Genomic DNA, 57,671 nt, shown 5'->3' on the forward strand with positions numbered 1-57,671 from the left:
TATCTGGACAGTTCCCGAACCCTAATCTGGACAGTAGTACACTTCAAGCGGACAGCTTATCTGGACAGTTCCCGAACCCTAATCTGGACAGTAGTACACCTCAACCTCAACAGCTTACTCTTGAATTATTTCCTCCCATCAAAAAAGAATCCTTGGAAGAGCGATTAGCGAACATAGGTAAACAAACCGAACCAGAGGAAATCAAAACTTTAATCCTTGAGTTGTGTCAAATAAAACCTCGCTCATCCAGTGAATTAGAATCTTTATTGAAACGAAAGCGAAAATCTTTATTACACCAATGTCTAAAACCTTTAATTGATAAGGGTTTGCTTGAATATACAAATCCTGAAAAACTGAATGATCCTTATCAAACTTACCGCACTACTCAAAAATAAATTATACTTTTATCCCAATTATGCCGAAGCCAGGGGAACACAAAACCGTTCAAAGCCGTATTATTGCTTACGCCCAAGAAATCGGCTGGAAATTTGTATCTCGTGAGGAAGCGGAAACTAGAAGAGGCTTTAATAACCACAGTGGCAAAATTCAAGAAAAAGCCGCCCAAGCTTCCATCTATTTTAATGATATTCTCTATCAAAAAGTCCGCCAATTTAACCCCAAGTACAGCGAAGCCCAAGGGGTACTTATCGCCCTACTAAGTAACCTACCTACCGACATCTATGGAAATCGAGACTTCCTCACCTATCTCCGTAACCAAGGCAAATATTTCTACGCTGCTGAAAATCGCGAACTTGACCTAAAACTAATTGAATATGACGATCCTACCCTAACCGCAAATACCTACGAAGTCACCGAAGAATACTATATTCATAACGGCAAATACGGCACACGAGAAGATGTAGTTTTTTTGATCAACGGTATTCCTATCCTGGTCATCGAATGCAAAAACGCTACTAAAGACGAAGCCATAGCTTTAGGTATTGACCAAATCCGCCGCTACCACATTGAAACCCCAGAGTTATTTGTTCCCCAGATGATTTTTACTGCCACCGAAGCCATTGGCTTTTCTTATGGGGTGACATGGAATACTGTGCGGCGCAACATCTTTAACTGGAAAGCAGAACAAATCGGTCAACTAGAAGCAAAAATTAAGAGTTTTTGTCAACCTGACTATATTCTCAAACTCCTGCAAAATTATATTCTCTTTGCAGAAAAAGAAGAAACTCTGCAAAAATTTATTCTGCGTCAACACCAAAGCACCGCCATTGAGAACGTCATTCAACGCTGTCACGATCCTGAACACACCAAAGGACTTGTCTGGCATACCCAAGGCAGTGGTAAAACCTTCACCATGATTAAAACGGCGGAAATGCTCTTTAAATCCCCACAGAGCGATAAGCCGACAATTCTGCTGATGATTGACCGCAACGAACTAGAAGATCAAATGCTCAGAAACCTGATTAACTTGGGGCTGAATAACGTTCAACACGCTGATCGCATTACCACCCTAAATCAACTATTAAAAGATGATTATCGGGGCATCATCATTACCATGATCCATAAATTCCGCGATCTGCCCGTCAACATTAACCTGAGAAAAAATATTTATATTTTGATTGACGAAGCACACCGCACCACGGGGGGTGATTTAGGAACATTCTTGATGGCAGGACTACCTAATGCCACTTTTATTGGCTTTACTGGCACACCCGTAGATAAAACTAGCTACGGTAAAGGCACATTTAAAACCTTCGGTACAGATGACGAACAGGGCTATCTGCATAAATACTCTATTGCCGAAAGTATCGAAGACGGAACAACACTACCCCTATACTACAACGTTGCCCCCAACAAGATGCTTGTGCCAAGTGAACTCATGGAAAAGGAATTTCTCAACTTGGCAGAAACGGAAGGCATTAACGATATTGCCGAATTAAATAGAATTTTAGATCGTGCCGTCAATTTAAAAAACTTCCTCAAAGCTGATCAACGAGTGGATCAAGTAGCGAAATATGTCGCCAACCATTACACCCAAAACGTTGAACCACTTGGCTATAAAGCCTTTTTAGTTGCTGTTGACCGTCCTGCCTGCGCTAAATATAAACAAGCCTTAGATAAATATTTGCCTCCCGAATATTCCGCAGTTGTTTATACCGGAAACAATAACGATAGCCAAGAACTCAAAGCCTACCACATCGACGACAAAACCGAGAAACAAATCCGTAAAAACTTCGTTAAATTTGGGGAATATCCGAAAATTCTGATTGTTACTGAGAAACTGCTAACAGGTTTTGATGCTCCCCTGCTTTATGCCATGTATCTCGATAAACCCATGCGAGATCATACATTGTTACAGGCGATCGCTCGTGTCAATCGCCCCTACGAAAGCGAAGCCCAGGAGATGATGAAACCACATGGCTTTGTGCTAGATTTTGTGGGCATTTTCGACAAACTGGAAAAAGCCCTTGCCTTTGACAGCGAAGAAATCAACGCTATTATCAAAGATTTGAACCTGCTCAAAACCTTATTTAAAAACAAAATGGAGCAGCAAACCCCAATTTATTTGAGCTTGATTCAGCACAATTTTAACGATAAAGATGTAGATGATGTCATTGAGCATTTTCGAGATCAAGAACGCAGAAAAGCCTTTTTCAAAGCCTATAAAGACTTAGAAATGCTTTATGAAATTATCTCACCTGATGCTTTCCTTCGCCTTTACATGGATGACTATGCTACCCTTTCCTCTATCTATGAAGTAATCCGCAAAGCCTACAGTAAAAGAGTTTATGTCGATAAAGCGTTGCAGCGCAAGACGGATGAACTCGTACAAAAACATATTGGCACAACTGCGATCGCATCTGTAACAGATTTCGTTGAAATCAATGCTCAAACCCTGGAAGCCATCAAAAATAAGCAGGGGGGAAAAACCACCAAAGTCATCAACCTCATCAAAAGTATCGAAAAAACTGCCGAAGAAAACCCCGATGACCCTTTTATGATTGCAATGGCGGAACGAGCCAAAACCATTCAAGAAAATTTTGAAAACCGCCAGACTAATACCCAAGAATCTTTAGAGACATTGCTTGAAGAAATTAACCAAAATGAACAGCGCAAGAAAGAACAGGCAAGAAGGGGCTTTGATAGTTTAACGTTTTTTGTCTTTCAAACCTTACAGGATGCAGGCATTAATAATCCTGAAGCCGTGAGTAATCAGATAAAACAAGCTTTCATCGAGTATCCCAATTGGCGAACCAGTGAGGCAGAATTAAGAGAGTTGCGCAAAGAAGTCACTTTCGCAATTTTTGCTGAAATCGATGATTTAAATCAAGTGACAGCAGTTGTTGATAAACTATTTACACTGTTGAGTAAAGCCTATGACCTCTGAAGACAAAGTAACCTTCAAAGCAAGAGTCTGGCAGTGGGCAAAAAAACTAGATGTTAAAGTCCAGTCAATTATGTTGCGGTCTATGCAAAACAAGTGGGCATCCTGCTCATCTTCGGGACGCTTAACTTTCGACACATCAGTATTAGAGTTACCGATTCACCTTCAAGACTACGCGATCGTCCATGAGTTATTGCACCTTCAAGTTCCCAATCATGGGAGACTATGGCAATGTTTGATGCAGGCTTACTTGGGTGATTATGAATCTTCGGAACAAGAATTAAAAAAAATTACCAGCAAGCAGCAGAAAAAGACTTGTAAATAATAAAAACTATAATTCAAAACAGACCGAAGCCATTGAAATGGCTATCTTTGTATAATTTTTTGCCACTTCAGCATCTCCCCAAACGGTAGAAAACAACGTTGACACCATCCATCCACCCACAACGCCGGAACTTTAAACCTTGCCCCACAGTTTGGACATTCTGACAGTAGCCCTAACTGGTGGCTCGCGCACCCCCGCGTCACTTTAAACTGCCACTCAATCCGGTGACAAGGTGACTGGACATAACAAGCCCCACACAACCGAATTGGTTCAAGATTCATCCCCACTCCAGCAGGTGGCAACATCTGCTCTAACCTATCGGCATTAACCCCCACCACAGTAGCTAACGCCTCCAACTGCTGACGACTAGGAGGGGGATTAAAGCGAAACTTTTCCCATCGGGCGATCGCTCCCCCAAGTCCCGCCGCTTTACCTAACCCAGTGGGTGTTAATTCATTTGCTCGTCGAAACCTTCCCAAAAAATGACTCAAACTTTCCCCTTCCAATGGTTCAACTTGAAACAACCAGGGTTTAATATCTTCCGCTTCCATCACTTATATTCAGTAGCAACTTCCTTCAAAGTTTCTAAGTCAATCTTTTGTAATCCGTTTTTCAAAGCCCGAATCGCAGACTCTCGCAAAATCATATCCATCAAACCGATATAGCCACCCGTCGCTTCTCCCAAAGTCTTCAACATTGTCTTACTCGAAAGATTAGAAGCAACTGGTAACTTTAAAATTTGCTTCTCCCAAATATCCACCGTCCGCTTAAAATCTTCCCCCGACATTTTCCCAAAACGGTGACAAGAGCGAAAACGGTTGTAAACCTGCTCATCCCGCTTAATCACAGCGTCTAATCGGTCAGTACCAACCAAAATCACCGCTATTTCCAACTTGTCAAAAATATCACGCACTTCCGCAAAAGTTTTCGGTTTGAAACGGTCGGCTTCATCAATAATCAACATTTCAACCCCACAACCTTTAAGAACACGCAGCGTTCTATCCCGAATTTCCGCTACTGTTCCTTTAGTTACTTGGTACTTCAAATGTTCCATAATTACCCCAAACAACTCCTTAGCGCCGCACTCTTGGGGAATTTGGATATAAGCCACAGGTACAGTTGGTGGTTTTCCAGCTGACTGAAGAGGTTTATTTCTTAACCTATAGGCATCACAACCCATAGTTTTACCAGTTCTTGACTCACCTACAACACGCCCAGACTGACGTGATTGGCGCTTTCCTTCCAACCAGTCATGAAGAATTTGTACTTGTTCAAGTGGGACAAAACCCTTACGATTTAATCGTTGAATCTCCGCTTGCAATTTCTCACTATTAATAGGAATATCACCCAATTGTTTGGCGACTGCTTGAGCTTGTTTTGAAGTCATTTTTACCACCCGTAATCATCACGCATTTGTTCGTAATCAAATACTTCTGGCATCTCTGGTTCAGGTTCGCTGTCAATAGATGCCACCATCTCTGGTTCCTCTGGCTCAACTCTTATCGTTTGTTTAGCTTTTTTGACTTCAGCCTGTTCTACTTTTTGACGCTCTTTTTTGGTTTTCTTTGGTGTAGAAAAAGTTTCCCGTTCCCGAACTTCTGCCAAAATCGAGCGATTGCTCACAGCCTTACCCGCTTCCCGTACTTTACGACTGCTAGCTTTTGCCTCGTCTAATGAGAGTTCCTCTGTCTGCAAATCTTGAGCATAAGCACGGGCAAGAAATACTTCCTTATCCCCTTGTGTGCGATAAACCAAAATCGTTGTGATGTCTCTGGGGTCATAGCGCAATACAACACTTTCCCCCGCGTAACCTGCTAAAAGCTCGCCTCGGTACATGAGATTTTCAAGTTGCAGATATCCTCCACGTTGGATTTGTCGCTGTGTTCGCTTCATTAAGCAAATATCCAAATCCCGTTCGCAAAATAAATCCGGCATTGCAATTAACCCAGATTCCCAACGTTGAAATCTTGTCTGGTCGCCCATTCGAGCGTCAAGTCGTTGATTATAGTTATCAACGATGTAACGTACCAAATACTGTTCTAACTGTCGCAATGTCAAACAAGCTTCTTTTTCGGCTGACTCTGGTCGCTGTTGAACGTTTGAACCTGTATATCCGTGCAAGGTTGAGAATAACTCGGTATTGAAGGTTTTAAACGGACGTTCGACACTACCACCTTCAGATGGGCGATCGCGCAAATGACAAACAAACCCCAACTGCACTCCTATTTGCTGCAAATGGTTAGAACGAAAATCTTTACCCCCATCCGTATAAAAGTGTTGCGGTAAACCAGAAGTACCCCATTCTTCATTAAGTGCATATTCTGAACCATATTGCTTGGGCAAAATTGCATGACGCAGCGCTAAAGCCACAACAGTCGAACTTGGTGCATCGTAGCCCAAGTTAATTCCCATAATGCAGCGCGAATAACTATCAATAACCGTTGTTAACCAAGGACGACTAAGAATTTTGCCTGAGCTGTCTACTAATACAACATCAACTAGGGTGTGGTCGCATTGCCAAACTTGATTACTATGTTCTACTTGTAAATCTTTCCCATCACGGGTTTTCACTGATAGCCGCGAACCACGCCAACCAGGAGAGCGAATACTCTTAGCTTGCTCAATTTTATCTATTAACGGTTGCAAAATCCGATAAACCGTCATGTGGGAAGGAGGTTTAATGCCCAGTTCGTCTGCTCTGGCCTTAACTCTAACGGCTACCTGTTGCCGAGTGATTCTTTTACTGCCCTTATTGCCCTCCTTATAGGTCTTCAAAATAAACTCTTGCCAGTTTTCATCGACTCGGTGCTTTCCTTTGTCAGCTCGTTGATTTTGCGCCAGTCCAGCCAAACCCTCCTGTTCCCACCTGTCAACCAGTCGCCTGACTGTGCGTACCGACTTGCCAAGTTTTTCTGCTGCTTGTTGGAGGCGCTGAGTATATGTAGTGCGATCGCTATTTTCTAAAAGACTTTGAATCACCTCCATTTTCAGCAAAGCTTCATCCGACAGTTCATCAACAATAACGTTCGTTTCAGCAAGATTGTTATTAACATCTGCGGAGCTTGCCAAAGTCGTAGAGGTTGTAGAAAATTCTGCTTCCTGCATATAGTGTTTTATCAAAACATAGTTGTATTATACTACTAAATTGACAAATAATTTGTTAAGTTAGAAAAATCATGATTTTTCCATGTTTCTCTTAATTGACAATTAAATTGTGAAACATCTGGTATTTGACATCTAATTTGTGAATGCAGACTGAGAGCGGCGTGACAGCCTTAAATCGCAAAAAACCTGTCATAATCCTTTCGCTGACAGGTTTTTAAGCATTTGATGTCTCTGTGACAATATTTTGTTAAATTGACAAATAATTAGTTAATGTACAGCCGGAGGTGCAAGATCTGAGTGATAACTGATAACTGATTAACATAACTCTACCTAGCTGAGCAAAAATCAAATAAAAATCCTAATACCAAATTTGATTTCTTTTCAAAATTTATCACTTCTTTGCAATACTTAACTTATTCATTAATGAAAAATAGTAAACATAGATTAAAACTAATAAATTTAATAATTATTCGTTAAGCTCATCAGTCAGAATTAAGAGTAAGCTGAAATTAATGAAGCCTAGTTGGAACTTTAGGTAACTAGGCGTAAATAAACTTAAATGTCATTGTCAATTGTCATTCTTTCAGGACTTGTACTATTGACTATTGACTGATGACTAATGGCTAATTCCCAAAGCAACCTGAACAACAAGACGCCATGATGATAGAAAAAATTTTGCTAGCTGTCTCTGGATTGGGTCATGCAGAAGAAATGCTCAAAACTTTGGCAGACGTCCCCTCAATTCAACGGTCAAAAGTTACAGTTTTGCATGTTGTTCCCCACCAATCTTCTGCTGAAGGTATGACAACAAAGTGGGAAGAAGGTGGCAAAATTCTGGCTAATGCAATCCAGTATTTGAACTTAGATCCCAGCAAAGTTTCTTCGATTTTACGGCAAGGTGATCCTAAACGTGTTGTTTGCGAGGTCGCGGACGAAATCGACGCTGACTTGATTATTATGGGTTCACGCGGACTCAAGCGGTTGCAATCGATTTTATCAAACTCCGTCAGTCAGTACGTTTTTCAATTATCTTCTCGCCCCATGTTGCTGGTGAAAGATGACATTTATGTCAAAAAAGTCAAGCGCGTTATGGTGGCAATGGATAACTCTGATGCTGCAAAACGTTGCTTGAATTTGGCTTTATTCTTCCTACGAGATATTAAGGGAGGAGAGTTAATTCTGGCTAATGTTAGCACAGATTTACGCGGCAAAGAATCTCAAAGCACTGAAATTAGTCCAGAAAAAAATCCGATTTTAGCTGCAGCTTATGCAGAAGCTAAAAAATATGGCGTGCCAGCTCGTTGTTTTATCAGCAGTGGTAAACCAGGTGAAGAAATTTGTCGCTTAGCAGAGGAGCGGAACATAGATCTATTATTGCTCGGTTCTCCAGATCGGCGTCCTTCAATTGCCAAGAATTTGGTCGATATAGACCGACTTTTGGGATCTTCTTTATCTGACTATGTTCGAGTTAATGCTACCTGTCCAGTATTATTAGCGCGGACGGCAGGTTAAAGTTACTGCGGTTGATAAACAAAACCCCTACACTTGCTTGTGTGGGGGTTTTCGTCTGATTGAGAAAACAGGTGTTAACTATACTTTTTTCCTGTTAATTAGCCTTGGCGGCTAGCAGTTTGGATGTAAAGAATGAGTAAAAAAACAGCAGGGACTAAAACGAACAAAATGCTCGCCACGAACCCCAAATCATTAACTTGCATGGAAAGAATGCCTCTCAATGATATCCACTGAACAATTTAAGGATATCATTATCTCAGGTTCAAGGAGTTATTTCTTACCTCCTAATTATCACGGTTAAGGCTTTGTTACCACACTAACTGGACCATTAACTAAGGTTTGACAAGCAAGACGACAGTTTTCAGGCTTTTTCTTCAATAATCGATTTTCCGTATCTGTACGGGGTGAAAGATTTTCCATTCCTTCGACAACTTCGACAACGCAGCAGCCACACTGACCGTTGCCTCCACAATTCATCATCTTGCCAAAGACTTTATATATATCTACGTTGTTTTGCATGGCTTTCAGCCGTAGATTCGCACCATTTGCCGCTACGACTTCTTTATTTTCTTTGACGAATGTGATATTTCCCATGCCTGATACCTCTTTTACTGTAAGCCTGAGTGCGAAGCTAAGTTTTGACTTGCTTTAAGAATGATGTATTATCTCTTGTTTTATATTATTACGTAATATTAAGAAATGTCACTTTCCGTAAGATTTATTCCTTTTGATTTGCAGAAACTACAACCACGTGCTTCTAGCACAAAGCATTTCTCTGTCGCAAACAGCCAACCTCTGTTCTACCCGATTCAAAACTACTGTAAAAGTGGGGTAGGCAATGCCCACCCCACTTTATATCTCATATTTTTATGATGGTGAGGACGCGATAATTACGCCCACCGATTTTATCTAAAACCAACCGCTGCTTGCCAAACGAAAGCCAGCAACAAGAAAAACAAAGGGATCAGTGGTAGAACATCTACCAGAGGGTCGAAGATTTGGTAAGCTTCAGGCAATTTTGCTAATAACAATGCTGCTTCCATAATTTTTTAAATCCAACTATCCAACACAGCTTTCAGAATTGACAAGTATCTTAACACGGTTTAGTCCTCTATTAGTCCTGAGTCTTTATCTACTGAACACTCGCCACTTTCTGGAGTCAGCCATTGGGCAAACTCTGTAAGAAATCGGTCTTCTAATATTGCCTTGCGTATTTTTTGAGTAAAGCGAATCAGCTCGGTGATGTTGTGAATACTTAACAAGGTGTAAGCCAAAATTTCTTGCGATCGCACCAAATGAGACAAATACGCACGGCTAAAGTTTTGACAGGTATAGCAAGGGCATGTTTCATCTAAAGGCGTAAAATCTTCACGAAATTTTGCATTCTTTAAGTTCCAGCGATCGCCTTGCACCATCGCTGTACCATGTCTCGCCCAGCGAGTGGGAATCACGCAGTCAAATAAATCTACACCTGAGGCGATCGCAATTGCTATTTCCCGATAAGTCCCGACACCCATCAAGTAACGGGGTTTTTCTGGTGGTAGCAGTGGCGCTGTTGCTTGCACTATTTTTGCAATCAGTTCTGGTGGTTCGCCAACACTCACGCCACCAATAGCATATCCCGGCAAATCTAACTTTCTTAAAGCAATAGCCGCATCAGAGCGCAAATCAAGATATACTCCTCCCTGTACAATCCCAAACAATGCTTGATCACTACGTTGATGCGCCACAATACAACGTTCTAGCCAACGGTAAGTTCGTTGCGTCGCTGCTTCCACATCTTCCCGACTGGCTGGGTAGGGCGGACACTCATCAAACGCCATGATCACATCTGCTCCCAGAATATTCTGAATCTCAATCGAGCGTTCTGGTGTTAAATTAATAATTTGACCATCATGGGGTGAGCGAAACGTGACACCTTCTTCACTGATTTTTCGCATTTCGCTCAAGCTAAAGACCTGAAACCCACCGGAATCAGTCAGAATCGGACCATTCCAGCCCATAAATTTGTGCAGCCCTCCACCTCCAGCCACAATTGCTTCACCTGGTTGGAGGTGCAAATGATAAGTATTGCACAATATCATTTGTGCTCCCGTATCCTGGAGTTGGGCTGGAGTTAAAGTTTTGACATTTGCCAAAGTCCCCACTGGCATAAATCGTGGGGTTTCCACCGGACCATGAGGAGTAAAAAAAACCCCGGCTCTAGCTTTGGTTTGGCTACAGCTGGCAAGATGTTGAAAAGAAAATTTTGCACTCAAGATAGAATTAACCTTTATCAAACGCTCAGCACTCAGCGTCAGCTTTTTAGCTCACTGGTTATCCTAATTTAACTAGGTAGTGAAACCTTTGGGCAAAAACAGAAACGATAACTGAGGAAGCCTCACAATAAATCGGAACTATCGTCATCAAATTCCGCATCCCATTTTGCCGATAGTACCTGCTCCATCATGACTTCTAAGTCGTTGATATTCAAGGAACGCTGTTGGCGCTCTTGAGCGGGTGTCGAGAGGGGAATCAGTCGCAGACACACCCCTTCTTGTACTAGGTCAAAGTAGGTTTCTTTTTCTTTTGACTGTTTGAGTTCCAAGCAATCAAAACTGGAAATATTCAAGTAAAGAGCATGATTTGCGATTAGGGTAGACCGTTGTGGATTGGCAAACACTTCCATAACATCTCCCTCACCCTCACTCTGCAACTGACCTTGGTAAGTGTAGATGTAGCGGACACGACCTAAATCCGACAGCAGTCGCCGCATATCAAGCTTATTCACAACAACGCCTGTGTTGATAATGCACGGAGCTGGTATCTTCGCATTAGGTAGATGATGAGTCATAATCAAACAACTTCAAGAGCGCAGGTGAGATGTAACGCAGCCAAGCAGTCAAAGCAACAGCTTCTTTACCCCCTACATTTTAATCAAATATGGGGTCTGTAGAGCGAATAACTAAAAAGCTGTAATAACGAATTTCTAATTATTAGCACTACTAAACTGCTAGTGAATTCAATTGTTACTGCTTAACCCCCAAGAGAAAACTGTTAACTTTATACATAAAGATAAAGTGTTGAAATCTTAACACTGGGACAAGAATAACAAAATTTTTTCGATGACTTTCTATAAAGTGTAAATCTTATCTAAACCTTTAAAATTTCATGCCCATATATGTACCTAAATTAACAGTGTAATATTTTAAGAATAAAGTACAAAAACTGTTCATTAATGTGATAAACATGATTAACAAGTACCAGTGGTGGAAAGAACTACTGTTAGAGCTTTATGCTTCTGTTACATTCTATACTAGCATTCCTCTGCCATATGTAAACGAGTTAAACTTCACGAGGGTGTCGCGACTCGCACCGCAAGTAGGGTTAATCATTGGCGGAATTTTAGGGGTATTTGACACTGGCATGATTTTTTTGGGTGTGCCGATACTGACTCGCAGCGCTTTGGTGGTATGTATTTGGATTTTTATGACTGGTGGACTACACTTAGATGGAGCAATGGATACTGCGGATGGTTTAGCAGTGGGTGATCCAAAGCGGCGACTAGAGGTGATGGCAGATAGTGCTACAGGTGCGTTTGGTGCTATGGCAGCAATTGCCTTGATATTAATGAAAACAGCCGCGCTAACAGATTTAAGTAAAAACCGTTGGTTAACTTTAATAACTGCTTGTGGATGGGGACGCTGGGGTCAACAACTGGCAATTTTGCGTTATCCTTACCTCAAACCAACTGGTAAAGGTGCATTTCACAAACAAGCTATTTGTTCCTATAGAGATTTGTTACCAGGACTGTTATTGATGATAAGTTTAAGTGGTTTACAAATAGTCTTCGATAAACAACGTTTGTTTTTCGTTTTGGCAACGATACTTGCTGGAAGTGCGATCGCCACTTTCACTAGTGCCTGGTTTAACCATAAATTAGGTGGACATACAGGAGATACTTACGGCGCGGTTGTTGAGTGGACTGAAGCTTTATTTCTTTGTGTACTAACCACTTTGGAAAAGCATCAATTGTAAATTATCAAAAAGTTTTCTCATTCATAATTTGCAATAATTTGGAATTCATAATTTCATTTAGCTGGCTGTAGTCGTGTCACCTTCAGTCTAAAAGGTCCAATTCCAGTTTCTCCAAAAGACCGCACGCGAATGACATAATTACCTGTTTCCACGATGCGGGTAAAAAGTAGGGAATTGCTGGTACCATCAGGACCATCATCATTTTCTGCTATTGTTGTTCCATTGGATGATAGCAGTGTAACCATACAGTCAAAACTCTCAGACGCCAAATCAATTACTAAATTATCCCCCTTATTCAACTTCACCATGTAATCACGGGCAAATCCGCCTTGACCTGTGGGAATGTCTTTGTCAGAGAGTGTGTCGGTAATTTGATTACCAACAGGTATAGAAATCGGATTATAAAACTTATTAGCTTGAGCAAAAGCTGCTGTTGTATTTATTACAATCGCTAGTAACGTGGCAGGAATGATTGTAACTTGTTTCAATCCCACAGCCAGACTCTTATTTCTCATCCAAAGATTATTCCCACAAAAACAGAATCATCTGGTTAATTATAGTTTTCTTAGGCAGAGTTTGCCTATTTAATAAAAAAATGTGGGAAAATAATCGAATATCCAAAATTCAATCAAATTAATTTCTAGCTTTTCAAGGTAACTGCAGTTGCTGCTAACCCGATAACTTTTATTCCAGCTTGATTGAGTGTTTGCATAGCAGATATAGCAGTCGCACCCGTTGTATAAATGTCATCGATCAAAAGAACTGATACTTCTGGGTGGCTAGGAAAATCTTTTCCTATTTCAAAGGCTTCAGCTAAATTTTTTGCTCGCTTGGAGGCTGATAAAGAATGTTGTGCTTCTGTTGCTCGCACCCTTGCCAAACCATTCTGTTTCAATTTTAATCCAGTTGTTTCGCAAAAACTTTGTGCTATCAATGCAGCTTGGTTATATCCCCGGTTTTTTTGCTTATCAGGGTGGAGTGGGATAGGAACAACTACAACTTTATTGTGCACAGGCGAATGTAATAGCCATGCTTCTCCCAACCATCGACCTAAAGGACGGGCAATTTGGGGTTGATTTGCATATTTCATTGTAGTGATTGCTGACTTGAGGATACCGCCATATGTTCCCCATGCAAATACGGGCATTGATTTTTGCTTAAGATTATGATCCCTAAGATGGCATTTTTGTAACTGTCTCGTGCAGTCTTGACAGAATTCTTGGGAGGTTGGACGCTGACACAAAGGACAATTAGATTTTAGAAAAAGGTTTAATAAGCTTTCAAGATTTTTAATCAACTGTTGCATCAAGAACTGTCCTTCTTCAATTCGACCATGACCCTAGCTATTCAAATATATGCCCTACGGGAGGCTATGGGCAATTCGCATAGAACTTACGCACGCACTACTAAAAACAGTAGGTTGCGATTGCTTCCCTCAGGTCGCAATGACTATGGTTACGTTGTTCGTGCGTAAATCCTGTCGCAGTTCCACCGTAGGAAGTAAAAAACTCAAAGTATGCCCTAGCTACTCAAAGGGCATACTTTGAATTCAAAAAAGGTCAATTTCCCAAAGGGGAGTATGGAGAGGAAAAAAACTCAAGTAAAAACACTCGCTTGCGCTCAAATTGACGCATTCAAAATTGGTGTTGTAGCATCAAAAAACTAAAGTCCACCCTTGCTCTTTAACATCTTCTTTGGTGTAAGAAACACCGTCAACTTTTGTCCCTTCCGAATCAAGAAGAGAGAGGATTCCACCATCATTAGAAAGCTGAATATTTTCTGGACTTAAAGGTACTGTAATCACTCCACCAGGCTCAATGCTAAACCCATCAAGAGGTTGCTTGCGCTTGAGTTTATCAGCAATTGCCCAGCCATTCAAATCTATCTTTTCTGGTGAAGAGTTTATTAAAGTAACTGACTCTTTGCCAGAATCTTCTCCACGAGGATTCACTAAAGCAGCAATGATTTTGACCTGCGCCTTCACTGCTGGAGTTCCTGGTTGTACTGGTTCACTTCCTACAATCTTATCTATAGGGTTACCAGTGCGATCATCAGTATGGAAGGACTGCGACTGAAATGCAAAGAATACTGCAACCCAGTGATCACCAGACGATAGTGCGGATGGGTAATGAATTAATAACGCCCCATCTTGGAAAATTCCATTTTCCTTGGCAAAGCTACCGCTGTTACCTTGGTTCATATGAAGATTATGAACGCCTCTTCCTGGTTGGAAGCCGAACACTTTATCAGACTTATTTTCTGGTCCCCAAGGTTCGCCGAAAGCATAGACAACCGCTTGAGTTTCAATGGCCCGTTGAATGTACGAGTCAATCAACTCGTTGAGATCGTTGTTTTCTCCTGGTACATTGAAGGGCAATGGTTTCATCTGATTGACTTTAAATAAATTACCCCGGATGTAGTCTAGGGCAATTTTTCCTGGTTGCCTATCTGAATTTTCAAGCTTTTTAAAGCCAAAGTCCAATTGATCAAGTTTGTCGGTGATGAAATGTTCAAAATTATCATCGATAAAATATAGCAAATCAAAGGGTTGCTGACTTGACCTAACATTGATTGCTAGACGATAAGAAAACTGATTGTCCTTGACATGAACTTGATAGTGGGGAGTGCCTTGACCAAGTTCCTTTTGTCCTGCGATCGCATGACATTTTAATACACCATAACCTTCGCTTAAACTCATAGACTTGTTCCTTAATTAATGAAATTGACTGTGATTCATCTCGCCATTCAAATTTGTTCATAACAAAGTCATGAACTGATTTTGGATATAGCTTTTCCTAGGCAAAGGCTATTCATTTTTTAGCCAGCTACTCATTATAAGTGACTGCTACTTTTCGGATTAATGATTGCTGAGTACTATCGTATTTTTAGCGTCTCAAATTTGACTCTATTTTTATCGTTATTGCTGGGCTTTTCCATTTTAAAAAGTAACTATAGTTACATGATAAACCTTGAAATTACTTGATTCTCTCAAATGGTAGCTCAATGTTCTTGAGTACAGCAGTACCCTTGTGGGTGATTTTTGCTTGTTTTTTGACGCTTATTTATGAACCAGTGCTAACCAACTAGGGAATGCGTAAGAATTAACAGCCTCTAACTTTAACTCGCGATAAGTATCAAATACCCAACTTGCTGTTGTCTGAAGATTCTCCATCAAACAAGCATCCTCACCAAAAGCTTCAAATGCAAGACTCCACCAAGCATTCCCTTGAATGATCAGATGGGTAAGTTCTACTGTACAACCGTTTTCGATATGCTCATCTGCACAAACGGGTTGTGGTGGAAATTCTGGTAAAACTTGGTAAAGTTGGGAATGGCGAACTTTCTGGACATTCACCCATGAGGAATTGCCCAGAACGAGGTTTATTTGAAAACTTTCTTCTGTATCATCACAACACAGCCACTTACTCCATTTCTCTGCCTTACCTTCTACAAAATCGCCAAAACCCACAGCGCCTAATTGTGCTTTGCGCCACTTGACTTCCAGCCGTCCTTGACGCAGTTTGATTCCTAAGAAATCACACTTTGGTGAGTAAAGATATACATCCGTGCGTTCTTCTGGTAGTTGCATAGGGTCTATCAGACAATTCTGCTTAAACCAACTTTCAATATTTTCCGGTATCGTGCCAGGAGAAAACCAGCGCAGTTCGTAAGTTGTCAGCATACATGGGACAATGAAAAACGAAATATGAACTTCCCTTGTGTTGCTTCCAGCCTAAAGGAAATTGTAAAAATGTGGAAAAAAATTATATTCATTTTGCTCTTGGTGTTTGCCTTCAGCTTCAGTCATTCTAATGTAGCGGCGGCGGTTGGACGAAGTTATGTAGACACTACTAATGGCTATGAGTTTTCATATCCTAACGGCTGGGTGCAAGTTAAAGTTGCCGACGGTCCAGATGTGGTGTTCCACGACATCATTGAGATTAGTGAAAATATCTCTGTAGTGATTAGTCCAGTTCCAGAAGGCAAAACTCTCAAAGAATTAGGGACACCAACAGAGGTAGGATATAGGTTGGGAAAAAAGGCTCTTGCTCCTGAAGGTTCCGGTCGCAAAGCTGAATTAGTCGATGCCGAAGAGCGCGAATCGAACGGAACAACATACTATCTCTTAGAGTATGCGATCGCACTACCTAACAACCAACAACGCCATAACCTTGCTAGTGTTGCTGTTAGCCGTGGCAAACTTTTTACAATCAACGCCTCAATTCCTGAAAGACGTTGGGGTAGAGTGAAAGGATTAATTGAAGAATCAGTAGAATCTTTCTCAGTTTACTAGTGATTAGTACTATCTGCTATGGGTATTCCACCCTTTGTACTCGCCTCTGCTTCTGTCGCACGACGCCGCTTACTACAAATAGCTGGGATTGAACCTTTGGTTTGTCCCAGTGATTTTGACGAGTCGCAAGTCCAAACAGATGATCCTGCACAATTAGTGCAAATTTTAGCTCAGCGAAAAGCAGAAACTGTAGCCCCTCAGTTTCCATCGTCTCTGATTATCGGTTGCGATTCTGTTTTGGCTGTTAACCGGGAAATTCATGGTAAACCAGCAAATCCCGAAGAAGCACGTCAACGCTGGCAAAAAATGCAAGGTCATTTTGGTGATCTTTACACAGGTCATGCCTTAATTGACCTTTGCCAAAATCATACTTTGGTTAGATGTCAGGTAACAAGAGTTTACTTTGCTCAACTTAGCAGTGAGACGATTTCGGCATATGTCGCCACAGGTGAACCTTTAAAGTGTGCTGGTGCTTTTGCTCTTGAAGGTCGCGGTGGTTTGTTTGTGGAAAAAATCGAAGGTTGCCATAGCAACGTGATTGGGCTAAGTTTACCACTGCTACGGCAAATGTTGGCAGATTTGGGATACAGTGTCACGGATTTTTGGTATTCAAGCTAACCAAAAAACTCCCTCCGGTTCAAACAGAGCCGACTGGCGTTAAATTCTTATTGAGAAACAACGTCTAGGAAAGCAGTCCCAGGCTTTCTAAGCTGAAATAATACCAATTTCGCTGGCTCTGTTAAACTAGGATTCCTAGCACGCCCAACAACATTAATCGGTTCCATAATGGCTTTGCCAGCAGGTAATGTAATTGAAGGCTCGCCTGAGCGAGAATCAACGATGCACTCACCGCTAATTACGTAAGCAAATGCAGGCGAGCCATGTGTATGCCAGATACCTATGTCTCCTGGTGCTATGGTTAGCGTTAAAATTTCGCCTTCTAACTCTGATACCTTTGGTAACTCGCTAGTTTTTATTTTGAGAACACTGGTTAGCTGTGATGTAACTTGGTTTGGTGTAGCCTGTGCAAATGAGATACTAGAGTACCCAACTCCAAGCATGATTACAAGCAAGACTACAAGAAGAACTTGTTTAAGTTTCATGCCTCACACCTTAAGTGAAGATACGGCTAAATGGTATCACTTTCCTCCGTAGAAGAAGGCAATTTCTTTTTCTTTTAACGCCGCAAAACCAGCATCTGTCAGTTGTTGGTTGAGTTCTTCTTGGGGTATGTGCTTTGCACCAATTCGCACAATTCGCGATCGCATCGTGTTGCTGACACCACTGCGCTGTCTGTTTCCTTCTAGCCCCATGACTTTGTGATAAAGTTCTAGTTTCGCGGGGGGAATAGGGGAACCATCAAAATCTATTCCGCTTGCAATTGCTTCATCAACTGCATCAGCACCTTTAGTTGTTTGGCTTTGTTGGTTAATTTCAGCAGTCATGGCAGTTTCTTATCAGTTACCAGTTATCAGTTAACAGTTATCAGTTATCAATTTTTACTGTTCACTGTTCACTGTTTGAATTACCTTACTAGAGAATTTTACCAGGCTTTGTGAACACAACAAAGTCAGCGTAGGCAAAAAGCTCGGTATATGGAGGATTACATCAGGCAGTTGTTTTTGACCGAAGCTAAGGCGTAGAGGTTTAGGGGTAATACCGTTTCACTTTAAAGTTAGAACATGGTGGGCAAGTGGGGGAGTAGGGGAAGTAGGGGAAGTAGGGGAAGTAGGGGGAGTCAAATGTATCAGGATTTTTGTGAAAGGGTATAAGAGGGATTTGTATTTTTGTACACCTCTGTCCTGGAACCGAAAGATACAAGCCCCCCACACTCTTATATCCCCTATTCCCTTATACCCTTACACCCTTACACCCCTAGTTCTTGACTCACTTTGAACTAAATGAAGTGTATGTTTCGACATACGCTTGTCACTTTTGGAGCTTTTGGTTTAATCTCAAACCAACGGTAAAGCATAATTGTTGCGCTATGTCAGACCCTCACACTCCTCAGAAAAAAGACCGTGCTCTAGAAAAAGCTCTCACTAACAAAATTATTGATGATTATTTTGATAGCTCAGAAAGCTGGCTGCGAGCCATTTTGCGCATGTGCATCTTCTCTTTGGGTCATTTAGATGGACAATCCGTGTTTGTCGTAGAATGTCCCAATCAAGCAGTAGCTAAACGGTTGAGTCGAAAAACTCATCCTTTTAGAGGAATTGTTTACTATTTAACTGATAATCTTAACGCTGGCGATCGCTCTCTGTTTTGCTACCGGGAGTCTTCTGGGGCTACTTGGCGTTGTTTTGACACCAGAACTAACACCTGGAGAACTTTGAGTCATCGACGAACGCCAACAGCCCCTACTGACGGGTTGTAAAGCAAGGAGCACAGGGAGCAGGGAGCACAGGGAGCAGGGCGAGAAATAACTCCCAGCCTACGGCTCGCTTTGCTAACACTCTCTGACTCTGTGACTCCCTCAATCCCTCACTCCCGAGTTTGCCGTGTCACTGAACCCCCAACAAATGCACCCAACACAGTTCCAGTCCACAGTCCTGTTGTGCTACCCTGCCAAACTGCCCCTGGTGTAATTAAAACATTACACATCTCCTTCAATCCCCAAGTTTGGTTTTGACACTTCTGACTGTGGAGACTTAAGGTGATTTGTCCTCCGATGTAACCTCCCAAAAATCCTGACAGCAGGGCTACAAAGGTACAAGTGAGAGTCCGATTTTTAGTCATTAGTCATTAATCATTAATCATTAGTCATTAGTCAAGAGTCAATGTTTCACGACTTTTGACTAATGACTTTGTATAACAAATCAACCAGTATTTCTCATGCCTGCGGCAATACCGTTGATAGTTAATAATGCTCCTCGTAACAACTCGCCTTTACTGTAACGAGAGTGAATCACTCCAGATGTCACATTTGTTCGAGATTCGCGCAGGCGCTTGAGCAAGGCAATTTGTATGAAGCCTAGGGGCACAATTGTAGCATTACGTAACTGGACTGAGCGCTGCAATACGGGGTCTCCATCCAAAAGCCGTTGATGACCGGTGATTTGCAAAACCAAATCCCTTGTCAAGTAGTATTCACTAGCAATTTGTTCAAAAACTTGCTCAAAACGGGGTTTGTCTTCAGGATTGGACAATTGTTGAACATATTGGTGTGCCATTTGCAAGTCTACTTTAGCTAAGGTCATTTCTGCTTTAGAAATCACCATTTTGAAGAAGGGCCATTTGATATAAAAATAACGCAGTAACTTCAAATGTTCTTCTGGTTCTTCGTTCAAGAATTCTTGCAAAGCTGTACCAACACCGTACCAAGAAGGTAGTAAGAATCGGGTTTGCGTCCAGCTGAAAACCCAAGGAATTGCCCGTAAGCTGCTTAAATCTTTCTTACCAGATGGACGACGGGCTGGACGGGAGCTAATTTGCAGCTGGCTAATTTCCTCAATGGGGGTGACTTGATGGAAGAAGTCAATAAAATCAGGTTGTTCGTAGATGAGGTTGCGATAGTGAACACGCGATCGCGCTGCTAATTCTTCCATAATTTCATTCCAAGGTTCAATATCATCGAACCCCGTCCGCAGCAAGCTAGCTTGAATAACAGCAGAGCTGATCGTTTCCAGGTTGTACAGCGCTAAATCCGGTAAGGAATATTTAGAAGCCAGAACTTCTCCTTGTTCGGTAATTTTGATTCGTCCATTGATACTGTGACCGGGCTGAGCCAAAATAGCTTCATAAGATGGACCACCGCCGCGTCCAACAGAACCACCGCGTCCATGAAAAATCCGCAAATTTAGACCATATTCTTCTGCAATTTTCTGTAGTGCTTTTTGAGCTTTGTGGATTTCCCAGTTACTGCTTAAGAAACCTGAATCTTTGTTGCTGTCAGAATACCCCAGCATCACTTCTTGCAAATTGGGAGTTAAGGGTGATGTGGATTGGGAGGTAGAGGAAGAAACTTCTCCTGCTCCTCTGCTCACGCCAGGTGCTACAACGGGGGGAACCCCCGCAACGCACTGGCTCCCCTGCTCCTCTGCTCCTCTGCTCACGCCAGGTGCTACAACGGGGGGAACCCCCGCAACGCACTGGCTCCCCTGCTCCCCTGCTTTATACCCTCCTGCTAGCAAAGCGCGGTACAAGGGTAATGTAAACAGTTCCCGCATAACGCTTGTGGAACGTTGCAAATCTTCTACTGTTTCAAACAGGGGAACAACTTGAATGCTTCCAATAGCAGTACCCGGATCATAAAGTCCAGCTTCTTTAGCCAGTAGCAATACTTCCAACACGTCGCTTACTTGGCGACACATGCTGATAATGTAAGTTTGGCAAATATGATGACTAAACTCTTGTTGGAGCGATCGCACCATCCGTAAAGTTTGAATCACATCGTTCGTTTTTTCGGAAAATGGCAGTTCTGCTGGAATTAACGGGCGGCGTGTTTGCAGTTCTTCAACCAGCCAAGCAGTTCTCTGTTCTTCTGATAGTTCGTCGTAAGGGACTTTTAAAACTCCCAAGTATTCTATAACTTCATTTAAAGCATCAGAGTGACGGGATGATTCTTGGCGGATGTCGAGATGTGTTAAGTTAAAACCAAAAATTTCTACCTGACAGATTAGATGTTCCAATTCTCGACAACTCAAACCTGTTTCTGTCAAGTTGTGTTCAATCAAGCGTAGTTCTGCTAAAAAATCTGCTCCTGAATGGTAAATTGGGATATTCTCGTTTTTTAGGGGTTCTCGTTTGTACAGAGCTAGGTTGCGATCGCGAGTATTTTCCAGGCGCTTGAGTACATAAGATAGCTTCAGCCGATATGGTTCTTGTCGAAACCGCAAAGCCAGTTGATCGTATACTTCACTCAGTTGAGACTGCTCCAACTCTAAAGATTCGAGCAAGTCTGGTAAGATATCACTCCAGTGCAGCGATAAACTCAACAAGTTTATCAACTGCTTTACCGACTTGATGTATTTCTCTAGCACAATATTGCGCTGATAACAAGCTGTTTGCCAGGTAATTTCTGGTGTCACAGATGGATTTCCATCTCTGTCTGCTCCTACCCAAGAGCCAAACTTACAGAAGTTTTTCTCAGGAGGTTCCAACCAGGGAAAAGTGCTAGACAATGCGTGTTTGAAACGTTTGTGCAAATGAGGAATAGTATCAAATAAAACTTCTTGGAAGTAGTGCAAGGCATAATCTACTTCATCAAGTACTGAAGGTTTAAACTGGTGTAATTCGTCGGTACGCCACCACAAGCGAATTTCTTCGAGCAGTTGTTCTCGCACTTCCTCGACTTCCCACGAAGGACTACCGTTCGTAGAACGTTTTTCCACCACATCTAGCTGTTGTAACAGTTGAACCACTCGCCGCTGCTTATCACGGATTGTATGTCGAACAATTTCTGTTGGGTGAGCTGTAAATACAAGCTGCACGTCCAACTGTGCAATCAGACGTTGAATTTGCTGTGGTGGGACGTTTAAATTGAATAAATAAGGCAACAAACTGGCGAAAGTTCCTTTTCGTTTACTATTGGAGTTTGCTTGCCAACTTTTTGTCAACAAATCTGCTCCAAGTCCACTGTTAACAGGATTTTCTGCTTCTTCTTGGTTTGATGAACAGATGAAATCTGGTAGAGTTTCTTGAGTTGTTGACTCTGTTTCTACCTCATAACGAATTAATTGCTGTTTTTGTTCGTTGTCCTGCTCTATGATGTTAATCAACTGAAAATACAAAGCGAAAGCACGAGCTGCTCGAATTGCTTCGTTGATATTGAGCTGTTCTATCAACTTGAACACAGAGGAAGCTTGGTCGTTGATTGCTTGTCCCTCTGGGGAACACAAATCCTGTAGTTGCCGCAGCAAGTCTACCATCTTTTGACCACACTCTTGGCGCAGAACCGACTCCCACAATTCCTCTACGACTTGCAGGCGATGTCGCAAAAATAAGTCGGAGGCGGGGTAGATGTTCACTGCCTGAGTAAAAGAGTATAAAAGGTAATTCATATCCTTTATGCCGGTTAAGCAGGTTAATATTTTTTGATTCTATGACCTGACTAAGTTATGACAATTGCCATAGAATCATTGAGGAGGCAAAGTACATTTTTTAGATTTTAAGATTCTTTTTCATCAGGGAAATTAAGAATCGGCAGGCGATCGCCTCGAAACAATTCAACTGTAGCCTCCCCAAACGCTTGTAGAGTTTCTGTGGTGCTTTTTTCGGCTATTTGCAAAAGTAGTATAGATGCGGTACCAACTTGCAAAAGCAAAGACTGGGGAATGGTAAACAAAGTTAGATTTAGTCCAGAATCAGATAAAGAACCGGGTGTCACAGGTGGCATTAGTTTTCCGTGGGGGTTTAAGAATGAAAGGGATAAAATGCAAAACCAAACAAAAGTCAGTCTTGTGACTGTACACAACTATTTTTGCCGATTTTACAAAGTTATAAGGTAACAAAAGTGTTAAAAAAAACGACATAGTGTCATAATTCTATAGTTCTAGTTTACAAGGAATTGGAGATTGCCGATTCGGGAATAGCGATTGAGAATCATTTCACTAAGTTCCTAGTCAAAACGGATTGACAAAATTCCCTTGAGCTAGTATGCAATTTTTTACGAAACGAAAGCACTGTTCCCTGTCACAAGCTTCCTGTCAAGTCAACTTTCCATGAAAACAGAATTACCAGATCGCCAAAAATCTCTAGTGCAGTGGGTTAGCCAAGCAACAGGGATTAGCACTTTCGGGGTAAAAATCCGGTTGCAGGGAAACGAACTACACATTTTATGTGAAGGTCGAGAATGTCCTCAGCGTTGGCAAACTCTGTCTGACTTGCTGCGAGCATTACAACAAACAGATTTGGATGTCCTGACTAGCATTGAGCAACCTGCAATTTATCAAGTCTTTGTCTACGGACGCAAAAAAGGGGAAAATCGACCGAGATGGTGTCATAAAGTTTATCTCAATCAACTTGATCGGCATTTAGAACAGGTAGAGCAAGCGCTGCTAGAAGATGAGGGAAAATCCAAAAAACTTGCCGATGGGGCGCTGATTGTTTCTAACGAAACTTTAGCACGCCAAGGAGATCCAGAGGCGATCGCTCGCTATCTGAGTGAAACACTCAGTACTTTTGGTATTGCTGTACAAGTTGAAGTCATCAAGCCAAAATCCACAGAAAACAATCACAAAAATGAAACTCAACTGTGGATATTTTGTGAATCGAGTTATAGCCCAGATCCATCTTTAATAGCCGAACCAGTCGCTCAGAAATTGCGGCATCTTAAACTTTCTGGTTACCAAGATGCTGTGATCGCTTCGCGTGTCAAGGGTGAAAGCAGGATAGATTGGCGGTTTTTGGTGGATTTGACGCCATCTGAAGTCATGGTTAAGGAATGGGCGCGTTGGGGAGATGTGCAAGCCCTGTCACGTTTGTTAAGTGAGACGTTGTTAGGGTCAAAAGTAGCAGTAGAAGCAATACTCAAAGAATCAACACTACATATCTTTTGTACCCCAGTTTCTCAAACATTGGCAGCTGCTCCAATCTTAGAGAAGACACTGTGTTTACAAGCCTTAAGACCCGTTTTAGAAAAAATAGCCCCCCAAGGTATTATTGCAGCGACAGTGTATGGACAAAAAACAACAGATAACCAACCAGCATGGGTTGATTGGTTGTCCTTACCTGCTAACGAACATCCAGCTCTTGCAATATCCGCCCAGGAACTGGCGACTTCTGGGGATGAACGTGCTATTGTTTTCCTACTTGAGCGTTTGCTCAACCCTGATTTAGATCTGCGTCTCAAAACCGGAGGTATTCGCGTCTTTGTGCAACGCATTGGGGATTTATTGCACATCATGTGTGATGAACCCGTTTGTCCAGCACGCGAACAAATTGCTTCACAAGTAACTGAGTTTGTGCATCAGCTCAAAATCCCTGGAATTGCTGGTGTGTGCGTCTATGGTCGCTGTGCTGGTAACAAGGAACCTTTTTGGGACTACAGTGTCGATTATAAACACCGTGAACCATTGCTAGCAGAAGTAACTCCAAAATTTGCTCCAACCTCTGCTTACGTTCATGAGCTTTTACCTTCTGAGACTGACGAACCAGTGCTGCGCCCTAACATATCTACAGAAGAAATTTACATTTTTGTCACGCAAGTGACTCAAGATTGGAGCGCAACTGTCAGAAAGCTTTTTTTAGGAACGCAGCTCTTTACAGATAACGACAAATCACAAGAAAAAACTAAAAATCATCATCAAGGACAAGCACTGAGAGTTGCCTTAGTCTGGGGTGCGTTGGGATTACTGCTGACTTTACAAACAGATTGGATCTTGGGCAAAATGTTAGCCCGCACCACACCCCCAACGTCCACGGTTACCAGCGTTTCGCCTAAATCATCTTCTACTATTAAAACATCGTATACTTACTCGGCTGAAAAGAAACAGAGAACTGCATTTTTTACGAGTACTTCTAAAGAAAAATCTTCTAAAGATGAGAGCAGTGTCTTCAATGCTTCTAAATCTACGCAATCAGATTTGGAAGCCTCTCCGTTGAAGCCAAAAACAACACCAATTGCTATTATTCTTGGAGCACGTTCTCACAAATCAGGAGCATTACTCAGGCAAATACCAAGTTTCAATGCTTCGCAATTAGATGAGCAACTCATACTATACAAACAGCGTTTAGCAAAAACAGGGCATCCACCAGATGTATTGATTATTGGCTCTTCCCGCGCCTTGAGGGGAATAGATCCTGTTGCTATTTCTAAATTTGTGGCAACTCAAGGTTCTCATAATATTGATGTTTTTAACTTTGGCATTAATGGTGCCACAGCAAAAGTCGTCGATTTTGTTGTGCGTCGAGTTCTTGAGCCGTCGGAACTACCAAAACTTATTATTTGGGCAGATGGTGCTCGTGCTTTCAACAGCGGTCGAGAGGATATAACTTTTAGCACAATTGCTGCATCACCAGGATATCAATATGTGTTGCAAAAAGCAGCCAGCACAGACCAAGAAACGGCAATGGAAGAACCTCCGGAAGGTAACAGCACTTATCAAGCTGTAGATACTTGGTTAAGTAAAGGTTTAGCTACTTTTTCCGCGACTTATCAAAAGCGTGACAATCTTAAAAATATTTTGAAACAACAATTGAAATATTTGCCTGTTATTAGCAACACAGACCAAGCAGTTACTCAAAAATCACACAGCATAAATCCAGAAGATATTCAGGTGCAAGCAGTTGATTTTGATGGATTTCTTGCTCTTTCGACTCGCTTCCAACCGACTAAATACTATCAAAAATATTCTCTAGTCTCTGGTAACTACGACAACGACTACAAATATTTTCGACTCCAAGGTGACCAAGATACTGCTCTACAAGCACTACTTAGATTTACCCAGTCTCAGAAAATAAACTTAGTGTTTGTTAATATGCCTGTAACAGCATATTATTTAGACTCAGTACGCTCAAAATATGAGCAAGAATTTCAGCAGTATATGCAAAGTTTGGCTGGTAAACCAAATTTTATTTACCAAGACTTAAGCCAATTATGGCCTAATGCAAATGATTACTTTTCCGACCCCAGCCATCTTAACCGCTACGGTGCTTACAAAATATCGAAAAAGCTTGCGAATGATCCTATGATTCCTTGGTTCAGCAAATAAATAATGACTAATAACTAATGATTAATGGCTAGAACATGAATTTTATATCCATTCTATACGGGTTATTCTTGCTGAGTGTCCTGGGAATTTATTGGTCTGTGGCACAACAAAAGTTGCGGTTATGGACGTTGCTGCTTGCTAGCCTTGTGTTTTATGTATTTTTACAAGTTCATTACATCCCGTTACTACTAGTACTCACTTTTTTTAATTTTCGTATTGCAAAAGAAATTGATGAAAAAACGATACCACATCCCCATTTTTCAGAGTGGCAATATTCTGAACAAGAATGGTATTTCGCTCAAATTGATTGGAACCATCGCCGTCTCAAGCTTTTGTGGTTAGGTATCATTTCTAATGTTTTTTTACTACTTATTTTTAAATATTTACTACCTTTATTAGAATTCTTTTACCCGAGTATTATCACTTTATCTGCTGACTATTTTAAACTGATTACCCCTTTGGGAATTTCATTTTTTACCTTTGAGTGTATTGCATATTTAGTTGATGTCTACCGTGGCGCACCCGCAACTCAGGAGTTTCTTCAATTTGCCGCATACAAGTTTTTCTTTGCCAAACTGATTTCAGGTCCAATTACTGGTTTTCACAGCTTAGCGAATGAATTCAAAAATTTCCGCTTGCTAACTCCTGATATTGTGGCAGAGGGACTATGGCTTATTGCTAGAGGTGCAGTCAAAAAAGGGATTATAGCAGACCATTTGGGAATTTTTGTTGATTTATGTTTTGGGAACTTGCAAAGGGCGGGTAGCACAGATTTGTGGTTAGCAACTTTTGCTTACGGCTTCCAGTTGTATTTGGATTTCAGTGGTTACGTGGATATTGCCCGTGGAAGTGCTTTGCTATTTGGGTTGGTTTTACCGGAAAATTTTGACTTTCCCTACTTCAGCACGAGTATTGCTGACTTTTGGCGGCGCTGGCACATCACTCTAGGAGATTGGCTGCGTAATTACCTGTACTTTCCTTTGGGTGGTTCTCGCCAAGGATTAGATCGCACCTGCCTTAATTTAATGATTATCATGCTGATTGCAGGTATTTGGCACGGTGCAGCACTGGGTTTTGTGGTTTGGGGGGTATTTCACGGATTAGCTTTGGCTGTTCATCGTTTCACTGATGCTATCAGTGATCGCTTTGAAGATCTGGAAAATTTCTGGCAACAACCATTGGGTACAGTTTTGGCTTGGCTACTTACGCAATTTATGGTTTTCACCTCTTGGATTTGGTTCCGCCTACCCAATCTTGAAGATTCCTCTTTTGTATTTCAGCATCTTTGGGGTTTTCCTGCCAATGAGCAATTTGCTCAAAAGGTATACGTTGATGCGTTAAACATAACTCAATACCAACTGGCAATTTTGCTAGTCGTTCTATATATTGCAATGGCTCTTGTCTACATTTTTAACCGAACATTGAAGTTACAGTTGATCTGGCCTGTAAAGCTTGTTTTCGTACCTTTGTGTTTCTACAGTGTTTTGTTACTCGCTCCTGAAGGCAGTTTACCTTACATATATTTTGATTTCTAAGAGAACAGGGAACAGGGAACGCTTAACAGGGAACAGGGAAAGAGTGTTTCTTTGATTTGTAGCGGTGATGCACTGATCGTGGGATGCTTTCAATAGACAGAGATTTTGATTGTTAATAAACAGATAGTTTTGCTTTATATTTTCTTTGGTAGATAACACATTCTAAAAGTTATCGTTATGTTTGTATGACTAACTTTACTTTTTTTAAAAAAAATATAAAATGTAACAAAGTATTAAGTAAGCACTTCAGTTTAAGTGAATTGATCTAAATTTATAAATGACAGGTAAATCACTGACTTACCTGATAAATAACAGTCAAAAAGTTTATCGCACTTATAACAAAAATGACCACAACAATACAACGTCGCGAAGGCGGCAACGTATGGGAGCGGTTCTGCCAATGGATCACCTCCACCGAAAATCGCTTATATGTAGGTTGGTTCGGTGTAGTGATGGTTCCTACCCTTCTGTCTGCTGCCATCTGTTTCATTATCGCTTTTATCGCAGCACCTCCGGTTGACATCGACGGTATCCGTGAGCCAGTTGCAGGTTCCTTAATCTATGGAAACAACATCATCTCTGGTGCTGTTGTTCCTTCCTCCAACGCTATCGGCTTGCACTTCTACCCCATCTGGGAAGCAGCTTCCTTAGATGAGTGGTTGTACAACGGTGGTCCATACCAGCTGGTCGCATTCCACTTCCTTATTGGCATATTCTGCTGGTTGGGTCGTCAGTGGGAACTGAGCTATCGCTTAGGTATGCGTCCCTGGATCTGCGTAGCTTACTCTGCTCCAGTAGCAGCAGCAACCTCCGTATTCTTGATTTACCCCCTCGGACAAGGTTCCTTCTCCGATGGTATGCCTCTGGGTATTGCTGGAACCTTCAACTTCATGTTGGTGTTTCAAGCAGAGCACAACATCCTAATGCACCCCTTCCACATGTTAGGTGTTGCTGGTGTCTTCGGTGGTTCACTGTTCAGTGCAATGCACGGTTCTTTGGTGACCTCCTCCTTGGTTCGTGAAACAACCGAAGCTGAATCTCAGAACAACGGTTACATCTTCGGTCAAGAAGAAGAAACCTACAACATCGTTGCTGCTCACGGCTACTTCGGTCGCTTAATATTCCAATACGCTTCCTTCAACAACAGCCGTAGCTTGCACTTCTTCTTGGCTGCATGGCCTGTCATCGGTATCTGGTTTACCGCGCTGGGTATCAGCACCATGGCGTTCAACCTCAACGGTTTCAACTTCAACCAATCGTTGATTGATTCTCAAGGTCGTGTGATTGGTTCTTGGGCAGATGTGCTCAACCGCGCTAACTTGGGTATGGAAGTAATGCACGAGCGTAACGCTCACAACTTCCCCCTCGACTTAGCTAGCACAGAAGTTACTCCTGTAGCACTTTCTGCTCCTGCTATCAACGGCTAATTCTTAATAGCCTAAGGACGCGAGACATCGCGTCCTCTACAAATGAAAAGCGCCCTTCTCGAATGAGAGGGGCGCTTTTCATTTGATTAATAGATAGGAGTCAAAAATGGATGCAGCGAATGCTCACAATTTGCAGCTCGATAATTGTGGTGACATTGAAAAAGTCAAAGCTACTGATAAATAAGGGTTTTCACGTATCGCTCTATTTGCAACATAACAACAAAGCTAAATGCAACAATTCTTATTTGCATTGATATATTGAGCATGCTAAATTACAGCAAATCCTAGGTTCTGATGGGGTTCAGCCATCAGAGGTAACGGGGAAAGTATGCCTGCGCCACGCCGTAGGCGAACGGTGAAAATCCGACACTGTCCCGCAGCTGTGATGAGACTCAAAATTTTGTCTCTAAGTCAGAATGCCCGCCTGAGGTAATAAACATAAAACCGTCTGCGAGGTACAGATGCCAAATATTCTTTTTAATTACCGTTGTGCGGTAAAAGTCGTTGTGTCTAGTATGAGTGCAATGACGACTTTGATATTGTGGAACTATGCTGTGTGTGCTGGAGAAATTGCACAACCGGAAAAAATAGCACAAAGCATAAGTCCGCCAACAAATGAACAAGAACCACCTATTGAAATTACAGTCACAGGTAAAGTGTTGAATCAGCCTGTTTTCTCTCCCTTTCGTCGAGAGGGGACAGTGAAAGATTCTACCCGTCCAGTCTACGTCATTACAGGTGAAGAAATGGAAGCGCAGGGTGCGCGAACCGTTAGAGAAGCGCTACGATTTCTCCCCGGAATCTTACCTGATGGAACAGTTGGGACAGAAGTGAACGCATTAAGCGGTCAATTTCTTCGGGGTTCTAACTCCGAACAAGTATTGATTTTACTAGATGGGAGACCGATTAATAATCTTGGTGGTGGTGGTTTTGACCTTTCAGAAATCACCACCAACAACATCGAACGAATAGAAGTTTTACCTGGAGGAGGTTCTACCCTATACGGTTCCGATGCGATTGGTGGAGTGATTAACATTATCACTCGCCGTCCGACAGAGAAAGTGACAACACAAGCGGGAGTGACTCTGGGTGCGTATGGACTCAATGAACAGACTATCCAGAATAGCGGGAAAATAGGAGATATTTCTTGGGTTGTGGGATATCACCGCACCGAAGCTGATAATAATTATCCCTTTTCCATCCCAGAAGCCAACTTTGAAGGAACCAGGAAAAACAATGACACTCTCTACAACAACTTTAATGTGAAGTTGGAGGCGAATTTAGGAAGACGCAATACTCTTGCTGTCTCAACCTTATACTTAAGCAAAAATCAAGGAGTCCCAGGAGGAGTCCCCATACCCGAACCCCAGTTTGGACAAGGTTATTTTAACTAGTTAACTGAGAGCGATCGCAAATACACAGACCAAGTTCTCACCGATTTAACTTGGAACTCAAAACTAGGAGGAGGAAACGATTCCCTAATCACAGCAAGAGTTTACGCCGATTTTCTCAACACTCGTTTTGATAGTCGTGCTTCATATTCTCAACGGTATGATAACGAGCAAACCTCTTACGGAATCCAAACGCAACATAGTTGGAAATTTGCTAAAAATCAAACCTTAGTTTATGGCTTTGATTACCGCAATGTGTCAGCAAGTAACAGTACTTTCAACTATTTGAGAAACACAGACACAACTAGTTATGACGATAGCATCTCTCAAGGAGCGCTCTTCGCTAGATATGAGATTAATTTTACTCCTAGCTTTAGTCTCAATTTAGGCTTGCGCCAAGATTTCAATAGCTTAGCAAATGGCTCGTTTACATCACCAAGTATAGGCGCAAAACTAGCACTGACTGACTCTACAACTCTGCAAGCTAACTATATCAGGAATTTCCGCGCACCAACTCTTTTCAATTTATATGCTAGGGGTTCTACTTTCGTTGGTAATCCGAATCTACGACCAGAGAATGGTGATAGTTATGATATAGGTATTGACCAGAAGCTGTGGAATTTTGGTTTGTTGCGCGTGACCTACTTCAGTAATACAATATCAGATTTAATTGCCTATAACTTTGCTGTTCCCGTAGCCACATACGAGAATATTGGCTTAGTTCGCACTACGGGAATTGAAGCTGCTTTGAATGTACAACTGGCGAAAAATGTCTATGCTTTCGTGAATTATACACTCAATGACCCACGCATTTTAAAAAGTGTCAATTCTGCTGAAGTGGACAAAGAGTTAAGATTTGCAGGTGCAGATAGTTTAAATTTGGGAATTTCTTATGAAACACCTCAAGGCTTATATGCAGGAATCCTTATGCACTCCCTTGGTTCATATCCCATCAACAATACCAACACGGAATCTTTGTCTGGGTACACAACTTTTTATTTCAAAACGCGAATTACTCTGAGCGATAACTTGGTATTTACTGGTAGTGTAGACAATATCTTGAATCAGAGATATCAGTTATTTCCTGGTTATCCTGATGCAGGAAGAGTTTTTCAAGTGGGTTTAAATGCCACATTTTAAATAGTACTAAAATACTATTTAGGAATTAATTCTTCCTCTCTTTTCTCCTCATGCCAGTCGCCTACGGAGGGAAAGCCGTCATTCGTGCTGGCTCCTCTGTGTCTTCTGCGTCCACCGCGAACTTTGCGGGAGGAACATCCACACCACAAATTCGCTCTCTGCGGTTCAAGAAAACTCTTTTTCACCAATCAGATAGGATTGCTATAACCATCAACAACCAACAACTCACAATCCCAAATTATTATGAGTGAATTTAATCCTTGGGTAACACCATTAAACCGTGTCGTTAAAGAACCTTCGCTAACAGGAGGATACATTGAATATGAAAATTTTGATTGTAGTTGCGGCGTTTTATCATCACTACTTTACACCTTATTTCAGCAAAATTGGCAACAGGTAGGGGTAGGACACATTGTACAAGGTGGCGTGTTGGAATTAGAATTTCCTACTGCACCCAAAATTTGTATTCTTTATGATGGATATCTGACAGTCGTCACAGAAAGTTGGCATCTTCACTTATGTATTGAAGCAAATTTAGGTGGCCCCCATTGTAAAACACCATTAGAATTAAGGAAACAACGTCAAATCAGTCGTGCTGCTTTTTATAGACGGTTTAATGCAGAAGGAATCGCCAGAAGTTGGGGAATTGATTTTTGGAATGGTGCAAGTGAAAATTTAATGACTATCTTCTTGCCTAATCCCTATGTCGAGGGAGAAAATTTATTACCAGAAGGTAAGCCGAACTTAGCAAAATTAGAGCTTTACGAACAACTGCGAGATATCTATGTGTTAGGTAAAAAGCCAATTCCCTTTCAAAAAAATCCCCTAAAGCATGCTTATATATCTGTTTGCACTTCTAGTCGTTGTCTTCCTTCCCAAAATTGGAAACCTACTTTTGATACACTAAAAGCAGCAGTTGAAAAAGCAGGTTTGGATGTGGAAGTAAGAACTTCTGGCTGTTTGGAAGTTTGCAAACTTGGTCCAGTTGTGTTTTATTCAGAGGATAAGACTTGGTATACTCGCGTCAAACCAGAGGTGGTTGAAACTATTGTTAATCAACATTTGGTTGAAGGTAAGAAAGTGAGTGCGCATTGCTATCCGCCAGAGTCTGTTGAAAAAAAGTAACCGCACATGCACGATTTTTGGAGGCGGATAAGTTATTGGTGTATTTTTGTGGTTATTTCTGGAACATTTTCAGATGAGAATTAGAATATTTCGTCAAGCTAAATTGTTCGCTTTTTTCTGTCAGTTTTTGTTGGTTGCGGTTTTGGCGATCGCCTGTCACACCACAACCCCTCCCACTCTACCAACAGACATCAAAGAATGCGCTCAAGCTTATAATCCAAACACCGACTACTTTCCGGAAAAAGTAACCGTCAATTATGCCACTGGTTTTGAGGTGAAATATTACAAAAACTATAAGGCTGTGACGGTGAAAAATCCCTGGCGGGATGCACAAGTTAGTTTTCAATATATTTTAGTGCAATGCGGGACACCTCCACCAACAGGGTTTAACCAAAACCAAGTTATTACAGTACCTATAAATACCGTTGTCTCTCTTTCTACGACTCATTTGCCACATTTAGCAAAGTTAGGAGTTGTAGATAAACTCATTGGTGTGAGTGATAGCAAACAAGTCAATACACCAGAAGTAGTAGAAAAATTGAAAGAAGGTAAAATAACAAAAGTAGGAAATAATGCTAGTCTCAATGTTGAGAAATTACTAGAACTGAATCCTAATTTAGTGATGACTTACGGTACAGGAGACAAACAAACAGATAATTATCCTAAAATTCAAGAAGCAGGTTTAAAAGTGGCGATAAATGCCGAATATATGGAAAATTCTCCCTTAGGAAGAAGTGAATGGCTCAAGTTTACGGCTTTGTTTTTTAATAAAGAGAAAGTAGCCCAAAAAATCTTTGATGAAACTGTCAAAAAATATCAAGCTATAGCCGCCAAAGCACAATCTGTCAAAAATCGTCCGACTGTATTTGTGGGATTCAACTTTAAAGGTATCTGGTATATGCCAGGGGGTAACAGTTATGTCGCCAAATTTTTAGCTGATGCCGGAAGTGATTATCTTTGGAATAACAAGAAATCATCTGGCAGTCTTCCCCTATCATTTGAAACTATTTTAGAACGTGCTGCCAACGCTGACTACTGGCTAAATTCCAGTCAATTTTGGAAAAGTTTAAAAGATTTACAGGATCAAGACAATCGCTACACTGATTTTCAAGCAGTACAGAAAGGAAACGTTTATAATAACAATGCCCGTGTCAATGAGACTGGTGGCAACGATTACTGGGAAGGTGGAATTAGTAACCCTGATGTCGTTTTATCCGACTTAATTAAGATTTTCCATCCAGAAATCTTACCAAATCACCAGTTAGTTTACTATCAAAAACTCAGCTAATCTATTTTTGATTTTGTCTTTTTTTTCTTTCCTTTGCGTCCTTGGCGTCTTGGCGGTTTATTTTTTCAATGCCATCTCTAAAATACAAATTAAAACCAATTTTACGAACTTTTCAACATTTCAGTTGGAAAACACTCTTCTTTCCCACACTACTCATAACATTAATTCTCACCTTCTTGCTAGACTTAGCCCTTGGCTCAGTCCACATACCCCTAACCCAAGTCATTACAATCCTACTAAACGGAGAACCAGAAAAAGCAAGTTGGACAAATATTATTCTGAAATTTCGCTTACCAAAAGCCTTAACTGCAACCCTTGCTGGTGCTGCTTTAGGCGTGAGTGGCTTGCAAATGCAAACACTTTTTAGAAACCCTTTAGCAGGACCTTTTGTATTAGGTATTAGTTCCGGTGCTTCTTTAGGAGTCGCGTTGGTGGTGTTAACAACAAGTGTCACGGGTGCGGGTACGTTGTTCAAAGATTTAGGGGTGATTGGCGATTTTGGTTTAGTTGTGGCGGCGAGTCTGGGTGCTGCAGCAGTGTTGGGGTTAGTGTTACTTGTTTCTCACCGCGTCGAAGACACGATGACGCTATTGATTTTAGGATTGTTGTTTGGCTATGCAACGAGTGCTATTGTAAGTATCTTGCTGCATTTGAGTGAAAGTCAGCAAATCCAATCATACTTGCTGTGGACTTTTGGCAGTTTTGGTGGTGTCACCTGGCAACAAATGCTAGTTTTAGCGCCTGTGGTACTGATAGCGTTGTTAATTTCGTTGATGCTATCCAAACCTTTGAATGCACTCCTTCTGGGTGAAGCTTATGCTCGCAGTCTCGGTTTAGGTGTAGAAGAAGTCAGATTTTGGATTCTTATCACTTCTTCCATCTTAGCAGGTGCGATTACCGCCTTTTGTGGACCGATCGCCTTTTTAGGTGTAGCGGTTCCTCACCTTTGTCGCAGTCTGTTCAATACTTGTGAACATCGGGTGTTAGTCCCTGCTGTGACTTTCATGGGTGCAATTTTGGCGTTAATTGCAGATTTGATCTCACAGCTACCCGGAAGTGATATAGTGTTACCTTTGAATTCTGTTACCGCTTTGATAGGGACTCCTGTTGTGACTTGGGTGATTTTGCGTCGTCAGTCTCGCACATCTTTTCCGAAATAAATGAATTGACATCCTGCTGCTCCTTATTTACTGGACATCTTCGGACGACGTGCAGCTTGCACTTACTTTGTAACAACTAAAAATCGCAATTCTGGTCAAGTCAAGACTGCTCTTGCTTTAACTTTTTTCTATAGATATGTTGACAGTACAAGGAAGCAAGTTTTGCAATATGCCTAACTTCGTTAAAATATAATAATATATTGTTTCTTTAAATCCACGCTCTTCATAAGATGGGTAGAATTCCACAGAAAAACTGCATTTGAGAGAAGTCACATACTGCTTGATTTTTGAGACTACCAATACATCTTCTTCTGCATAAGGCTGGCTATTCACCCGTTGATAAGAATAGTCATACAAATACGTCGGTGATGAAGGTTCATAGAGCAAGATAATTTTACCACCAGGTTTCAGCACCCTTACCATTTCGTTGAGAGTTTGACTAAAATCATTTTTTTCTCCAAAATGATGAAATGCTGCAAATGCGAAAATTCTATCAAATTGCTCTGCTTCAAATGGAATTTCACGGCAATTCAAAACCCATTTTTCATCCAAGTAAGTATTCAAGAATTTTTCAAGGTTATTTGTATATTGAAGATTTGAAAGTATTAAGTCACTTCCAACTACATAAGTATTTGGATACTCTCTTTTTATCAAAAGACTAGCCCAGCAATAGCCACCTCCCATTTCTAATATACTTTCATTTCCAGAAAGATTGAGCCGTGATATGAGTTTTTGGAAAGTTTTAATAGCGGGTGATCTGAAGACAATAGCATCAAACAAATCATCCTCTCTATGAGAAGTTCTCCACTCCTCAAACTTCTGATGAGCTACAATTTCTTTTTTGTCACTTTCTGTGAGAATTGTTGCGTTTATAGAGTTAAAAATTCCTTCACAGTCTTGAAAATGTACACCTTTATATAAATTCAGCATAGTCAAGTGTTATCAGGATTCAAATTTTTGGGATTGCAAAATCGAAGTCTGAAATAGGGTAGTTCTGATTTGACCCCTTGTTGATTTATCTGAGGTTGGGTGGGGATTTACGCAGTTTCTCAAAGAAATATACGTTTCTTTACATAATGTCTTGATATATCTGGTTAATTGGCTACTAGAAATTCGCTCCCACAGCACTTGCCTCGCGCTTTGCGCTAATTCCCGTAAAAAGCCGTAGGTATCTGTGTGTCCCACGGCTTTTAGCTGTCTGATACCGTTTCACTTTAAGGTTGATACAAATAGGCAGCAGAGGAGCAGAGGAGCAGAGGAGCAGGGGAGAAAGAATTAGAGACTAATCATTTGTATCAAGGATTTCGTGAAATGGTATGACTCCCTCACAAAGAGTGTATTTCTTGAGAGTTATAGCAGTTGCCAGGTAGATTAGGACATGAACTAATGAGAAAATACGGACACCACGAGACTTTCAAGGCTGTTAAGAGTTAAGCGTTCCCTGTTAAGCGTTCCCTGCTATAAGAAATACACTCTTTGTGAGTGGGTTAAGCATTACTCAAATTCACTTTGACAATCATATCGTTGTAATCCTTATCACCCCCACTTGCTAAATCTTCAAAGCCAAAGGTGTTATTTCCCAACAAACGAATATGGTCAACTTTATCTGAGTTAGCTCCTAAAAAGGAAAAATACACTGCGGGGTCGTTATTTGGATTTCCATCTAAAATTGCATCTGGCGTACCATTAGAAATAATGAATGGTGCCAAGATTGAACCAGGGCTAAGATTAGCTGTGAATGTAGCAGTTCTTTGGTTGGCCACTGTTAAGTCAATACCTGGAACACGTCGCTGCACTGCAGCTTGAGCATAACCTGCATCACCAGGACGCAAGTCCACTGTCCCGTTACCATCAAGATCTATACCACCATTCGCATCAGCTACTTGATAAAAGCCAACGAAATCGTTATTGCTTGCTTCTCTGTTTAAGACAAAGTCTGCTTTGACCTGAGTTGACACATTGCGTAAATCAATCTGTTCTCCAAAAGGATTTCCCTGAAGACCAGCACCCAGAGGTAACGATTGATTTGTTGCCTTAATATTCACTACCAGATTTTGGAAGTCAGAAGTATTGCTATTTGATGTATCATTCAAAGCCAGTGTAAACTCGCCATTCCCCAAGTTTGTCACTTTTTGCGTTAAGGGGTTGGAAAAGATGAGGTCTTTGGCAGAGGTTGAACCAGCTTGCACAGCGTCGATACTACTATTGTTGACTAAGAAGAATTGCAGGCGTGCACTTGAGTTAAATGCAAGTAGACGTGTTAAGTCAGTATTAAACCCATTGGGATTATCGGTAACGACTGAGAAAATGGTCTTGGCTCTTGAAAGTGCAGCTTGGGCATAATTTTCTGCACCAGGAGCAATACCATTAATTGTTCCTTGGTCATCGTCAACTACAAACACTCCCAGTTCATTCACCTGATTAGAATTGGCTTTGTTGAGAGTGACTTCAAGTTTTGGGTTGCTGCCTTCTAACTGGAAAATGTTGTTAGAAGTTTGTTTGAGGGTAGAAGCAACTTTGCTGCCAGGAAGGCTGACGGGGTTGGCAGGGTTGATGGGAGAGATGACACTACCAATGCTAATTGCAGCAGTGTCAGTCGCACTGCTAAAGGCAGTCGCGCCACCGTTGAGGGTTGTGTCTGCGGTGCTGCCGTTGGTACCAGTGGTCCCGTCCCAGGCACGGAAAGTCAAAGCATTGCTGATGGTGCCATTGAAGTTGGCGTTGGGCTGGAAGTAAATACGGGTGTTAGCATCAGCCGCCAATAGACGGGCGTTGGTGTTGGATACAACTCCTAAAGCTGCCCAGTTATTGCCATTGTCGGTGCTGTAGAAGAAGGTGCCGTTGGTAGTGTCAGCATTTGCGATCGCAACACCTGTGAGTGGATTGCTGTCCGGATCGGTGACGTTACCATTAGCACCCAAACTCACCAACGAAGAAACAAGCGTACCAACTGCCCCTATGGGTGCGCCTGCATTTTTGTCAATACCAGTTAGAGTGACGTTGGTGTCACGCAGGATAGGAGCATCATTGACGGCATCAACGGTAATTGCAACAGCGTCAGTTGCAATGCTAAAGGCAGTAGTGCCACCGTTAAGGGTGGTGTTCGCAGTGCTACCGTTGGTACCAGTGGTCCCGTCCCATGCGCGGAAGGTTAGGGCATTGTTGATCGAACCATTGAAGTTAGCGGTGGGTTGGAAGTAAAGGCGAGTGTTTCCATTAGCTGCCAATAGGCGGGCGTTGGTGTCGGACACAGCTCCTAAAGCTGCCCAGCTACTGCCATCATCGGTGCTGTAGAACCAACTGCCGTTGGTAGTGTTCGCATTTGTGATGGCAATACCTGTTAGTGCATTACCTGTAGATCCATTACCTGTAGTTACATTGTTGTCTAAGTCGGTGACGTTAACACCAAGACTGACTAAGGAGGAAACAAGGGTACCAACTGGTCCGGTGGGTGCGCCTGCATCTTCAACTGTGCTTAGGAAGAGGTTGGTGTCAAGCAGGATAGGAGCGTTATTGACGGCGTTGATGGTAATTGTGCTAGTGTTAACCCCAGTGCTAAAAGCAGTAGCAGCACCGTTGAGGATGGTGTCTGCGGTGCTGCCGTTGGTACCAGTGGTTTGGTCCCACGCACGAAAGGTTAGAACATTATCGATGCTGCCATTGGAGTTGCCGTTCGGCTGGAAGTAAAGACGGGTGCTTGCATTAGCCGCCAATAGGCGAGCGTTGGTGTCGGATAAAATTCCTACGGGTATCCAGCTGCTGCCGTTGTTGGTGCTGTAGAACCAATTGCCGTTGGTATTGTTAGCATTTGTGATCGCAATACCTGTGAGTGCATTGCTGTCTGGATCGATGACGTTATCACCAAGCCGGACTAGGGAGGAAACAAGCGTACCAACTGCGCCTATGGGTGCGCCTACATTTTGATTAATTGCAGTTAGGGTGATATTAGCTTCACCGAGGGTAGGAGCATCATTGACGGAATTGATCGTAATTCCTGCAGCGCCAGTTGTACTGCTAAAAGCAGTAGTGCCACCACTAATGGTGGTGTTTGCAATGCTTGTGTTGGTACCAGTGGTCCCGTCCCAGGCACGGAAGGTTAGAGCATTGTTGATGGTGCCATTAAAGTTGGCTTTGGGCTGGAAGTAAATGCGGGTAATTCCATCAGCCGCCAATAAGCGAGCGTTAGTATTAGATACCAAGTCTAAAGGTGCCCAGCTGTTGCCATCGTCAGCGCTGTAAAAGAAGTTGCCGTTGGTAGTGTCAGCATTTGTGATCGCAATACCTGTGAGTGCATTGCTGTCTGGATCGATGACGTTATCAACCGTGACTAAGGAGGAAATAAGGGTACCAACTCCTCCTGTGGGTTCACCTGCGTCTTCGTCAATCGTAGTTAGGGTGAGGTTGGTGTTATTGAGGGTAGGAGCATTATTAACGGCATTGACGGTAATTGTTGCAGTGTTAATCCCAGTGCTAAAGGCAGTCGCATCACCGTTGACTGTTGTATCCGCAGTGCTGCCGTTGGTACCAGTGGTTTGGTCCCACGCATGGAAAGCCAGAGCATTGACAATAGGACTAGGACTACTGAAGCCGGGGTTGGGCTGGAAGTAAACGCGGGTGATTGCATCAGCCGCCAATAGGCGAGCGTTGTTCTCGGAGACAGACTCCAAAGCTGCCCAGTTGCTGCCATTGTTGATGGTGTACAACCAATTGCCGTTGGTAGTGTCAGCATTTGTGATCGCAATACCTGTGAGTGCGTCGCGGTCTTCGTCAATAACATTACCACCAAGGGTCACTAAGGAGAAAATTGGGGTACCAACTGCCCCTATGGGTGCGCCTGCATTTTGGTTAACGGCACTCAGGATGACCTCAGTATTATTGAGGATAGGAGCACTATTGAGTACATATGGATACGCTTCGGTAACCTCAGCGCTTAATGCCAGTGGTTGATTTGAAATGTTGCCAATGTTGACTTCTAGGTTCCAATCACCCCCCAAAATAGCATTGCCAGTCAGGTTGGCGGAGGCGGCAACATTTGCTTTCGTTAGTTGATGTAGCTTGGTGATGAATTCTTCCCCAGCATCACCTGCAGCCACATGGCAACCATATAAGAGAAGGTAGGGAACTGGAGATAACCGAAGGTGAGAATCTGGTGAGCCAGCGCGTTGGGGAGCCAGTACTGCAGCGCTGTCTCCCTCCGTAGGTATCTGGTGAGACAGCGCTGCAGGAGGGTCTCCCTCCGTAGGCGACTGCGTTAGCGCAGCGGAACCGGAGGTTCTCCCCTCCGGGCGTCCGGGTTCCCCGACTTGTAGACGCCCGGAGGGCGGCTTCCCGAAGGGTAGCGACTGGCGAACCTGTAAGGGTGAGAACCAATTCTTGAGTTGGTCAGCGTAAAGTTCTAGAGTGTTGAGGCTGAGTTCACTATTGCCAAGGCTTAGGGTTCCCGGAGAGCCGTGAGAAACTATGTGGACATTTTCCACTCCACGGTATTGAGATAGTACCTGGGTAATTTGTACGACTCCATCTTGCTCGGGATCAAGAACAATAGCCTTGATATTTGCAACAACAAACCTAAGTAAAATATCGTAGTTGTTGACAGATGGATCAATGAAAAGAATGCCTGTAATCTTCATCTAGTTCTTTATAAAACAATATTACGTTTTAAATCTGATGACTAACCGTTCACTTATAGGAAACTAAAGGGTGGAGGGAGTTCTAGGTCTTTGTCAATCTTTCTAGACACTCGCTAACTATGAGAGTTTTGGTTGGTAACACAAGGTGAATACTCTCTGTTCAGGTATTTTTATTGCTTTGTCTTTTTATACAAAGTAAGTAGAAGCAGTTATCCCATAAATTGTTAATACCTGTTCAACACTACTTCCCGACTTTCATATTTCCGTATAAATTACTAGTCTTTAACAAAAAAAGATACTAATATTTAGTTATAATCAAGCTGGAAATATTTTGGAAAAAGTATTTTTTTTTAGTGTATAGTCGATAAAATTTACTCAGAAATATCGGCTTGTACCCCCTTTACCCCTGCCCCCCTCTTCGGTCATGTCAGAATTAATGTAAATGGCAGTTTTTCTCAAGGTTCTTAGCCCAATCCTTAATAGCGTGTTGTACTGTTACCATACGGTTCTACAATAGTCAGGCGATGCTCCAGCAGGGAGCCACCCAAAGGGCGATCGCAAAAATTTCCGATTTCTATCTCACTTGTGCATAAGTTGATTTTGCCTGCACTTAATTAATAAATAAGTCTGATTTACATAATCGGATTTTCGTCAACGTCTAAGTTTGTTCAAACTGGGAACAGGGAACAAGGAACAACTGATAACTGATAACTGATAACTGATAACTGATAACTGATAAATGACAGCCCATTCAACAGTAATTGATACCAGAGTCAAGAAAATTCTGATTTTATCAGCTAACCCAAACAATACCTCCAAGTTACGTCTGGATGAGGAAGTTAGAGAAATTCAGGCGGGGCTACAACGTGCCAAAAAGCGAGAACAGTTTGAAATCATTAGCAGGTGGGCTGTACGGGTTGATGATTTACGACGTGCTTTATTAGACCATGAACCGCAAATTGTACATTTTTCGGGACATGGTTCTGGGAGTGATGGCTTGGCGTTGGAGAATAACTCTGGAGAATTACAACTTGTTAGTACTCAATCGTTAGCAAGGTTGTTTAAGTTATTTAAAGACAAAGTAGAGTGTGTTTTGCTCAACGCCTGCTACAGTGAAGTACAAGCTGAAGCGATTCACCAAAACATAGATTATGTGATTGGGATGAATCGAGCTTTGGGCGATCGCGCAGCAATTGAGTTTGCAGTTGGGTTTTATGATGCTATCGGTGCAGGCAGAAGTTACGAGGATGCTTTTGAATTTGGTTGCACTTCGATTGATTTAGAAGGAATTCCAGAATCAGAAACACCTGTCTTAAAATCTAAACACAGCAATCAAGACAAAATTTCTTCTACGACTTCTAGGACTTCAAGACAGCGCATCTTTATTAGTTACAAGCGCAATGTCGAACCGGATGAACTTGTGGCGATGCAAGTTTATCAGCTATTGTCACAACAGCACAATGTTTTTATTGACCAAAGAATGCTCGTTGGCACGCGCTGGGTAGAATCCATTGAAACAGAACTGCGCAATACTGATTTTCTCATCGTTTTCCTTTCTGAACAATCTGTTACGAGCGAGATGGTGCAGTGGGAAATCTCACTGGCGATGGAATTAGCCCAATCCCAAAACGGAAAACCTGTTATTCTGCCAGTGCGTTTAGCATATCGAGAAGCTTTTCCCCATCCCCTCAGCATTTACTTGAACCACATCAACTGGGCATTTTGGGAAAGTCCACAGGATACGCCGCATTTGATAGAAGAGTTGAGGCAAGCAATTAATGGTGGTTCTCTAAGCATAGTCCCAAAAGCTAGGACTAATTTACTCCAGATAAGTGTACCTGAGCAATTACCCCGACCAACACCATTTGCACAACCAATGGTGTTAGAAATGCCATCCGGGACGATGAAACCTGAATCTTCGTTTTATGTGGAACGCAACGCGGACACAATTGCGTTGCAAACCATTGTACAGCAAGGCGTAACGATTCCCATCAAAGGACCCAGGCAAGTTGGGAAAAGTTCATTATTGATGCGGATAATTCAAGCTGTTCGCAAAGCTGGTAAGCGAGTTGCTTATTTTGATTTTCAACAGTTAAGTACTGCAGTACTTAACGATGAGGAACTGTTCTTCCGTCACTTTTGTTCTTGGATCAGCGATGAACTGGAACTCGAAGATAAAGTGGAGGAGTATTTTGCTCGAAACTTAACGACGATTCAGCGTTGCGATCGCTATTTACAACGCCATATTATAAAAGGATTGGGACATCCCTTGGTATTGGCAATGGATGAAGTCGATAGAGTTTTTGATACCAACTTCCGCAATGATTTTTTTGGGATGTTGCGTAGCTGGCATAATAATCGTGCGATTTATCCGAGTTTAGACAAATTGGATTTGGTACTGGTTACTTCTACCGAGCCATATCAGTTAATTGATGATTTGAATCAGTCTCCGTTTAATGTCGGGCAGATTATTGAACTAGAAGATTTCACACCAGAACAAGTCGCGGAACTCAATCGGAGTCATAATTCACCTTTGAATGCTAACTTGCTTCAACAATTGTTTCGGTTGCTTGGTGGACATCCTTACTTGGTGCGAAAAGCACTGTACTTAGTAGCCAGCGGACAAATCACTCCAACAGAGTTATTTACGAATGCTACTGCTGCTTCTGGACCTTTTGGTGACCATTTACGGCGACTGCTGTCACTGTTATATGATAAGCAAGAATTAATACAGGGGTTGCTGCTTGTTATTAATCAAAATATCTGTCCCGACAGACAAATTTTCTGGCGGTTGCAAGGTTCTGGATTGGTGCGGGCTTCCGGACAGTCTGTTCTGCCCCGTTGTCAGTTATACGCAGAATATTTCCGGGAGAATCTACATGGCTGATCCAAGCATTTACACTGTTGGTGGCACAGTACAGACGAACCGGAATGGGGTTTATATTTCCCGACAAGCAGATGAGGAATTGTTAGCACTGTGTCGAGACGGAAAATTTGCTTACGTCCTCACACCACGTCAAATGGGTAAATCTAGTTTAATGGTACGTACTGCCTGTCAATTGAGAACCGAAGGAATTAAGTCGGTGATGATTGACTTGACGGGGATAGGTACGCAAGTCACAAATCCAGAACAGTGGTATCTAGGTTTACTGATTCAGATAGAAGCACAACTGATGCTGGATACTGATGTATACTCGTGGTGGCAAGAACACGCACATCTGGGTTTTACACAACGGTTAACAGAATTTTTTCAGCGGGTGTTATTGGTTGAAATCACCGCATCAGTGGTGATTTTTATTGATGAAATTGATACCACTCTTAGCTTAGATTTTACAGACGATTTTTATGCAGCTATTCGCTATCTCTACGTCTCGCGTGCTTCTCTATCATCAGAGTTTCAACGGCTTTCGTTTGTCTTATTTGGTGTCGCAACTCCCGGTGACTTGATACGAGATCCAAAACGGACACCGTTTAATGTTGGTCAGCGAGTTGACTTGACTGATTTTACTTTAACAGAAGCAGAACCACTGGCATCAGGATTGGGGTTGCCAAGAGAGAAAGCACAGCAGGTGTTGGAGCGGGTACTTGATTGGACAAAAGGACACCCGTATTTAACGCAGCACATTTGTTGTATTATTAGCCAATATCCTCAAAAAGATTGGTCAAAAGCTGATATTGACCGTATCGTGAGTAGAAACTTTTTCGGTGCAATGAGTGAGGAGGATAATAATTTACAATTTGTGCGTGATATGCTGACCAAACGCGCACCAGACAAAGTTGCTGTTTTAAGCATTTATCGCAAAATTCGGCAAGGAAAACACCGCGTTGCTGATGAAGAACAGTCAATTACTAAATCTCATCTGAAATTATCGGGTGTGGTTAAAAGGAAGAATGGGGTGTTGAAGGTACGAAATCCCATTTATCAACGAGTGTTTAATTTAAGCTGGGTGAATCAGCACTTACCGTTGAACTTACGGGATTTCTGGGAACGTTATAAGCCTGCACTTCCTTATGTTGCCATATTGTTGGTATTTTCAATTTCAATGGGATGGATGGCATTTTATGCTGATACACAACGTTCACGTGCTGAAAAAGCTCTCACAAATGCAGAGATTTCAGTTCAAAGTTTGACGACAGAAAATCGTTTTACTTCAGGTTATGAACTAGATGCTTTATTATCCGGGTTGAAAACAGGCAAAAATGTGAAAAAATATGGTGATACTGTAAATTTAGAGAACCGCACAAAAGCAATTGTTGCTTTGCAACAGGTTGTTTACGGAGTAAAAGAACGCAATCGATTGGAAGGGCATACCAATGGCGTCAGAAGTTTGGTGTTCAGCCCGGATGGTAAGACGATTGCTTCTGGGAGTTTTGACAACACCGTGAAACTATGGAATCTCTCTGGGCAGTTACTGCATACTCTGAACGGGCATAGCCGTGAAGTCTTTCATGTGGTATTCAGCCCGGATGGCAAGACCATTGCAACTGCTAGTTATGACAACACCGTGAAACTATGGAATCTTTCAGGGCAGTTACTGCATACTCTTATGGGGCATAGCGGTATAGTCTGGAGTGTGGTATTCAGCCCGGATGGCAAGACGCTTGCTTCTGCTGGTGACAACACAGTAAGACTGTGGAATCTCTCTGGGCAGGAACTGCATACCCTTAAGGGGCATACCGGTCCAGTCTATCGTGTGATGTTCAGCCCGGATGGCAAGACGATTGCTTCTGGTAGTAAGGACAAGACAGTAAGACTGTGGAATCTCTCTGGGCAGGAATTGCATATCCTTAAGGGGCATACCGATTCAGTCAATCGTGTGGTGTTCAGCCCGGATGGCAAGACGATTGCCAGTGTTAGTGATGACAACACCGTGAAACTATGGAATCTCTCTGGGCAGGAATTGCATACTCTTATGGGGCATAGCGCTTATATCTGGAGTGTGGTGTTCAGCCCGGATGGCAAGACGATTGCCAGTGTTAGTGATGACAAGACAGCGAAACTGTGGAATCTGTCTGGGCAGGAACTCCACACCCTCAAAGGGCATAGTAATCAGGTTATGAGCGTTGTGTTCAGCCCGAATGGTAAGACGATTGCTTCTGGGAGTTCTGACAACACAGTGAAACTGTGGAATCTGTCTGGGCAGGAACTCCACACCCTCAAAGGGCATAGCAATGCGATCTGGAGCGTGGTGTTCAGCCCGGATGGCAAGACGATTGCTACTGGTAGTCAGGACAACACAGTAAGACTGTGGAATCTCTCTGGGCAGGAACTGCATATTCTTAAGGGGCATACCAGTGAAGTCAATCATGTGAAGTTCAGCCCGGATGGCAAGACGATTGCTTCTAGTAGTAGAGACAACACAGTAAGATTGTGGAATCTCTCTGGGCAGGAACTGCATACTCTTATGGGGCACAGCGGTGTAGTCAATAGTGTGGTGTTCAGCCCGGATGGCAAGACGATTGCTTCTGCTAGTTCTGACAACACAGTAAGACTGTGGAATCTCTCTGGGCAGGAACTGCATACTCTTATGGGGCACAGCGGTGTAGTCAATAGTGTGGTGTTCAGCCCGGATGGCAAGACGATTGCTTCTGCTAGTTCTGACAACACAGTAAGACTGTGGAATCTCTCTGGGCAGGAACTGCATACTCTTATGGGGCACAGCGGTGTAGTCAATAGTGTGGTGTTCAGCCCGGATGGCAAGACGATTGCTTCTGCTAGTTCTGACAACACAGTAAGACTGTGGAATCTCTCTGGGCAGGAACTGCATACTCTTATGGGGCACAGCGGTGTAGTCAATAGTGTGGTGTTCAGCCCGGATGGCAAGACGATTGCTTCTGCTAGTTCTGACAACACAGTAAGACTGTGGAATCTCTCTGGGCAGGAACTGCATATTCTTAAGGGGCATAAGAGTTATATCTATAATCTGGTGTTCAGCCCGGATGGCAAGACGATTGCTTCTGCTAGTTCTGACAACACACTAAGACTGTGGAATCTCTTTGGGCAGGAACTGTATACTCTTATGGGGCATAGCAGTATAGTCTTTCGTCTGGTGTTCAGCCCGGATGGCAAGACGATTGCTTCTGGTAGTTGGGACAACACAGTAAGACTATGGAATCTCTCCGGGCAGGAACTGGGTATTCTGAAGGGGCATAGCAATGGCGTCAAAAGTGTGGTGTTCAGCCCGGATGGCAAGACGATAGCCTCTGGTAGTTTTGACAACACAGTAAGACTATGGAATATGGATTTGGATAACTTATTAATACGTGGTTGTGCTTGGGCTTCTGATTATCTGAAGAATAACCCTAATGTTAAAGATGATCGTCACCTTTGTGATGATGTTCTTAATAGAAAGTAGTGAGGAGGTAGAACCTCCTACTGCTAGTTCCCAGGCAAAGCCCGCGAACGATAAAAATTAGCAAGCAGAAATTATGAATGGTACTCAAGCCGTTGAGCAATCCATACCTTAATGATCGACTGTCGAGTGACACTCCCGCCGCGCCGCCTCACGATCAAGTGCTTCAATCATCCATATCGGGAAATCGACGTTGATCCGCCGCTGCTCATAACCTGGGCGGCGAACGGTGGAAAGATCAAGGTATGAAGTTACGTCCTCGCCGTTGTCGAACTTTTCGTCAAAGTCTTGGGCTTTCATATAGCTCTACCTCCTGATTTCGTGCTCGCTGTATGGTGTTAAGCTAGCTGTGCCTCCGGCGTTAACTCAAATCTTGCGCCATAATTATCGTCTGCCAAGAAATAAATTTCTTGGCTCAAAGTTCAAGTCCGTTAAAACGGACTGGGTAACTCTTTTAGTCCGTTTTAACGGACTTGAATTATTAGCCTTGAACTTGAGTTCAAGGCGTACTATGGGTAAGGTGCAAGATCTGAGCGCCCAAGGGGCGCGACTACACGCCCCCAACGAATGAAAGAAACACCATTTCCCTGTTCCCTGTTCCCTGTTCCCTGTTCCCTGTGTTTCTTAAGAGTTAAGCTAGCTGCGCCTCCGGCGTTAAGCTAGCTGCGCCTCCGGCGATCGCTTCTTTTACTATAATTTCAACAGGATAATTATATTTTCCCTTCTCTCAATTATGGAAATCACAAAAATATCCAATGAAGGACAAGTAATAATTCCCGAACCATTGCGAAAGTCTCATGGCTGGAAAGTGGGACAGGAACTGATAGCAATTGATATGGGTGACGGAATTCTTCTGAAACCAAAAAAACCTTTTTTAGAAACCACATTGGCTGATGTTGGTGGATGCTTAAAATACCAAGGCATACCAAAAACTCTTGAAGAAATGGATGATGCTATCCGTCAGGGTATAGAGGAATCATGGCATGATATCATCTAGTTTCAGATCTAAATTTGGGAATAAATAAGAATAAATACTATCTCCCAAGCGATATTGTTGCTGCTGATATATACCATTAACTAATTGACATACAGTAAAAGTAGGTTGTTTGGGATTACCGATAAATTGCAAACCACCCAAACCACGAAAATCTACAATCCAATATTCAGGAATTTCCAGAAAAGCATATTCTTCAACTTTTCTTGCATAATCATCTTGCCAATTAGTACTCACAACCTCAGCAACCAGCTTAATAGTATTACCATTACAAATAATAAGTTTTTTTTGCCAAAGTGGTTCTTGACCGAGTTTTTCTTTATCTAAAACAATGACATCTGGACGTAATGCTGTTGCTTCTGCGCGTGGATGTTTAATCAAACAAGTTTTGGGAATCAACCAGTTTAAATGAGTACGAAGAATTTCAGTATAAATTCTACCAGCAATATTTCCTGCAACTTCTTCATGAGGACCAGTTGGTTCCATGTCACGTAATTCTCCGTCAATAAGTTCGTAACGCGGATTATCCCCATACTCAACGAGAAATTGCTCGAAAGTGATAAGCTTGGGTGGGGTATAGGTCATAGTTCATATTGTGACAGCAGGTGGTTTTATTTTAGCGAAGCTATATTAATTCTTTCCCGTAGTTTTATTTCTCAAGTTCCAAACCCACTAAACTGACGCACATACAGCGTTTTTCTGTAAGGTGGGCATTGCTCACCACTATCTCAAATGTCTATCACATAGACTTTTCTGAGCAATGTAGCGCTACGATTTGTAGTCTATTCATATGAAAACCGCTGTAAGGTTCGTGAAATGTCAAAATAATATCATGAGAGATGAAAAATGAAATGAAAAGAACTCCTCCAAGAAAAACGAGCAGAAATTCTCAAGATTGCTGCTAAACATGGTGCTTATAATCTCCGAATTTTTGGTAGCGTAGCTAGAGGAGAAGAAACACCAAGCAGTGATATTGATTTTTTGATTGATTATGACTTGAATAAAATTACACCTTGGTTTCCTGGTGGCTTGGTTCAAGAGTTAGAAACCTTGTTGAATCGGAAGGTTGATGTGGTAACTACTAATTCTTTACATTATTTTATTCAAGATAATGTCTTAAAAGAGGCTATTCCTTTATGAAAAACGCTCGGATTTATCTGATTCACATTCGGGATTGTCTCAACAGAATTAAGCAATATACACGCTTAAGGGAAAGAAGTATTTTTTAATGACATTAAAACCCAAGATGCAGTTTTAAGAAATATTCAGGTGATGTGTGAGTCTGTACAAAAAATCGTCTTGATATGAATTGTCATTGCGAACGGAGCGAAGCGCAGTGAAGCAATCCCAGAAGTTTGCGATTGCTACCCTGGCGGGAAGCCCCCTCCGGGGTCTACGCTCCACTTCGTTTCGCTGCCCTCCGGGCACGCTGCGCTAACGCTGCGGACAAACACGTTTTTGCAAAATTGGATTGTTTGGAATGTCATTGAAAACTATTTGCCTTCTCTAGAAAAAACGATTGAAGCAATGGCACAGGAATTTTGGAATATTTAAGTGAGAAGTACTCCGAAACTGAAAAATCACCTTAATGCAGTATGATCGCGCAGCGTGCGTCTTCTGAGATCTTGCACCATAATTCTCGTCCGCCAAGAAATAAATTTCTACAGCGAGTAGCCCAAGTCCATTGAAATGGACTGAAATTCTTACTCAGTCTTCTTTAGAAGACTTTAGCTATTAGCCTGGGGTTTAAACCCTAGGCGGGTAATGCGACTGGTGCAGGACCTGAGTCTTCGCACGATCGCCTGTTTGTATCTGTTCTTGCACTATTGTCATTTAGCTATGACTCTGGAGGTAGAACCTCCCACCTCTGGTTCCCAGGCTCAGCCTGGGTACCAGAAAAAGCCCCCTTTTTAAGGGGGTTGGGGGATCTCTAGAAAAAGCCCCCTTTTTAAGGGGGTTGGGGGATCTCTAGAAAAAGCCCCCTTTTTAAGGGGGTTGGGGGATCTCTTCTGCGTAAGTCCTATAAATCACACTTTACATGGCATTAAACTATCCACTCTCCCCAAAACTGCCATATCTTCCTCATCCAACTCCACTGGTGTACCACTACGAATTAATTCCGCAAAATCTTCATTAGGAATCATAATAGTTAGCGTATATAAACGACCATAACCGATATTTTCAATCACATGAGTGCCTGTGGGAGGGACTAACAAACTATCTCCTGCTTTAATTCGGACTACTTTGCCATCACAACTGGCGATTCCTTCTCCTTTGAGGACAAAAAACATTTCCACCGCCAATTGATGACGATTGGGTGGTGTTTTCCCACCAACATCAAAAATTTCCACGCAACAAGTCAAAGAAGTATTAGCACTTGCGGTGTCGAATATAATCGCCAAGCGGTTTGAGTCATTGGGACTAATGCGATATGCTTGGTAATCTTTGGGAGATTTGATAACAGGAATCACACAACTAGCCAGGTACATAATTTATCTCCTTTATAGTTATCGGTGTAAAGAGTCGTGAGTTTGGAAGTGTATTTATCTCTCTATGGTTATATGGTCATACAAAGGCAAGCAAAATCACTATTCAACATTCAGCACTTTGTTGAAGTTGCGATCTGTTTGGTAATCTTTGGGAGATTTGACAACGGGAATCACACAACGAGTCGCGTACATAATTTATCTCCTTTATAGTTATCTGAGTTGTAAAGAGTCGTGAGTTTGGAAGTGTATTTATCTTTCTATGGTTATATGGTCATACAGAGGCAAGCGAATCACTATTCAACATCCAGGGCTTTGTTGAAGTGCGTTTAAGATTGCTTGCGAATCACTCACAAAGCCAAAGCACTGGTTGACGTTGTATATTGTCGCGAGCCAACAATACTCAGGAGAAGTTGTCGCAGTACAATCTTTAACTAGTAAGCAGTCGTATCCTAAGAAGTTTGCATCTTGTAAGGTAGCCATCACACATTGATCGGCATTCACTCCTGCAAAAAGTAGTGTTGTTCTGCCCAAGTTCCGGAGGATACTATCCAAAGGGGTATCCCAAAAACCACTCATACGGTATTTATCCACACGAATATCCTGGGGTAATTGTTGGAGTTCATCGACTACCGCCGCCGCCCAACTACCCGCCATGAGTACTTTAGCGCCGTTACTCGGTAAGGGATCACCTAATCCCACGCCAACACCCGTGGAGTTATAGACGTGAAGCAGATTGGCACTAATGTTGAGTAAGTCGGGACGATTTCCCCAATTCACCCAGATCACGGGTACATTTTTGTTTCGGAGTTCAGGTAATAAGATTTGTAAAGGTTGAACAGGTTTCTGGGCTGGGGTGACATCTACACCGATATGCGCCAACCAGCCATCAGGGTGACAGAAGTCGTTTTGCATATCAATGACGAGAATGGCAGTTTTTGCCAAGTCAAGGCGCAGGGTTTTGGTTTCTGTTGATAAAATAACGGGTTGTGGGATCTGGGGAGGACGAGTGATATCTGCAAACGTATGGTTTACTGCCCATGCGTTTGGTGCAATTCCTAAATTCCGAACAGGTATATTCATAGATTGCTACACCCAACACCATCCTTTATTTTGTAACTTGAAAATCTCCTAAATGTTCTATTACTTATACTTAATCAAGGTTTAAGCCATGAACTTTACAATTCAAAATGTTTTAATTACCACTGTTGATGATTATGCAACTGTGGATGTGCAAGTCGTAGATGGGGCGATAGTGGCGATAGCGAAGCGCTGCTGCTTTCAGCAGAACGCACCCAGTCTAGAGGTTATCGGTACGGCGATTAACGGTGAAAACAAACTCCTGTTGCCAGGATTTTTCAACGCCCACAGCCACTCCTCTGAAATGTGGCAACGAGGTATCATTCCACCGCTTCCTCTAGAATTATGGTTAGCACAACTTTACGACTTTGCGCCTCTTGATCTAGAAAAAGTTTACCTTAGTGCTTTGGGAACGGCAGTGGAAACCCTGCTTTCCGGTGGAACGAGTGTGGTGGATCATCTCATCCTCATTCCAGGCAAAGAGTTGGAAACAATTGCAACCGCCGTTCGTGCTTACAAAGAAGTTGGCATTCGTGCTTTTGTCTCTCCTCTAATTCAAGATGAATCCCTGACTGCTGGGATACCATCTGGAGAAACTAAGCAAAATCACGAGCCTTATTTTCGCTCAACTCAGGCGACACTAGAATTAATAGAAGAAGCTGTCAGACAGTTTCATCGCCCAGATGAGGGTATCAGTATTTTAGTTGCCCCCACAGGAATACAATTATGTTCTGATGCTTTGTTCCAAGGATGTATTGAGTTAAGCGATAAGTACAATCTTTGCCGTCACTCCCATCTACTGGAAACCAAAGCGCAAGAGAAACTCGCGCAAGAAAAATATGGCTGTAGTGCGGTTGAACATCTGGGGCGGATTGGTTATTTAGGCGATCGCACATCCCTTGCCCATTGCATTCACTTAACTGACACCGATATCACAATACTCGCCGAAACTAAATCTACAGTTGTCCACAATCCCTTAAGTAACTTGCGTATAGGTAGTGGTATCGCGCCGATTCTGAAATATCGTCAAGCTGGAGTCAACGTCACTTTTGGTTGTGATGGTGCATCTAGCAACGATTCCCAAGACTTACTAGAAGCCATCAAAATAGGTTCAATATTGCACAATATCACAGATTTCGATTACCAACACTGGATTACACCTCGTCAATCAGTGGAGATGGCATCTTTGGGTGGTGCAAAAGGACTGAACATGGCTGATCAACTCGGTTCCCTAACCGTCGGCAAAAAAGCCGATTTGGTGATGTATGACCTCACCAGTTTATCACTACTACCGCGTACAGACCCGATTGGCTTATTAATTCTTGGTCGTCCCACCAATGCGGTAGTTAGTGTCTGGGTAAATGGTAAGCAGGTAGTCGGTGATGGCAAAGTGACTACTATTAACGTGGATGATTTGCGTCAACAATTATTTGATCACAGTCAGTGGGATACAAAACGCAAGTCTGAGACTGTTGCTCAACTTGAAGCTCATTATCGTACAGTCATGGATTTATTGTAGTCATAGGTGCGGCGTTCCGCTCCACAGGTTTTCGCTCTTTGGAGGGAATAGGGAAATTTTAATTCCTGTTAAGCGTTCCCTATTCCCTGTTCCCTTTCAATTTGAAATTATCCCAGTGTATTTTTATTAGTGCGTTGACGAAACAAACCTGTCATACTTACACCAGTAATCAATAAACCGATTAATCCTAAACCATTCAAAAAGGGATAAATTCCTTGTAGATTCAAGACTTCTAGGCTATGGATTTTGATCAGAAATACAGCTAACTCATGCTGGTGGAACCATTCATTGATAATAGTGTACGCCATACCAGTGAGCACAGTCAGAAATAATGGTAGGCACAAAATAATGGCAATCTGGCGATGGTATCGTCGGAAACTACGTAGCATTACTTTTAGTAAAATTATCCTTTCTACAACTGATCATTAATAGGGATCAATAATCAAAATTATGCCAAAGTAGCCATCATGAACTGCCTCACCAGAACACATGAAAATACCTCTTAACCTGTTCCCTGTTAAGCGTTCCCTATTTTCAAGTCAGTTTACCCAGATTGTTGTATTTTTCCATAACCAACTTTCCAATTATCAGGCTGGTTTAACTCATCTTTCTTACCTTGAGAAATCAACCATACAGCAGCCCGAGTATGGAATAATGCCTTCATCAGGTAATATCCTGGCTTAGCATAAACGCCTTCAGCAACAGTCGTGCCAGCAAAAATAAGTTCTCCGCAGAAAGTGCCAGTACCATTTATAGTGACTGTGAACAGCTTATCAGTGAGATTTCCACCAGGAATCATAAAAATTGCGTAAACGTGATGTTCACCTCGCCAAGGCTCAACTATGATTTTCTGAGGATGTGTGTAGAATCTTTCACCTGTTCCTCGAATAACATTTGATTCCTGGCAAGTGAGAAGGTTCGGTAGCCTTGAAATAGTAGTCCAGCTAAGAACAATGATTAAGCTCAGGGTAAATAAAACGTAAGTAATTTTACTTTTAAGCATTCGTACTTTTAGAACTACGTGTTTAATGGTAACTGATTTTGTATTGTGTGGCGATCGCACGTGCGCTTTATATATAGTTCACTACAATTGACGGATATCCAGGATAAACCGAGACGCTTTACTTTGGTTTGGTGTTTTCAAAAAGCCGATAGCGTCATTCCCGATGTTGTTTGGGCAACTCATGAGCAACATGTCAGCTTTCATTTGACTCAAACCACATATAAAGTTATCACTTTAAGGGTGAAAGATTAGCATCAAATAGAATCAAGTGTAGAGTCCCCTGGCAAAATTTCAGAAAGTTAAAACTAACCTTTGTTGTCCTCTTCTGTACTTTTACGAAGATCGATATACTGCTTACCTAAATCAGTGACTTTTACGTAATCGGAAAGGTTATTATCTTTATAAGGAATGTCACGAATTCTACCAACATCTACATATCCTATATCTTTCAGGTGAAAAATTTCTTTTTCTAGATTATCATTCATTTCATAAGAACCAAAGTTACCCCCAGCCAGTTTCTTGAGAGTCTCAAACATAGATTTGGACATAGATATCAAAACTAGCTTGTCAGTTCTTGCCTTTGTGGTAGAGAGTTTTTTTCCAATTGAATTTATTTTGCTATCTAGCTTTCCTCTATCAAAAGTCAATGCAATAACCTCATCAAGCTGAGGAATAAGAAACAGTAGTAATGCAATAGCAATGATTGCTACAAAAAGAAGTGGAGTCGGTTGTCTAGAAATTAACAAAATAAGCAAAACTCCTTCGATAACTGCAATACAGATAAACGCTGCCCACCATTTTGCTGAATAATCTTGAGCCACAATTTCTCTCCTGATAACTCTCAGTCTCAATGATTCCTGTTGAATGAGTTTAATTATAATTGCTCTTTATGAAAGGTTTCTATCTCGATCACAGGAGGTTTTAATTCAAAATCATGATTTGCAACCTAGCATAGAATATACTGATTAACAAACAACAATTTGATCTGTAGATAACAAAAATATCTTGAATTCCCAGTTATTGTGTATAATATTAATTTACAGATTTTTTTAAAGAAAGTAGTTCATCCGGAACCAATTAAATGATTAATAGTCAGTATAAATCTGTATAAAAGCTTGTATAGTATCAATAGATAACATAATTCTCCCCAGATTGAAGAATTATTTTATCTCATTAACTTTATTATCAAAATACTAAATTTAGTGGCTGGGTATAGCGTCAACTGCATTGTCCAATTAAAACTAGAAGTAAGTACTGTATTGCACAAGTTCGCAACGACTAACAGCTTCTTTCCTTGAGTTTCATATGGTGTTTGTAGGGGCTTATAAACAACGCTCTTATCGCTTATTTCAAAAGGGCTAGCCAAATAATCTCAAAGAAAAGCGTTATGAATTTATGAAATGCTGTACTAAGCGCAAATACCTGGAACCCTAGACTTTGCTAAAGATTAATGAAATATCACAGCATTGATGAACTCCTGAACAATAATCAAGCTTGGGTTGCAGAAAAACTGGCTTTGAACCCCAACTATTTTGAACAATTAGCCACCGGACAAAAACCCCCCTATCTTTACATTGGGTGTTCTGATAGTCGTTTACCGCTAACCAACTTTACACGCACAGAACCTGGAGAGTTATTTGTCCATCGCAACATTGCCAATCAAGTGTCCCTAACGGATATTAACTTTTTAGCCGTTTTGGAATACGCAATTTCTCATCTTCAAGTTCAACACATTATTGTTTGCGGTCATTACGGTTGCGGTGGAATTAAGGCGGCGCTAGAAGGAAAAACCATTGGAATCATTGATAATTGGGTGAATCCGATCCGAGAAATCTACTTACAAAACCAAGACGAAATTGATGCTTTGCTCACAAAAGAAGAACGTCTAAATCGTCTAGCAGAAATCAATATTTTGGTACAGGTTAAAAATCTATACCAAACTTCTATTATGCGTAAAGCACTTTATGATCAAAAAGCACCAGTGATTCATGGTTGGGTACTGGATATCCGAACAGGATTAATCAAAGACTTGCAAGTCTCAACGAAACAATGGGAATTACGCCCACCAACCTTGGTTCTTGAGTCCATACCTTCTCTGCCTGATTTTAAATTTATGAATGGGGATTTGGACTGTTTCTCTCAAGAGGCATGTTAAGGTATGGTGATCTGTAGTTATAACTTACGCATGAGTTACGAAAAAACAAGACTGTGAGATTGCTTTCTTACGTCGCAATGACACAACTACGTTATTTTTGCGTAAATCCTGTAACTAATGATTTGCAATACCTGTTTTTCTAAAAGGGTGTACAATGCGCGAACCACAGATTAAGATTGATCCGGGAACTCTGTTGTTAATAGTGTCTGTCCTTCTACTGTTACCTCTTTTGCTGGCTGGTTTCGTCTTTCAATAAGCTATTTGGAACGACTATGACTGCAACAAAATCATCTGCTAATCTACCAATTTTGGAACAATTCCGGACAGGATTACCCAATATTTGCGGCTGTGAGGCAGAAATTAATTCTGTGGTTCAGCAAGATAACCCTGTATTTCTCAACACCACCAATCTCCGCCTAGAAAATATCACGGCTGGGTTTGCTTGTGCTCTCCATATGCATCAACCCAGCATTCCTGCGGGTGCTCACGGGGAAATTATCAGCCATCTCCAGTATATGTTTGAACATCCCCATCAAGGAGATAACCATAACGCAGAACCATTTGCCTGGTGTTATAGCCGGATGGGCGATTTTATTCCCCAACTTATATCCGAAGGTTGCAATCCTCGAATTATGCTCGATTACTCGGGTAATTTGTTGTGGGGGTTACAACAAATGGGACGAGAGGATATTATCAATAATCTCAAACGTTTGACTTGTGACTCTCAATATCAGCCTTACGTCGAATGGTTGGGAACAATGTGGAGTCATGCGGTTATTCCTTCCACACCAATTCCTGACATTAAACTCCAAATTCAAGCTTGGCAACATTACTTTGCAGCCATTTTCGGCTATGATGCCCTACAGCGCGTGAAGGGCTTTTCTCCCCCAGAAATGCACTTACCAAACCACCCGGATACTTTGTTTGAATATATCAAAGCTCTCAAAGAATGCGGATATCGTTGGTTGATGGTGCAAGAACATTCTGTAGAACGTCTGGATGGATCGGGTTTACGTCATGAGGATAAATATATTCCAAATCGATTGCTTGCCCGCAATTCTAAAGGTGAAACCATCAGCATTACAGCATTAATCAAAACTCAAGGTTCCGACACAAAGTTAGTGGCTCAAATGCAG

Annotated in this window: 47 protein-coding genes, 2 pseudogenes and 1 riboswitch (1 of these 50 cut by a window edge); of the genes and pseudogenes, 23 read left to right on the plus strand and 26 right to left on the minus strand. The window is 42.0% G+C overall.

The window, feature by feature from the left end:
* From AC5JM2_RS20260 to AC5JM2_RS20270, 3 genes and pseudogenes are all read left to right on the plus strand, one after another.
* Positions 1-395: pseudogene (locus tag AC5JM2_RS20260) on the plus strand (ATP-binding protein); the annotation flags it as partial.
* 20 nt (positions 396-415) lie between these two features.
* Positions 416-3,346, plus strand: coding sequence for a type I restriction endonuclease subunit R (locus tag AC5JM2_RS20265; RefSeq protein ID WP_495836643.1), 2,931 nt, complete (start codon positions 416-418; stop codon positions 3,344-3,346).
* Positions 3,336-3,668, plus strand: a complete 333-nt coding sequence (locus AC5JM2_RS20270; RefSeq protein WP_495836644.1) for a M48 metallopeptidase family protein — start codon at positions 3,336-3,338, stop codon at positions 3,666-3,668. The genes AC5JM2_RS20265 and AC5JM2_RS20270 overlap by 11 nt, the downstream gene beginning before the upstream one ends.
* A gap of 41 nt (positions 3,669-3,709) precedes the next feature.
* Here AC5JM2_RS20270 and AC5JM2_RS20275 read toward each other — a convergent pair whose 3' ends face one another.
* The 3 genes from AC5JM2_RS20275 to AC5JM2_RS20285 are packed head-to-tail and all read right to left on the minus strand — an operon-like array spanning position 3,710 to position 6,773.
* The gene (locus AC5JM2_RS20275; protein WP_495836645.1) at positions 3,710-4,219 is read right to left on the minus strand and encodes a TniQ family protein; all 510 of its coding nucleotides are present in this window, start codon (positions 4,217-4,219) and stop codon (positions 3,710-3,712) included.
* A complete protein-coding gene (locus AC5JM2_RS20280; RefSeq protein ID WP_495836646.1) occupies positions 4,219-5,055 on the minus strand; it encodes a TniB family NTP-binding protein in 837 nt (278 codons plus the stop codon). The genes AC5JM2_RS20275 and AC5JM2_RS20280 overlap by 1 nt, the downstream gene beginning before the upstream one ends.
* A 2-nt stretch (positions 5,056-5,057) precedes the next feature.
* Positions 5,058-6,773 carry a transposase gene (locus AC5JM2_RS20285; RefSeq protein ID WP_495836647.1) on the minus strand — a complete coding sequence of 572 codons (1,716 nt, stop codon included), beginning with the start codon at positions 6,771-6,773 and terminating at the stop codon, positions 5,058-5,060.
* 660 nt (positions 6,774-7,433) lie between these two features.
* On the opposite strand from AC5JM2_RS20285, the gene AC5JM2_RS20290 reads away from it, so the two are divergent.
* The gene (locus AC5JM2_RS20290; RefSeq protein ID WP_495836738.1) at positions 7,434-8,285 is read left to right on the plus strand and encodes a universal stress protein; all 852 of its coding nucleotides are present in this window, start codon (positions 7,434-7,436) and stop codon (positions 8,283-8,285) included.
* Positions 8,286-8,383: 98 nt separating this feature from the next.
* Here the strand turns inward: AC5JM2_RS20290 and psbM are convergent, their stop codons facing one another.
* The 5 genes from psbM to AC5JM2_RS20315 form a co-directional block, all read right to left on the minus strand.
* Positions 8,384-8,488 carry a photosystem II reaction center protein PsbM gene (psbM, locus tag AC5JM2_RS20295; protein ID WP_495836648.1) on the minus strand — a complete coding sequence of 35 codons (105 nt, stop codon included), beginning with the start codon at positions 8,486-8,488 and terminating at the stop codon, positions 8,384-8,386.
* 94 nt (positions 8,489-8,582) lie between these two features.
* On the minus strand, positions 8,583-8,879 hold the full coding sequence (locus tag AC5JM2_RS20300; RefSeq protein ID WP_169268597.1) for a 2Fe-2S iron-sulfur cluster-binding protein: 297 nt from the start codon (positions 8,877-8,879) through the stop codon (positions 8,583-8,585).
* 311 nt (positions 8,880-9,190) lie between these two features.
* On the minus strand, positions 9,191-9,328 hold the full coding sequence (locus tag AC5JM2_RS20305) for a photosystem II reaction center protein K (RefSeq protein ID WP_048868254.1): 138 nt from the start codon (positions 9,326-9,328) through the stop codon (positions 9,191-9,193).
* Positions 9,329-9,388: 60 nt separating this feature from the next.
* Positions 9,389-10,543, minus strand: coding sequence for a tRNA guanosine(34) transglycosylase Tgt (tgt, locus tag AC5JM2_RS20310; protein ID WP_495836649.1), 1,155 nt, complete (start codon positions 10,541-10,543; stop codon positions 9,389-9,391).
* A gap of 122 nt (positions 10,544-10,665) precedes the next feature.
* Entirely contained in the window at positions 10,666-11,118 is a 453-nt protein-coding gene (locus tag AC5JM2_RS20315) for a hypothetical protein (protein ID WP_495836650.1), read from the minus strand.
* 395 nt (positions 11,119-11,513) lie between these two features.
* On the opposite strand from AC5JM2_RS20315, the gene cobS reads away from it, so the two are divergent.
* Positions 11,514-12,302, plus strand: coding sequence for an adenosylcobinamide-GDP ribazoletransferase (cobS, locus tag AC5JM2_RS20320; RefSeq protein WP_495836651.1), 789 nt, complete (start codon positions 11,514-11,516; stop codon positions 12,300-12,302).
* 53 nt (positions 12,303-12,355) lie between these two features.
* Here cobS and AC5JM2_RS20325 read toward each other — a convergent pair whose 3' ends face one another.
* The 4 genes from AC5JM2_RS20325 to AC5JM2_RS20340 all read right to left on the minus strand — a co-directional run bounded on the left by AC5JM2_RS20325 (position 12,356) and on the right by AC5JM2_RS20340 (position 15,984).
* The gene (locus AC5JM2_RS20325) at positions 12,356-12,817 is read right to left on the minus strand and encodes a PPC domain-containing protein (RefSeq protein ID WP_495836652.1); all 462 of its coding nucleotides are present in this window, start codon (positions 12,815-12,817) and stop codon (positions 12,356-12,358) included.
* A gap of 125 nt (positions 12,818-12,942) precedes the next feature.
* Positions 12,943-13,608 (minus strand): ComF family protein, encoded by a 666-nt coding sequence (locus AC5JM2_RS20330; protein ID WP_495836653.1) that lies wholly within the window; start codon positions 13,606-13,608, stop codon positions 12,943-12,945.
* 348 nt (positions 13,609-13,956) lie between these two features.
* On the minus strand, positions 13,957-15,000 hold the full coding sequence (locus AC5JM2_RS20335; RefSeq protein WP_495836654.1) for a DUF2278 family protein: 1,044 nt from the start codon (positions 14,998-15,000) through the stop codon (positions 13,957-13,959).
* A gap of 360 nt (positions 15,001-15,360) precedes the next feature.
* Positions 15,361-15,984 (minus strand): hypothetical protein, encoded by a 624-nt coding sequence (locus AC5JM2_RS20340; protein ID WP_495836655.1) that lies wholly within the window; start codon positions 15,982-15,984, stop codon positions 15,361-15,363.
* A 69-nt stretch (positions 15,985-16,053) separates the two neighbouring features.
* Between AC5JM2_RS20340 and psbP the strand changes: the two genes are divergently transcribed.
* Positions 16,054-16,596 carry a photosystem II reaction center PsbP gene (psbP, locus tag AC5JM2_RS20345; RefSeq protein WP_495836656.1) on the plus strand — a complete coding sequence of 181 codons (543 nt, stop codon included), beginning with the start codon at positions 16,054-16,056 and terminating at the stop codon, positions 16,594-16,596.
* An 18-nt stretch (positions 16,597-16,614) separates the two neighbouring features.
* Positions 16,615-17,214: a Maf family protein gene (locus tag AC5JM2_RS20350; RefSeq protein WP_495836657.1), complete on the plus strand. Its 600-nt coding sequence runs from the start codon at positions 16,615-16,617 to the stop codon at positions 17,212-17,214.
* Positions 17,215-17,261: 47 nt separating this feature from the next.
* Here the strand turns inward: AC5JM2_RS20350 and AC5JM2_RS20355 are convergent, their stop codons facing one another.
* Both AC5JM2_RS20355 and AC5JM2_RS20360 read right to left on the minus strand, forming a co-directional pair.
* Positions 17,262-17,699: a cupin domain-containing protein gene (locus tag AC5JM2_RS20355; RefSeq protein ID WP_495836658.1), complete on the minus strand. Its 438-nt coding sequence runs from the start codon at positions 17,697-17,699 to the stop codon at positions 17,262-17,264.
* A 36-nt stretch (positions 17,700-17,735) separates the two neighbouring features.
* Entirely contained in the window at positions 17,736-18,041 is a 306-nt protein-coding gene (locus AC5JM2_RS20360; RefSeq protein WP_169157171.1) for a small RNA NsiR4-regulated ssr1528 family protein, read from the minus strand.
* A gap of 542 nt (positions 18,042-18,583) precedes the next feature.
* On the opposite strand from AC5JM2_RS20360, the gene AC5JM2_RS20365 reads away from it, so the two are divergent.
* Positions 18,584-18,973 carry a hypothetical protein gene (locus tag AC5JM2_RS20365; protein WP_495836659.1) on the plus strand — a complete coding sequence of 130 codons (390 nt, stop codon included), beginning with the start codon at positions 18,584-18,586 and terminating at the stop codon, positions 18,971-18,973.
* Positions 18,974-19,080: 107 nt separating this feature from the next.
* On the opposite strand, the gene AC5JM2_RS20370 is transcribed toward AC5JM2_RS20365, so the two are convergent.
* From AC5JM2_RS20370 to AC5JM2_RS20380, 3 genes are all read right to left on the minus strand, one after another.
* Positions 19,081-19,335 carry a hypothetical protein gene (locus AC5JM2_RS20370; RefSeq protein WP_495836660.1) on the minus strand — a complete coding sequence of 85 codons (255 nt, stop codon included), beginning with the start codon at positions 19,333-19,335 and terminating at the stop codon, positions 19,081-19,083.
* Between the two features lie 80 nt (positions 19,336-19,415).
* Positions 19,416-22,598, minus strand: a complete 3,183-nt coding sequence (locus tag AC5JM2_RS20375; protein ID WP_495836661.1) for a phosphoenolpyruvate carboxylase — start codon at positions 22,596-22,598, stop codon at positions 19,416-19,418.
* Positions 22,599-22,705: 107 nt separating this feature from the next.
* Positions 22,706-22,933 carry a hypothetical protein gene (locus AC5JM2_RS20380; protein ID WP_495836662.1) on the minus strand — a complete coding sequence of 76 codons (228 nt, stop codon included), beginning with the start codon at positions 22,931-22,933 and terminating at the stop codon, positions 22,706-22,708.
* A 325-nt stretch (positions 22,934-23,258) separates the two neighbouring features.
* Here AC5JM2_RS20380 and AC5JM2_RS20385 point away from each other — a divergent pair, with 325 nt between their 5' ends.
* The 8 genes and pseudogenes from AC5JM2_RS20385 to AC5JM2_RS20420 all read left to right on the plus strand — a co-directional run bounded on the left by AC5JM2_RS20385 (position 23,259) and on the right by AC5JM2_RS20420 (position 35,315).
* Entirely contained in the window at positions 23,259-26,249 is a 2,991-nt protein-coding gene (locus AC5JM2_RS20385; RefSeq protein WP_495836663.1) for a DUF1574 family protein, read from the plus strand.
* Positions 26,250-26,284: 35 nt separating this feature from the next.
* The gene (locus AC5JM2_RS20390) at positions 26,285-27,784 is read left to right on the plus strand and encodes an MBOAT family O-acyltransferase (protein WP_495836664.1); all 1,500 of its coding nucleotides are present in this window, start codon (positions 26,285-26,287) and stop codon (positions 27,782-27,784) included.
* Between the two features lie 344 nt (positions 27,785-28,128).
* Positions 28,129-29,211: a photosystem II q(b) protein gene (gene psbA, locus AC5JM2_RS20395; RefSeq protein ID WP_495836665.1), complete on the plus strand. Its 1,083-nt coding sequence runs from the start codon at positions 28,129-28,131 to the stop codon at positions 29,209-29,211.
* Between the two features lie 269 nt (positions 29,212-29,480).
* A riboswitch (cobalamin riboswitch) is annotated at positions 29,481-29,653 on the plus strand.
* Between the two features lie 19 nt (positions 29,654-29,672).
* A pseudogene (locus AC5JM2_RS20400) lies at positions 29,673-31,742 on the plus strand (TonB-dependent receptor plug domain-containing protein).
* 50 nt (positions 31,743-31,792) lie between these two features.
* Complete coding sequence (locus AC5JM2_RS20405) at positions 31,793-31,993, plus strand: hypothetical protein (protein ID WP_495836666.1); 201 nt, start codon at positions 31,793-31,795, stop codon at positions 31,991-31,993.
* Entirely contained in the window at positions 31,986-32,867 is an 882-nt protein-coding gene (locus AC5JM2_RS20410) for a (2Fe-2S) ferredoxin domain-containing protein (protein ID WP_495836667.1), read from the plus strand. The genes AC5JM2_RS20405 and AC5JM2_RS20410 overlap by 8 nt, the downstream gene beginning before the upstream one ends.
* 73 nt (positions 32,868-32,940) lie before the next feature.
* Positions 32,941-34,155, plus strand: coding sequence for an ABC transporter substrate-binding protein (locus AC5JM2_RS20415; protein WP_495836668.1), 1,215 nt, complete (start codon positions 32,941-32,943; stop codon positions 34,153-34,155).
* A 68-nt stretch (positions 34,156-34,223) separates the two neighbouring features.
* Positions 34,224-35,315: an iron chelate uptake ABC transporter family permease subunit gene (locus AC5JM2_RS20420; protein WP_495836669.1), complete on the plus strand. Its 1,092-nt coding sequence runs from the start codon at positions 34,224-34,226 to the stop codon at positions 35,313-35,315.
* Between the two features lie 117 nt (positions 35,316-35,432).
* Here AC5JM2_RS20420 and AC5JM2_RS20425 read toward each other — a convergent pair whose 3' ends face one another.
* Together AC5JM2_RS20425 and AC5JM2_RS20430 are read right to left on the minus strand one after the other, a co-directional pair.
* Entirely contained in the window at positions 35,433-36,245 is an 813-nt protein-coding gene (locus AC5JM2_RS20425; RefSeq protein ID WP_495836670.1) for a class I SAM-dependent methyltransferase, read from the minus strand.
* Positions 36,246-36,802: 557 nt separating this feature from the next.
* On the minus strand, positions 36,803-40,945 hold the full coding sequence (locus AC5JM2_RS20430; protein ID WP_495836671.1) for a DUF4347 domain-containing protein: 4,143 nt from the start codon (positions 40,943-40,945) through the stop codon (positions 36,803-36,805).
* A gap of 739 nt (positions 40,946-41,684) precedes the next feature.
* Here AC5JM2_RS20430 and AC5JM2_RS20435 point away from each other — a divergent pair.
* Together AC5JM2_RS20435 and AC5JM2_RS20440 are read left to right on the plus strand one after the other, a co-directional pair.
* Positions 41,685-43,832: an AAA-like domain-containing protein gene (locus AC5JM2_RS20435; RefSeq protein WP_495836672.1), complete on the plus strand. Its 2,148-nt coding sequence runs from the start codon at positions 41,685-41,687 to the stop codon at positions 43,830-43,832.
* Positions 43,825-47,301: a WD40 domain-containing protein gene (locus tag AC5JM2_RS20440; protein ID WP_495836673.1), complete on the plus strand. Its 3,477-nt coding sequence runs from the start codon at positions 43,825-43,827 to the stop codon at positions 47,299-47,301. The genes AC5JM2_RS20435 and AC5JM2_RS20440 overlap by 8 nt, the downstream gene beginning before the upstream one ends.
* A gap of 108 nt (positions 47,302-47,409) precedes the next feature.
* Here AC5JM2_RS20440 and brnA read toward each other — a convergent pair whose 3' ends face one another.
* Entirely contained in the window at positions 47,410-47,598 is a 189-nt protein-coding gene (brnA, locus tag AC5JM2_RS20445) for a type II toxin-antitoxin system BrnA family antitoxin (RefSeq protein WP_495836674.1), read from the minus strand.
* A gap of 433 nt (positions 47,599-48,031) precedes the next feature.
* Here brnA and AC5JM2_RS20450 point away from each other — a divergent pair, with 433 nt between their 5' ends.
* The gene (locus tag AC5JM2_RS20450; RefSeq protein WP_495836675.1) at positions 48,032-48,295 is read left to right on the plus strand and encodes an AbrB/MazE/SpoVT family DNA-binding domain-containing protein; all 264 of its coding nucleotides are present in this window, start codon (positions 48,032-48,034) and stop codon (positions 48,293-48,295) included.
* Here the strand turns inward: AC5JM2_RS20450 and AC5JM2_RS20455 are convergent.
* Positions 48,275-48,877, minus strand: coding sequence for a Uma2 family endonuclease (locus AC5JM2_RS20455; RefSeq protein ID WP_495836676.1), 603 nt, complete (start codon positions 48,875-48,877; stop codon positions 48,275-48,277). The two genes, AC5JM2_RS20450 and AC5JM2_RS20455, sit on opposite strands and share 21 nt — an antisense overlap.
* A 300-nt stretch (positions 48,878-49,177) precedes the next feature.
* Here AC5JM2_RS20455 and AC5JM2_RS20460 point away from each other — a divergent pair, with 300 nt between their 5' ends.
* The gene (locus AC5JM2_RS20460; RefSeq protein ID WP_495836739.1) at positions 49,178-49,432 is read left to right on the plus strand and encodes a nucleotidyltransferase family protein; all 255 of its coding nucleotides are present in this window, start codon (positions 49,178-49,180) and stop codon (positions 49,430-49,432) included.
* Positions 49,433-50,319: 887 nt separating this feature from the next.
* Here the strand turns inward: AC5JM2_RS20460 and AC5JM2_RS20465 are convergent.
* Complete coding sequence (locus AC5JM2_RS20465) at positions 50,320-50,781, minus strand: cupin domain-containing protein (RefSeq protein ID WP_495836677.1); 462 nt, start codon at positions 50,779-50,781, stop codon at positions 50,320-50,322.
* A gap of 297 nt (positions 50,782-51,078) precedes the next feature.
* Positions 51,079-51,861: a cysteine hydrolase family protein gene (locus tag AC5JM2_RS20470; RefSeq protein ID WP_495836678.1), complete on the minus strand. Its 783-nt coding sequence runs from the start codon at positions 51,859-51,861 to the stop codon at positions 51,079-51,081.
* Between the two features lie 88 nt (positions 51,862-51,949).
* On the opposite strand from AC5JM2_RS20470, the gene AC5JM2_RS20475 reads away from it, so the two are divergent.
* Positions 51,950-53,377: an amidohydrolase gene (locus tag AC5JM2_RS20475; protein WP_495836679.1), complete on the plus strand. Its 1,428-nt coding sequence runs from the start codon at positions 51,950-51,952 to the stop codon at positions 53,375-53,377.
* Between the two features lie 107 nt (positions 53,378-53,484).
* Here AC5JM2_RS20475 and AC5JM2_RS20480 read toward each other — a convergent pair whose 3' ends face one another.
* The 3 genes from AC5JM2_RS20480 to AC5JM2_RS20490 form a co-directional block, all read right to left on the minus strand.
* Positions 53,485-53,766, minus strand: coding sequence for a peptidase (locus AC5JM2_RS20480; RefSeq protein ID WP_495836680.1), 282 nt, complete (start codon positions 53,764-53,766; stop codon positions 53,485-53,487).
* A 155-nt stretch (positions 53,767-53,921) separates the two neighbouring features.
* Entirely contained in the window at positions 53,922-54,380 is a 459-nt protein-coding gene (locus AC5JM2_RS20485) for a hypothetical protein (protein ID WP_495836681.1), read from the minus strand.
* Positions 54,381-54,685: 305 nt separating this feature from the next.
* The gene (locus AC5JM2_RS20490; RefSeq protein WP_495836682.1) at positions 54,686-55,201 is read right to left on the minus strand and encodes a hypothetical protein; all 516 of its coding nucleotides are present in this window, start codon (positions 55,199-55,201) and stop codon (positions 54,686-54,688) included.
* A gap of 629 nt (positions 55,202-55,830) precedes the next feature.
* On the opposite strand from AC5JM2_RS20490, the gene AC5JM2_RS20495 reads away from it, so the two are divergent.
* Positions 55,831-56,535: a carbonic anhydrase gene (locus AC5JM2_RS20495; protein WP_495836683.1), complete on the plus strand. Its 705-nt coding sequence runs from the start codon at positions 55,831-55,833 to the stop codon at positions 56,533-56,535.
* A 272-nt stretch (positions 56,536-56,807) separates the two neighbouring features.
* Positions 56,808-57,671, plus strand: the 5' portion of a protein-coding gene (locus AC5JM2_RS20500; protein ID WP_495836684.1) for a glycosyl hydrolase family 57. 639 nt of this gene lie beyond the right edge of the window; only the first 864 of its 1,503 coding nucleotides appear in the window; it begins with the start codon at positions 56,808-56,810; the stop codon falls past the right edge of the window.

Source organism: Brasilonema angustatum (genome assembly GCF_059505445.1).

Coding starts and splice junctions, on each gene's coding strand:
- AC5JM2_RS20265 (WP_495836643.1), top strand. CDS start 416: ATGCCGAAGCCAGGGGAACACAAAACCGTTCAAAGCCGTATTATTGCT.
- AC5JM2_RS20270 (WP_495836644.1), top strand. CDS start 3,336: ATGACCTCTGAAGACAAAGTAACCTTCAAAGCAAGAGTCTGGCAGTGG.
- AC5JM2_RS20275 (WP_495836645.1), bottom strand. CDS start 4,219: ATGGAAGCGGAAGATATTAAACCCTGGTTGTTTCAAGTTGAACCATTG.
- AC5JM2_RS20280 (WP_495836646.1), bottom strand. CDS start 5,055: ATGACTTCAAAACAAGCTCAAGCAGTCGCCAAACAATTGGGTGATATT.
- AC5JM2_RS20285 (WP_495836647.1), bottom strand. CDS start 6,773: ATGCAGGAAGCAGAATTTTCTACAACCTCTACGACTTTGGCAAGCTCC.
- AC5JM2_RS20290 (WP_495836738.1), top strand. CDS start 7,434: ATGATAGAAAAAATTTTGCTAGCTGTCTCTGGATTGGGTCATGCAGAA.
- psbM (WP_495836648.1), bottom strand. CDS start 8,488: ATGCAAGTTAATGATTTGGGGTTCGTGGCGAGCATTTTGTTCGTTTTA.
- AC5JM2_RS20300 (WP_169268597.1), bottom strand. CDS start 8,879: ATGGGAAATATCACATTCGTCAAAGAAAATAAAGAAGTCGTAGCGGCA.
- AC5JM2_RS20305 (WP_048868254.1), bottom strand. CDS start 9,328: ATGGAAGCAGCATTGTTATTAGCAAAATTGCCTGAAGCTTACCAAATC.
- AC5JM2_RS20315 (WP_495836650.1), bottom strand. CDS start 11,118: ATGACTCATCATCTACCTAATGCGAAGATACCAGCTCCGTGCATTATC.
- cobS (WP_495836651.1), top strand. CDS start 11,514: ATGATTAACAAGTACCAGTGGTGGAAAGAACTACTGTTAGAGCTTTAT.
- AC5JM2_RS20325 (WP_495836652.1), bottom strand. CDS start 12,817: ATGAGAAATAAGAGTCTGGCTGTGGGATTGAAACAAGTTACAATCATT.
- AC5JM2_RS20330 (WP_495836653.1), bottom strand. CDS start 13,608: ATGCAACAGTTGATTAAAAATCTTGAAAGCTTATTAAACCTTTTTCTA.
- AC5JM2_RS20335 (WP_495836654.1), bottom strand. CDS start 15,000: ATGAGTTTAAGCGAAGGTTATGGTGTATTAAAATGTCATGCGATCGCA.
- AC5JM2_RS20340 (WP_495836655.1), bottom strand. CDS start 15,984: ATGCTGACAACTTACGAACTGCGCTGGTTTTCTCCTGGCACGATACCG.
- psbP (WP_495836656.1), top strand. CDS start 16,054: ATGTGGAAAAAAATTATATTCATTTTGCTCTTGGTGTTTGCCTTCAGC.
- AC5JM2_RS20350 (WP_495836657.1), top strand. CDS start 16,615: ATGGGTATTCCACCCTTTGTACTCGCCTCTGCTTCTGTCGCACGACGC.
- AC5JM2_RS20355 (WP_495836658.1), bottom strand. CDS start 17,699: ATGAAACTTAAACAAGTTCTTCTTGTAGTCTTGCTTGTAATCATGCTT.
- AC5JM2_RS20360 (WP_169157171.1), bottom strand. CDS start 18,041: ATGACTGCTGAAATTAACCAACAAAGCCAAACAACTAAAGGTGCTGAT.
- AC5JM2_RS20365 (WP_495836659.1), top strand. CDS start 18,584: ATGTCAGACCCTCACACTCCTCAGAAAAAAGACCGTGCTCTAGAAAAA.
- AC5JM2_RS20370 (WP_495836660.1), bottom strand. CDS start 19,335: ATGACTAAAAATCGGACTCTCACTTGTACCTTTGTAGCCCTGCTGTCA.
- AC5JM2_RS20375 (WP_495836661.1), bottom strand. CDS start 22,598: ATGAATTACCTTTTATACTCTTTTACTCAGGCAGTGAACATCTACCCC.
- AC5JM2_RS20380 (WP_495836662.1), bottom strand. CDS start 22,933: ATGCCACCTGTGACACCCGGTTCTTTATCTGATTCTGGACTAAATCTA.
- AC5JM2_RS20385 (WP_495836663.1), top strand. CDS start 23,259: ATGAAAACAGAATTACCAGATCGCCAAAAATCTCTAGTGCAGTGGGTT.
- AC5JM2_RS20390 (WP_495836664.1), top strand. CDS start 26,285: ATGAATTTTATATCCATTCTATACGGGTTATTCTTGCTGAGTGTCCTG.
- psbA (WP_495836665.1), top strand. CDS start 28,129: ATGACCACAACAATACAACGTCGCGAAGGCGGCAACGTATGGGAGCGG.
- AC5JM2_RS20405 (WP_495836666.1), top strand. CDS start 31,793: ATGCCAGTCGCCTACGGAGGGAAAGCCGTCATTCGTGCTGGCTCCTCT.
- AC5JM2_RS20410 (WP_495836667.1), top strand. CDS start 31,986: ATGAGTGAATTTAATCCTTGGGTAACACCATTAAACCGTGTCGTTAAA.
- AC5JM2_RS20415 (WP_495836668.1), top strand. CDS start 32,941: ATGAGAATTAGAATATTTCGTCAAGCTAAATTGTTCGCTTTTTTCTGT.
- AC5JM2_RS20420 (WP_495836669.1), top strand. CDS start 34,224: ATGCCATCTCTAAAATACAAATTAAAACCAATTTTACGAACTTTTCAA.
- AC5JM2_RS20425 (WP_495836670.1), bottom strand. CDS start 36,245: ATGCTGAATTTATATAAAGGTGTACATTTTCAAGACTGTGAAGGAATT.
- AC5JM2_RS20430 (WP_495836671.1), bottom strand. CDS start 40,945: ATGAAGATTACAGGCATTCTTTTCATTGATCCATCTGTCAACAACTAC.
- AC5JM2_RS20435 (WP_495836672.1), top strand. CDS start 41,685: ATGACAGCCCATTCAACAGTAATTGATACCAGAGTCAAGAAAATTCTG.
- AC5JM2_RS20440 (WP_495836673.1), top strand. CDS start 43,825: ATGGCTGATCCAAGCATTTACACTGTTGGTGGCACAGTACAGACGAAC.
- brnA (WP_495836674.1), bottom strand. CDS start 47,598: ATGAAAGCCCAAGACTTTGACGAAAAGTTCGACAACGGCGAGGACGTA.
- AC5JM2_RS20450 (WP_495836675.1), top strand. CDS start 48,032: ATGGAAATCACAAAAATATCCAATGAAGGACAAGTAATAATTCCCGAA.
- AC5JM2_RS20455 (WP_495836676.1), bottom strand. CDS start 48,877: ATGACCTATACCCCACCCAAGCTTATCACTTTCGAGCAATTTCTCGTT.
- AC5JM2_RS20465 (WP_495836677.1), bottom strand. CDS start 50,781: ATGTACCTGGCTAGTTGTGTGATTCCTGTTATCAAATCTCCCAAAGAT.
- AC5JM2_RS20470 (WP_495836678.1), bottom strand. CDS start 51,861: ATGAATATACCTGTTCGGAATTTAGGAATTGCACCAAACGCATGGGCA.
- AC5JM2_RS20475 (WP_495836679.1), top strand. CDS start 51,950: ATGAACTTTACAATTCAAAATGTTTTAATTACCACTGTTGATGATTAT.
- AC5JM2_RS20480 (WP_495836680.1), bottom strand. CDS start 53,766: ATGCTACGTAGTTTCCGACGATACCATCGCCAGATTGCCATTATTTTG.
- AC5JM2_RS20485 (WP_495836681.1), bottom strand. CDS start 54,380: ATGCTTAAAAGTAAAATTACTTACGTTTTATTTACCCTGAGCTTAATC.
- AC5JM2_RS20495 (WP_495836683.1), top strand. CDS start 55,831: ATGAAATATCACAGCATTGATGAACTCCTGAACAATAATCAAGCTTGG.